This window comes from Pseudomonas sp. GW821-FHT09C08 (assembly GCF_059418125.1).
Genome location: NZ_JBWKPG010000004.1, coordinates 1 through 55,584 on the forward strand (window position 1 = coordinate 1; position 55,584 = coordinate 55,584).

The window sequence follows — 55,584 nt, forward strand, 5'->3', positions numbered from 1 at the left end:
ACGCATATCCAAACACCTCAGATTTGGACGCCATCATAGCGCCCGATTGAGGTGTCCAAAATCATTAGGCCAGTTCAGCTTGCTCGCGAAAGCGGTGGGTCAGTTGCTGGAGAGGGTGGCTGGTCTACCGCCTTTGCGAGCAAGCCCGCTCCCACATTTGGGGTGTATTTCAAGGTTGGAACCGAGTTGTACCGTCCGCTCAAATGCCGGTGCGGCACCCCGAATCCCAAGCCCAACAGTAATCAAAACTGTGGGAGCGGGCTTGCTCGCGAAGGCGGTGGGTCAGTCAACCATGATTTAGCTGATCCACCGCCTTCGCAGGCAAGCCAACTCCCACACTGATTGGTGTCTGGACTGAATGCTGTGCCTGGCTCAACTCCCACATCTGGATCTCCAGTGTGTCTGGATTTTGTGATCAGAACGCAAACCGTCCATCAAACACTGGCTTGTCATCCAGCGCCAAGACCCCGCTGGCGAAAATCAGGTCCAGGTGATGACTGCCTTTCTGCCCGCCGCCAAGGCCCAGGTGCAGCCCGCAATGGCGCTCTTCAAACCCGGCGTTGCGCGCGTACAGGTCCTTCACGCCTTCATTGGTGCCGATCCCCAACTCCTCCACCCGCCGGTTGGACGGGTTGGCGTTCAGGTATTTGTTGAAGTCATCCGCCAGCCCCGGCACGTCGCTGGCCACGCTGCAGATGGTCGAGTTCTCGATCCACAGCTCCAGCGGCGACTGCAGCACGCCGTACTTGCGCGCAAACGGGATGGTGCTCAGGAAGGTGCCGACAAAGCGCACCTGGCCACTGATGGCCTCGCTGTGGGTGGCGATCTCGCCGGGTGCCAGGTCGTGGTTGCCGATGCCGTTGATATTGGTCCACTTCTTGATGCTGCTCAGCGGCGCCTGCAGGCGTGAGCCGTGCTTGTCGGTGAAACTCAGCACGTTGGCCTGGGACATGCGCCGGATCAGCGTGGCGTTGAGGTCGGCGATGCGCTGCGGCTCGACGCTGAAGGTGTCGTAGAAATAGTCGCCGTAATCCTTGAACAGCAGGGATTTCTGCCAGTGTTCGGCCATCACGCCGTGCAGTGCGCGGATAAAGTCCGGGCCTTCGGCGCGTGGGTTGGGCAGCGTGGAGGCATCGTAGAGGAACAGGTACAGGTCGCAGGCCTCAATGGCCTGGGCCAGGGTGTCACTGGCGGCCAGGTCGAGGCGCTGCACCTGGAAATTGAAACGGGCGGCGCTGCTGTGGGTGATCGCCTGGGCGATGGCGTCGTAGCGCTCGGTATGGCCCAGCAGCACGGTAGGCTGGCTCAGCCCGCTGAGGGCCGGGTGGTGGGCGAGGTAGTAGAGAAAGTGTTCGACGGCGCGGGCCTTGTCCATGACGGGTGTCCTTCTGTGCCTTGGGTAAGGGAGCAGGTGCCGTGCACAGCACCTGCCGGTTGCCTGCCGGGTGTCAGAATGGCCACATCGCCGTGCCGAAGGGCACGACGGCGTCGGCTTGCATCATCTCTACGGCGGCCTCGTGGGTCGGCGCTTCAAACCAATCGTCGAGTTGCAGTTCGGTTTCCAGGTCGTTTTCCAGTGCTTGCATGGTGTATCTCCTAGAGGACGTTGTTTGAGGACGGCTTGCCAACGGGCTTCGCTGGGCAAGTGGGATGAACCTAGGAGAGAGTGTTTCAGAACGCAAAATATTTATTGACACCGTTGCATTTGGATTTTTTCTTCTGTTTTTCCGGCCTGGTTTTTTCTTGAGCAAATACAAGCAGCTGGCGATGCTGATGATGGAGAATTTTCCTACCGACAATTTTTCTTCACGGAACAGCTGTAACGCGAATTTTCCATGCTGTAACGATTAATTTACGACAATGTCGCGGCATTATTGGCCCCTTTCCCGCTGTAAGGATTACCTGACAGATCGTCGCACGCCGGCTGGAGGGGCGGCCCCAAGCTGTCGAGCGGTGTACAATGCGCCGCGTTTTACTGTGACCCCCCTTGCGTAACCACGCAAAAGGCCAAGACCTCGGGGTTTACCTACCCTGATCACTCCGCCTGGCCACGAGCCGGACGGGTTCGATTTCGTCACAGATAAAAACAAACAGGTGACGCATGACCGTTAGAAAGACGCTGTACTCCTGGTGCCTGCGCTGGGGTTTGAGCGGCGCTGCTTGAGTCGGTAATTCAAGGCAGCAACCTGCAATCAACATCATCAAACCTTGCGTGAGACCCTTTTCATGAGTGGACCCCATTCCTCTTCAGGCGAGCTGAAACGCGGCCTGAAAAATCGGCATATCCAGTTGATCGCCCTCGGTGGCGCCATCGGCACCGGCCTGTTCCTCGGCTCGGCCGGGGTGCTCAAGTCCGCCGGCCCGTCGATGATCCTCGGCTACGCCATTTGCGGCTTCATTGCCTTCATGATCATGCGCCAGCTCGGCGAAATGATCGTCGAAGAGCCGGTCGCCGGCTCCTTCAGCCACTTTGCCCACAAGTACTGGGGCGGTTTTGCCGGCTTCCTGTCGGGCTGGAACTGCTGGATCCTGTACATCCTGGTGGGCATGTCGGAGCTGACCGCAGTCGGCAAATACGTGCACTACTGGTGGCCGGAGATCCCGACCTGGGTCTCGGCAGCGGCGTTCTTCGTGCTGATCAACCTGATCAACCTGGCCAACGTCAAAGTCTTCGGTGAAGCCGAGTTCTGGTTCGCCATCATCAAGGTCGTGGCCATCGTCGGCATGATCGCCCTAGGCAGCTACCTGCTGGTCAGCGGCAGCGGCGGACCACAAGCCTCGGTGAGCAACCTGTGGGATCACGGTGGGTTCTTCCCCCATGGTGTCAGCGGGTTGGTGATGGCCATGGCAATCATCATGTTCTCCTTCGGCGGCCTGGAAATGCTCGGCTTCACTGCCGCCGAAGCCGACCAGCCACGCACCGTGATCCCCAAGGCAATCAATCAGGTGATCTACCGCATCCTGATCTTCTACATCGGTGCGCTGGTCGTGCTGTTGTCGCTGACGCCATGGGACAGCCTGCTGGCGACCCTTAACGCTTCCGGCGATGCCTACAGCGGCAGCCCGTTCGTCCAGGTGTTCTCCATGCTGGGCAGCAACACTGCCGCGCACATCCTCAACTTCGTGGTGCTGACCGCTGCGCTGTCGGTGTACAACAGCGGCACCTACTGCAACAGCCGCATGCTGCTGGGCATGGCCGAGCAGGGCGATGCGCCGAAGGCATTGGCCAAGATCGACAAACGCGGCGTGCCGGTGCGCTCGATCCTCGCGTCGGCGGCGATCACCCTGGTGGCGGTGCTGATGAACTACCTGATCCCGCAGCATGCGTTGGAACTGCTGATGTCGCTGGTGGTGGCCACGCTGGTGATCAACTGGGCGATGATCAGCTTCTCGCACTTCAAGTTCCGCCAGCACATGAACCGCACCGGCCAGGTGCCGTTGTTCAAGGCGCTGTGGTACCCCTACGGCAACTACATTTGCCTGGCGTTCGTGGCGTTTATCCTGGTGATCATGCTGATGATTCCAGGGATCCAGGTGTCGGTGTACGCGATCCCGGTGTGGGTGGCGTTCATGGCGGTGTGCTACTGGATCAAGAACAAGCGCAGTGCCGAAGCGGCGCTGGGTACGGCGAGTGCGGCGTTGAAGTAAGCCGCCCCGCCCAAACGGAAAACCCGGCTGCGTGCCGGGTTTTTTGTGGGCGCCGACGGGGTAGACTCGCGCGTCGTGTTTAAACGTTCCAGGAGCGCAGACCCCATGCAACTCACTGATATCGACGGCGGCGCCTTGCAGCGTGACGCGCTGGAAGACCTGATCGACCAGCACGGCGGGCCCCTGCGCCTGATTGGCGTCGACCTGAGTGGCGCTGACCTCTCGCGCATGGCGCTGGATCACTGGGTATTCGAACGCTGCATCCTGGTCCAGACGTCTTTCCTCGGTGCGCGCCTGGAAGGCACGCAGTGGAAAAGCTGCCGGGCCGGCCACGCGATTTTCGAGGCGGCGAACCTGTTGGAGGCGCAGTTCCACAGCTGTGACCTGAACAACACCCGTTGGCAGCGCAGCAAGCTGCCCCAGGCGAATTTTGAACACTGCAAATTGACCGGCGCCAACTTCACCCATTGCGCCTCCCTGGGGCTGAGCTTCAGTGAAACCCGCCTGAACAGCGCGTTTCTGTCCGGGTTATCGTTTGCGCGCACCGTGTTGAATAACCTGGACTTCTCCGACAGCGATTTGTCGGAGGCTGATTTTCGCAAGGCCGAACTGATCGACTGCAGCCTCGCCCATGCCCGCATCCACGGCGCCAATTTTGCCGGTGCCGACTTGCGCGGTGCGGATTTGAGCGGGTTTCGCCTCAATGATGCCAAACTGTTCAAAGGCGCCGTGATTTCCAAAGCCCAGGCGTCGATGCTGTTATCCGAGTTGGGCTTGTCCGTTGCCTAAGGTTTTTGAGTGATGCTGGTAATTTCCAACAACGTGCACCTGCCCGATGCCGAAATCGAGCTGACCGCCATCCGCGCCCAGGGCGCCGGTGGGCAGAACGTCAACAAGGTGTCGAGCGCGGTGCATTTGCGCTTTGATATTCCGGCCTCGTCGCTGCCGGAGTTCTACAAGGAGCGGCTGCTGGCGCTGCGCGACAGCCGTATCACCAGCGAAGGCGTGTTGATTCTCAAGGCCCAGCAATACCGGACCCAGGAGCAGAATCGCGCGGATGCGCTGGAGCGTTTGGTTGAGCTGATCCTCAGTGCCACCAAAGTCGAGAAGAAGCGCCGCCCGACCAAGCCGACCCTCGGCTCGAAAAAGCGTCGACTCGAATCCAAGACCAAGCGCGGCAGTATCAAGGCCGGGCGTGGCAAGGTCGACTTCTAGGCGTCGCGCGCTTCGCGGGCCTTCGGCGCCTGGCGGTACAGGTACACGCTGAGCAGCAGGCCACCGAGGGCGGCGAGGGCGGCGAACAGGAAGATCGATGCAAAGCCGAAACCTGCCGCCACCGCCCCGGCCAGCGGCCCGGTGATGCCCAGCGACAGGTCGATGAACAGCGAGTAAGCCCCCACCGCCGACCCGCGGCTGGACGCCGGCACCAGATTGACCGCCTCGACTCCCAGCGCCGGAAACACCAGGGAAAAACCGAAGCCGCTCAACGCCGCGCCGGCCAGGGCCAAGTTCGCATCCGGTGCCAGCCACAGCAACAGCAACCCGAGGATTTCCACCGACAGGCACGCAATCGCCACGCGAAAGCCGCCAATCCGGTTGATCAAGTTGCCGAACAGCAGGCGCGCACCGATAAAACTGGCGCCGAACAGGCTCAGGGCCCACACCGCGTTATCCCAATGCTGGGTGGTGTAATACAGGGTGATAAAGGTGGCGATGGTGCCAAAGCCGATCGAGCCCAGGGCCAGCGCGCAGCCGTGCGGCAGGACCCGGCCCAGCACATTCATGAACGGCAGGCGCACGCCGGCCACGATCGGCGCCGCTTCCTTGTTCCAGGCCAGCAGCAGGCCGATCACCGCCAGCAGGATGATACTGACGCCCATGCTCCACAGCCCCAGGTGGCTGACCAGCAGCACCCCCAGTGGTGCGCCAACCGCCAGTGCGCCGTAGCTGGCGATGCCGTTCCAGGAAATCACCTTGGCCGTGTTCGCCGCCCCCACGCGGCCGATGCCCCAGCCGATGGCGCCCGAGCCAACCAGGCTTTCCGCGCTGCCCAGCACCAGGCGGCCGATCAGCAGGCTGCCCAGGCTCACGGCTGGCAAGCTGGAGAACCACGCCGCGAGCAGCATGAACACGCCGCTCAGGCCGCAGCCCACCAGGCCGATCAGCACGGCGCGCTTGCTGCCCAGGTTGTCGATGATTTTGCCTGCGTAGGGACGGCTCAGCAGCGTGGCCAGGTATTGCACACTGATCACCAGGCCGGCGATGACCGCGCCGTAGCCCAGCTCACTGTGGACATAGCCGGGCAATACGGCCAGCGGGATGCCGATATTCAGGTAGCCGATAAAGGTGAACAACACGATGGAAACGACTTGCAGCGTGACCGCCATGGGGCGCTGGGTATCTGGCATGGGAGAGGTCCACTGTCGCAGCAGGTAAAGATAGGCGGCTAATGATACCGGGCTTGGGCCGGCGCAGGGCGCTAAAACGCAAAAACGTCAGGTCGGCACTGCGTCAGGCTTGGGAGGGGGCCAGCAATTGCGTGGTGACCAGGGCCGCCAACGCGTTTTCCTGGGTGCCAAAACGCTTGAGCAGCTTGGCTTGCTTGTCCGCGCTGAGGCGGTTCCACACTTCGACCATCTGCAAGGCAGCGTCGAGTACGGCGGCGTCCGGGGTGTCGGGGAGGGTATCGGTCATGGCAGGTATCTCGGGTGATTCAGGCAGTGTGGAAAGCGCTCAAAGGTGCGCTTTCCACACGGTCTGGTACGGCGTCAGTCCTGGCTTTCGCTGTCGACTGGTGGTGCTTCTTTGGCCTCAGGCTGCTGGTCGCTGGCCTGCTGCGGTGTTGGCTGCTCAGTAGGGTGCAGGCTTGGGAAGGGGAGATTAGGTATCTCGTGCATCGTCGTCGCTCCTCGCAAAGTCTGTTTTTTCAATCGCAGGTGATTCCGCGCTCTCAAAAAGCCTTGGCAGGATACAGCACTGAAAATGACAAAAAGAATTTAATCTCGACCAATGAACGAACTTTCATTGTTTTACGCAAGTGACACGGGGTCACACCTCAGAAGGGCACCTTGCCGAGAATCATGTCGCGGTACATCACAAAATCCCCCAGCAAGCTGTAGAACGGGTGCTGGAAGGTCGCCGGGCGGTTCTTTTCAAAGAAGAAGTGACCGACCCAGGCAAAGCTGTAGCCGGCAATCGGCACGGCCAGCAGCAAGCCCAACGAGCCTCTGCCGATGGCATACGCGAGGATGCCGATCACCAGGGTGGTGCCGATAAAGTGCAGGCGCCGGCAGGTGCTGTCGGCGTGCTCAGTCAGGTAATACGGGTAAAACTCGGCAAAGCTGTTGAATCGCTTGACGTTTTCCACGGTGACCGGCCCTTTGATTGTTGTGCCGCCCAACAGATGTTCGGCGGGGAGCTTATTTGAGTCTAGAGTGATCAGTGGTAACAGCCAGTGACAATAGATGCCACTTTAGTATCCTTGGCTTCCTGGCTGCCGTTTGAGCCTGCTTTATTAAGAAGACGCCATGAGCGAACGAACAACTTCTGCAAGCTGGGCGATGGGGATAGTCAAGGCGTTGGAAATGGACGGCCTGGATTGCCGCGCCTTGTTCAAGCAACTCGGCCTGGACTACGCCGCGCTCAGCGACCCCGATGCACGCTTCCCACAAGATTCCATGACCCGGCTGTGGCAGCGGGCGGTGGAGGTCTCGGGCAACCCGGCGATTGGCCTGAACATGGGCAAGGTGGTGCGTCCGGCATCGTTTCATGTGGCCGGGTATGCGTTGATGTCCAGCAACACCCTCGCTGAAGGGTTTATGCGCCTGGTGCGCTACCAGCGGATCATCGCCGAAAGCGCCGACCTCAGTTTCCGACTGCTCCCCGAAGGTTACGCGCTGATCCTCACCGTGCATGGCGATCACCTGCCGCCCACCCGGCAAAGCGCCGAAGCCTCGCTGGCGAGTGCCCTGGCGCTGTGTGGCTGGCTGACCGGGCGCACCCTGCAACCGCGCAAGGTGCTGCTGCAAGGCGATCAACCGGTGGACCTGGCGCCCTACAAACAAGCGTTCCATGCCCCGCTGGAATTCAATGCGCCGTATGACGCGCTGATCTTCGAACGCGCCGACATGGACGCGCCGCTGCCCACGGCCAACGAGGCCATGGCGCTGCTGCACGATCGGTTTGCCGGTGAATACCTGGCCCGTTTCTCGGAAAGCCGTGTGACGCACAAGGCGCGTCAGGTGCTGTGCCGCCTGTTGCCACAGGGCGAGCCCAAGCGTGAAGTGGTGGCCCAGACCCTGCACCTGTCCCAGCGCACGTTGCAGCGGCGCTTGCAGGAAGAGGGCACCAGTTTCCAGACCCTGCTCGATGACACCCGCCGCGAATTGGCCGAGCAGTACCTCGCACAGCCGAGCATGACCCTGCTGGAAATCGCCTACTTGCTGGGGTTTGCCGACCCGAGCAACTTCTTTCGCGCGTTTCGCCGCTGGTTCGATGCCACGCCCGGCGAATACCGGGCGCGGTTGCAGGATGCGTCGACGGTCAGTGACGCCAAAATGCCGGAATGCACAGAACAAAGACTGTAATGATCTCCAGTCGGCCCAGCAGCATGCCCAGCGACAGGATCCACTTGGCCGCATCCGGCAGGCTGGCGAAATTGCCCGCCGGGCCGATGGTCTCGCCCAGCCCCGGGCCGACGCCGGACACGGTGCTGGCGGCGCCGGTCAGCGCCGTCATCCAGTCCAGGCCCAGCAGCGACAAGGCCAGGGCGATGGCGCAGATGGTGATAGCGAAGAAAAACGAGAACGTCAGGATCGAACGCACGATCTCTTCGTCGAGGCGGTGGCCGTTGTACTTCTGCTTGATCACCGCCCGTGGGTGAATCAGCTGGTTCAAGTTGGCCTTGAGCAGGATGTAGGCGACCTGGAAGCGGAAGATCTTGATCCCGCCCGCCGTGGAGCCGGAGCAGCCGCCGACAAATCCCAGGTAGAAGAACAGCATCAGCGAGAAGTTGCCCCAAATGCTGTAGTCCCCCAGTGCAAAGCCGGTGGTGGTGACCACCGAGGTGACGTTCACCGCCACATGGCGCAGCGCGTCGAGCCAATGCAAATCGGTGGTCCACCAGTACCAGGTGCCGAGCACCAGCCAGGTCACCACCAGCAAACCGAGCAGGCCTTGCACCTGCTGGTCCTTGATCAACGCACGGCGGTTGCCGCGCAGGGTCGCCACGTACAGGGTGAACGGCAGGCTGCCGAGGATCATCACCACCACCGCGACCCAGTGCACCGCGGGCTGTTTCCAGTGGGCCAGGGATTCGTCGGAGGTGGAGAATCCACCGGTGGAAATCGCCGACATTGCATGGTTGATCGCGTCGAACAGGCCCATGCCGGCCCACCAGAACGCCAGGCTGCCAAGGATGGTGATGCCCACGTACGCCGCCACGATCAGCCGCGCCACCATGTGCGAGCGGGGCATGACTTTTTCCGAGCGGTCCGAGGATTCGGTCTGGAACAGGCGCATGCCGCCGATACGCAGCAGCGGCAGGATCGCCACCGCCATGCCGATAAAGCCGATGCCGCCGAGCCAGTGCAGCAGCGAGCGCCACATCAGGATGCCCGGTGACATGGTGTCCAGCCCGCTCAGCACGGTGGAACCGGTGGCGGTGATGCCGGACATGCTTTCAAAGAACGAGTCGGTGTAGCTGATGTGCTGGGTCAGCAGAAACGGCAGCGCGGCGAACACGCACACCACCACCCAACTGCTGACCGTCAGCAAGTACATGTCGCGCGGGCGCAGGTGCACATGTTCGGGGCGGCCGGGAATCACCAGGGCCAAACCGGCAATAAAGGTGATCAGGCTGGCCCAGAGGAACGAGGGCAGGTCACTGGTGCGTTCGAAGATCACCAGGGTGGCCATTGGCACGACCATGGCGATCGCGAGGGTGATCAGGAAGATGCCGATGATGAAACCGATGATGCGTAGGGTCGGCAACGCCATGAAGTTCGCTCGGGGGTTGAGGGTGGCGCCATTCTACCTGCGGTGCAGTGCATGTAAACCGGGGTACGTGCCGCAACGCGGTTCAACGGTGGGCGCTGGCTTGCCTGCGATTGCGGTGTATCAGTCGATCAAGGGATGACTGGCCCACCGCTATCGCAGGGAAGCCAGCTCCCACACGGGTATAAAAAAGGCGACCCGAAGGTCGCCTTTTTCAGCACCGCACTGATCAGAACTCGTGATCAGCGTTATCCGGGTTCAGGTCGCTGATGCCCAGCTTGCCTGCGGCTGCTTCAATCGAACCGGTCTGCTTGACCAGTGCGGCGATCGCGTCACGCACGATCTGGTTGCCGGCTTCGTTGCCAGCGGCGATCAGTTGGTCGTAGTGCTCGCCGTTGTTGGCGTGGTCAACCATGACCTGGATCTTCGCTTCGGTCGCCGCCAGGTCAGCCTTCAGGGCGGTGTCGGTAGCCGGATCAGCCTTGGCCACCAGGGACGACAGGCTGGCGCCGGTCAGCTTGGTGCCATCGACGCGGGTGTACTCGCCCAGGTAGACGTTGCGGATGCCCTTGGCGTCGTAGAACTGCGAGTTGTGGGTGTTATCGCTGAAGCAATCGTGCTCGTCTTCCGGCGAGTTGGCTTCCAGGGAAACCTTCATGCGTTCACCTGCCAGCTCGCCCAGGGACAGGCTGCCCATGCCGAACAACATTTTGCGCAGGCCGTCGGTGGCAGGTTCTGCCTCCAGGGTGGCGCGGTAGTTGTCTTCGACGTTGGGTTTCCAGTTGCCGACCATTTCTTCCAGGTCACTGACCAGCAGTTGGGTCACGGCACTCAGGTAGGCGCGGCGACGCTCGTTGTGGCCGCCGGTGGCGCCGTCACCTGTCAGGTAGTCCGAGGCAGGACGGTTGCCGGCGCCAGGGCCTGTGCCGTTCAGGTCCTGGCCCCAGAGCAGGAATTCGATGGCGTGGTAGCCGGTGGCGACGTTGGCTTCGGAACCGCCCAGCTCATTGAGGCTGGCGAGTTTTTCCGGAGTGATGTCCTTCACGTCGACCTTGTCTTCGCCGACCTGGATCTCGGTGTTGGCGATGATGTTGGCAGTCGCACCCGGGTTACCCAGGGCGTGTTCGTAGGACTTGTCGACATAGTCGATCAGGCCTTCGTCCAGCGGCCATGCGTTCACCTGGCCTTCCCAGTCATCAATGATGGTGTTGCCGAAGCGGAACACTTCGCTCTGCAGGTACGGCACGCGAGCGGCGATCCAGGCGTCGCGCGCGGCTTTCAGCGTGTCGGCGTTCGGCTTGGCGAGGAAGGCGTCGATGGCGGTTTGCAGGGTTTTCGCAGTGGACTCGGCATCGCTGTAGACCGCGAACACCATGTCTGCGTAATGCGCGACCACGGCCTTGGCGGCCGCTTCGTCGACCTGGCCGGCAGGGGTGGCAGCCGCTGGAGCGGTAGTGCTGGCAGCCGGGGTCGGCGCCTGGGGCGCTGCGGCCTTGTCTTTACCTTCGCCGCAACCGGCGAGAGAAATGGCAATGGCCAGCAGACTGGCGGTGGCCAGGGGCATACGAATCATGGCGAACATCCTGCTTCGGTTGTTGATAGGGCGCGCGGGGGAGCGCAAAAAAGCTGCGACATAATGCGAAAGATTTGCATTTTGTGTAAAGGGTTATACGAGGGAAATATTTAGTATCGATTCGAGCGCTCAGAGAATCACTTCGCTATTACGCTCGGACTGCTTCAAAAAAGCCGCCAACTCCCGGGCCTGCAAGGGTTTGCTGTAGTGATAGCCCTGACCTTCATGGCAGCCTTCGGAGATGATGTAGGCCTCCTGCTCGGCGGTTTCCACGCCTTCGGCGATCACTTGCATGCCCAGGCTTTTGCCCAGCTGGATGATGGCCCGCACGATGGTGGCGTCGTCGTCATCGTCCAGCAGGTCTTGGACGAAGCTCTTGTCGATCTTGATTTTGTCCAGCGGCAGGCTCTTGAGGTAGCTCAGGGATGAATAGCCGGTGCCGAAGTCATCAATCGCAATCAACGCCCCGGAACGGCGCAGGCTCAGCAAGTGCTGGGCGGCAGTGCTGATGTCTTCCATCAGGCCGGTCTCGGTGACTTCCAATTCCAGGCTGCGCGGCGGCAGGCGGTAGATCTGCATCAGGTTGTTGACCACCCGTGGCAGCTCGGCGTGGTGCAACTGCACGGTGGACAGGTTGACCGCCATGCGCAGGCCGATGAAGCCCAGGTCGTGCCATTCGCGCAACTGGCGGCAGGCCTGGTCCAGCACCCATTCACCAATCGGGATGATGGTGCCGTTCTGCTCCGCCAGCGGGATAAACAGGTCGGGCGGCACTAGGCCGTGTTCCGGGTGTTGCCAGCGGATCAGTGCTTCCACGCCGACCACGCGGTGGTCTCGGTAGCTGATCTGCGGCTGGTACACCAGGTGGAACTGGTCGCGACTGAGGGCGTCGCGCAGGTCTTTCTCCAGCTCGCGGCGGCGGCGCATTTCACTGTCGACGCTGGCTATATAGAACTGATAGCGGTTGCGCGAACGGCTCTTGGCCAGGGTCATGGTCTGTTCGGCTTTCTGCAGTAACTTCTCGGTGCTGTCGCCATCTTCCGGGAACAACGTGATACCGATGGTGGCGCGCAGGCGGATTTCCTCGTGATCGAGGGCGAACTCCGCCTCCAGGTCATCGAGGATACTTTGCGCCAGCTCCGCGGCTTCGTAGGGCTGGTCGATATCGGCCTGCACCAGGGCGAACTGGTCGCCACCCAGGCGGGCCAGGGCGCCGAGTCGGCCGCTGTGGGCGCGCAGGCGGTCAGCCAGGGCCAGCAGCAATTTGTCGCCGGCCTGATAGGTGAACTGTTCGTTGATGCTTTTGAAGTCATCGAGGCCCACGCATAACACCGCCACGCGGCGTTGGCGACGACCGGCGTCGATCAGGATTTTGTCCAGTTGCTCCTGCAGTTTCTGGCGATTCGGCAGGCCGGTGAGGAAGTCGTACTGGGCCATGCGCAGCAGGCTGCTTTCCGCTTCATGGCGCAGGTGGGTATTGCGTTCGATGGATTCGAGCAATTGGTTGGCGGTATTGATCCACAGCCCCAGTTCGTTGCGCTCATGGCCCTTGAGCTGGGGGATCTTGTGCTCGCTGGGCCGGTCGGGGTTGATCGAGGTCAGGTGTTCGATAATCCGCGACAACGGCTTGGTCAGCAGCCAGTGATAGACCAGGTACAGCACCAGGCCCATGGCCAGGGCGCGCAGTACCCCGGAAATGAAGATGATCACCGAATTGACGATAAACCCCTGGCCATACGTGGCGGTGTCGAGGGTGATACTGAGGTCGCCGTAATACTCGCTGTAGGGGCCTTTGCCGACCAGGGGCGTGGTGAAGGTGCGTTCCTGGCCCAGGATCAGGTCGGTCAGCCAGCGACTGGGGGCCTGCTGCAGGGCGCGGCTCTTTTCGGCCAGCATGGTTTCGTTGGGGTGGCCGATGGAGGCCATGCGCACCGCGTCGTCCTGGAACAGGCCCTCAATGACCTGCATGCCCATCTCGCGGTCCAGGCTGTAGACGGCCTGCGTCGAGGGGTCGCGAAACATGTCGAGGATGCGCTGGGCATCGCCGGCCACGGCCTGGCGCGTCTTGTAGGCATCGAAAACGATCTGCGCCACGCTCAGCGCCACGCCCACGATCAATGCCGACAGCAGCACAACCCGTAGCAACTTCACCGACAAGCTGTTCTTGAGTTCCAGCTTCAAAGGGTCATTCCTTGTTCCATGCGGGTGGCCTCAATATGCCATGAGTATTGGCAATCCCGTGAGGGCAGTCAAAGGGACATTGCGGCTGACGGTACTTTGCGGCGTTGAGGGAGCCAGGGGCGGGGGATGTTGGCGGGTGCGAGGGGAAATGGAAGGCGGTCAATCAGGCGAGTGACGGGGACGGGGAGGGGCTGCGTTTTTCGCCTCCCTGGAAGCCCAGGGAAGCGAGCGCTGCGGCCTTTACCCGGCTGGGACCGGGTTTGGGTTGTCTCTCTGGGCGTTTGACATGGATTGAGACAGCGACGCGATTACGCTCGTTGCCACTCCTATAGCTTGCATCCCGCCTCCTATCACCACCGGGGCGAGGGTTGTGGCCAGGGGGATAACTGCAGCTGCTGCACCTACTCCTGCGATTGCCATGATTACACTCTCCAACATCAATCAAGAGGGACATTCCTCCTGCCGCCTGGGTGGTCATTGCGTGTCGTTGAGTTCCATGGGGCTTTGCCTGCCCTTGCGCTTGAACCAACGGCCACAAAAAAGCCCGGCACAGGGCCGGGCTTTTTCTACTGCAAGGGTTGCTTAGGCAGTGAAGGTCTTGCCTTCGAACTGCTCAGCCACGAACTTCCAGTTGACCAGGTTCCAGAACGCTTCCACATACTTCGGACGCACGTTGCGGTAGTCGATGTAGTAGGCGTGTTCCCAGACGTCGCAGGTCAGCAGCGGGGTGTCGCCGTTGGTCAGCGGGTTGCCGGCGCCGATGGTGCTGGCCAGGGCCAGGGAACCGTCAGCCTTTTTCACCAGCCAGCCCCAACCGGAACCGAAGGTGCCGACGGACGTCTTGGTGAACTCTTCCTTGAACTTGTCGAACGAACCGAAGGCTGCGTTGATGGCTTCAGCCAGTGCGCCGGTCGGTTGGCCACCGGCGTTTGGCGCCAGGCAGTTCCAGTAGAAGGTGTGGTTCCAGACCTGAGCGGCGTTGTTGAAGATGCCGCCCGAAGAGGATTTGACGATCTCTTCCAGGGTCTTGCCTTCGAACTCGGTGCCAGGCACCAGGTTGTTCAGGTTCACGACATAGGTGTTGTGGTGCTTGTCGTGGTGGTATTCCAAGGTTTCCTTGGAGATGTGCGGCTGCAGGGCATCGTGTGCGTAGGGCAGCGGCGGCAATTCGAAAGCCATGATGATTCTCCTAATCAGGTCAGTTGCGGTGAGCGCAAGGCCGATCACGGGCGGCCAAACAAGCGCCGGGGAGTTTGTACTCTTTGCGGCGCAGGGTCCGGATCATAGCACCGGGGGTGCGGCAAAACCACGCAACAACTGTGTGGGATAGAGGTTCCAGAGCGTTTTGGAATATTCCTCAAGCGCTGATCAATTGGTAGGCCACGCTGAACATCATCACCGCCACCAACAGGTCCAGCAGGCGCCACGTCGCCGGGCGTGCCAGCCAGGGCGCCAACCAGGCCGCGCCGAGTGCCAGCGTGGCGAACCACAGGAATGAAGCACTGGCGGCGCCGGCCACATAGGCGCCCGGTTCGGTTTGTTGGGCGCCCAATGAGCCGATCAGCAGCACCGTGTCCAGGTACACGTGGGGGTTGAGCAATGTCACGGCCAGGGCGCTGAGCAATACCGCGCGTAACGAGCGCATCTTGACGTGATTGCCTTGCTCCAGGCTTTGCCTGGAAAACGCCCGACGCAGCGCCAATGTGCCGTACCACAACAGGAATGCCGCGCCGCCCCAGCGGGCGATGGCCAGCAGCAGCGGGTTTTGCGCGAGCACCGTGGCCAGGCCGAAGACACCGGCCGCAACCAGAATGGCATCGCACACGATGCAGAGCGCTGCCACGGGCAGGTGATGTTCGCGGCGCAGGCTTTGCGCGAGGACAAAGGCGTTCTGCGTTCCGATCGCCATGATCAGGCCGAGCGCCACCAACAGGCCATTCAGATAGCTTTGCCACATACGCTTTACTCCGCGTCCGTCGCCAACTGGCGCAGTACATTCATGGCGCGCTCGGCATCCGCGCGGCCGACAAACAGGTGATCGTGGTAGTAGCCGGCAATCACGTTGCAACTGATCCCGGCCTTGCCCAGGGCGCTGGCAAACGCGGCGGTCAGGCCCACGGCTTCGAGCGCCGAGTGCACATTCAAGGTGATCCATGCCGCCACATAGTCGAAGGCCAATCCAGCCGTTTCGGCCTGCTGGCGTTCCAGGATCAGCGTCAGGCCTTCCTGCTCGCGGAAGCTGCCGATCACCTCGCAACCCGCCGGGATGCGGTGATCGGGCAAGGTGCAGAACACGTAGTCACCCTCGTTCAGGTGCGGGCTCATGCTGCGCAACAGTGTTGCCAGGGCGGTTTCGCCGGCCATGGGAGGTTTCCTAATAAAAGAGGGAAGCGATGCTGGCTATTCTCATGGCGCAGGCTGTATAAGAAAAACCAATATTGCTGATCGCTCATTAGAGAAACTGATGTTCGACTATAAATTGCTCTCCGCCCTGGCGGCGGTGGTGGAACAGGCCGGCTTCGAGCGCGGCGCCCAAGTGCTGGGGCTCTCGCAGTCGGCGATTTCCCAGCGGATCAAATTGCTTGAGGCGCGCATCGGCCAGCCGGTGCTGGTACGGGCCACGCCTCCGACGCCCACGGATGTCGGGCGGCGGTTGCTCAACCATGTGCAGCAGGTGCGGCTGCTGGAGCGCGATCTGCAGAGCCAGGTGCCGGCGCTGGACGAGGAGGGCATGCCCGAACGTTTGCGCATCGCGCTGAATGCCGACAGCCTGGCCACCTGGTGGGCCGAGGCGGTCAGCGGGTTTTGTGCCGAGCAGCACTTGTTGTTGGACCTAGTGGTGGAAGACCAGACCGTCGGCCTCAAGCGCATGCGTGCCGGCGAAGTGGCCGCCTGCATCTGCGCCAGCGAGCGCCCGGTGGCCGGTGCGCGCAGCCTGTTGCTCGGTGCCATGCGCTATCGGGCGTTGGCCAGCCCAGCATTTATTGCGCGGCATTTTCCTACGGGCGTACGCGCCGACCAGTTGGCGCGCACGCCCGCGCTGGTGTTTGGCCCGGATGATTTTTTGCAGCATCGCTACCTGGCGTCCCTCGGTGTGGACGGCGGCTTCGAACACCATTTATGCCCGTCGTCCGAAGGCTTTATCCGCCTCACTGAAGCCGGGCTTGGCTGGGGCCTGGTGCCGGAATTGCAGGTACGCGACCAGTTGGAACGGGGCGTGCTGGTGGAGTTATTGCCAGATAAGCCCATTGATGTGCCGTTGTACTGGCATCATTGGCGCAGTGGCGGGCAACTGTTGGGCCTGCTGACTGACCATCTGGCACAGGCATGTGGGCAATGGTTGGTGCCCTATCAGCAGTAGCTGGCGTCAAGTTGCAAGCTGCAAGAGAAAAGCTTGCAGATCGTATTTAATTTGCAACTGATAGCTTGAAGCTTGCAGTTGCATCCGTAGGAGGCTCCATGAAAGTTCTGGTCACCGGCGCAAGCGGCTTCATCGGCGGGCGCTTTGCGCGTTTCGCCCTGGAGCAGGGCCTGGACGTGCGGGTCAACGGGCGACGCGCCGAGGGTGTGGAACACCTGGTCAGGCGCGGCGCCGAGTTTATCCAGGGTGATTTGAATGATGCCGACCTGGTGCGCGACCTGTGCCGCGATGTTGAAGCCGTGGTGCATTGCGCCGGCGCCGTCGGGCTGTGGGGCAAATATCAGGATTTTCACCAGGGCAACGTGCTGGTCACGGAAAACGTGGTCGAGGCGTGCCTCAAGCAACAGGTCGGACGCCTGGTGCACCTGTCCTCGCCGTCGATCTACTTCGATGGGCGCGACCATCTCGGGCTGACCGAAGAGCAGGTGCCCAAGCGCTTCAAGCATCCGTATGCCGCGACCAAATACCTGGCGGAGCAAAAAGTCTTCGGTGCCCAGGAGTTCGGCCTCGAAGTCATCGCGCTGCGCCCGCGTTTTGTAACCGGCGCCGGCGACATGAGCATTTTCCCGCGCCTGCTGAAAATGCAGCGCAAGAACCGCCTGGCCATCGTCGGCGACGGCCTCAACAAGGTCGATTTCACCAGCGTGCACAACCTCAACGAGGCGCTGCTCGGCAGTTTGCTCGCGCCCGGTTCGGCGTTGGGCAGGGCCTACAACATCAGCAACGGCACTCCGGTGCCGGTGTGGGATGTGGTGAATTACGTGATGCGCCAAATGCAGTTGCCCCAAGTGACGCGTTATCGCTCCTACGGCCTGTCCTACAGCGTCGCCGCGCTCAATGAAGCCTTCTGCGCGATGTGGCCGGGTCGACCGGAACCGGCGTTGTCGCGCCTGGGCATGCAGGTCATGAACAAAGATTTCACCCTCGACATCAGCCGCGCCAGGCATTATCTGGACTACGAGCCCAAGGTCAGCCTGTGGACTGCCCTCGACGAGTTCTGCAGTTGGTGGAAGGCCCAGGAACCGGGGTTGAAGTAAGCTCACAACCAGCAACACATCGGGAACCGAATTCGTGGTTCCGGGTCGATCAGTGCGGCGGGCCTGCGGTTTATACTCCCCACGCTCGGCTCCCCCGCTAGCCACCTCACCGATTCAGGGTTGATTCATGCGCAACGATGCCAACGACGACTTCGACAACGTTCCCAGCCTGCGGGCCGATCACGGGGATGACGATGATTTCGAACCGACTCCCGCCACTTCGGTGCGTTCGCGCAACACGCCCGTGGTCAAGGTCAAGAGCGCCAGCACCGGCCCGTTGTGGGCATTGATCGGCGCCCTGCTGATCGCCTTCGCCGGCCTGGCGTGGTGGAGCTTCCAGCAGATCTCATTGATGGGCCAGCAACTGGTCGCCACCCAGGAAAGCTTTGCGCGCATCAGCGAAGAAGCGGCAGGGCGGCTGCAGGATATTTCCGGCAAGGTCGTGGCCAGCGAGGCCAGCGTGAACAACGGCAGCGAAGCGCTCAAATTGCAGATCAAGCAGCTGGAAACCCAGTTGCTGGAGCAGGGCAAGCAGCAAGTGGGCGTGGCCGGCCAGGCCACCGAGCTGGACAAACGTCTGGCACAGATGACCGCGAGCACCACCGACCTGTCCAACGCCAACACCCGGCTGCAAGGCCAGGTGCAAGCGCTGACCGACGCCGTGGCGACGCTCAAGGCGGCGCAGGGCGATGCCGGCAAGCGTGATGCCGAAATCAAGGAGCTCGCTGCCGACGTCGCGGCGCTGAAAAAGCAGGGCAACCCGAGCGCCGCCATCGCGCGTATCGAGCAGGACCTGGTGGTGCTCAAGAGCGCCCAGGACAATCAGCCGGCCAACAGCGATGCGCCGACCAATAAAGAGTTCGACGTGTTCCGCATCCAGACCACGCGCAACATCACCACCCTGCAGAGCCAGGTGCAGAACCTGAACCAGCGCCTCAACGCGCCGGCGACTGCCACACCGCTCGGCCAGTAAAGACCACCAGGGCTGGTCGGTTGTGAAACGGTTAAAACTGTAGGAACGGGTTTGCCAGCGATGGCGGTGCATCAGGGACCCGCGACCCTGCAGGCTACCCGGTCCCAACCGTCCATACATGGGCTGATGGCTACCTCTGTGAATGTCACCACTTGGTGACATTTCCCTTCCCCTTCGTTACTTGCCCGTCCTTCACCCTTGTTTAGACTCCGGTCATCCCACAAAAAACAATAAGGGCCACCCATGACCACGCAACCACTGCCTGCCAGCAGTTGGCTGAATGCACCTGCCCATCACGCCTGGCTTGCCGCCGAAGGCCAGCGCCTGCTGACATTCGCCAAGGCCTCTCGCCTGCCCGAGGGTTTTGGCAACCTGGACGACAACGGCCAACTGCCGGCCAACGCCCACGCCGAAACCATGAACACCGCGCGCATGACCCACAGCTTCGCCATGGCCCATGCCCAGGGCCTGCCGGGCTATGCCGAACTCGTCGAGCACGGTGTCGCGGCCCTGAGCGGCCCGCTGCGCGACAGCGAGCACGGTGGCTGGTTCGCAGCGCCCGGTGCCCTCGATGGCAACTGTGGCAAGGCCGCCTACCTGCATGCGTTTGTCGCCCTGGCCGCCAGCTCGGCGGTCGTGGCCGGTGCTCCGGGTGCACAGACCTTGTTGAACGACGCGATCCACATCATCGAGCAGTTTTTCTGGAGCGAAGAAGAGGGCGTGATGCTCGAGTCCTTCGCCCAGGACTGGAGCGGTGTCGAAGCCTACCGCGGCGCCAACAGCAACATGCACGCCACCGAGGCCTTTCTCGCCCTGGCCGATGTCACCGGCGACACCCGCTGGCTTGACCGCGCCTTGCGCATCGTCGAGCGGGTTATCCACACCCACGCCGCCGGCAACCAGTTCATGGTCATCGAGCATTTCGACGCGCATTGGCAAGCGTTGCTCGGCTACAACGAAGACAACCCCGCCGATGGCTTCCGCCCCTACGGCATCACTCCCGGCCATGGTTTTGAATGGGCGCGGCTGGTGCTGCACCTGGAAGCTGCACGCCTGTTGGCCGGGCTGGCCACGCCGGACTGGCTGGTGAGCGATGCCAGGGGCCTGTTCGCCAGCGCCTGCGAATATGCCTGGGCCGTAGATGGCGCGCCGGGCATCGTCTACACCCTGGACTGGAACCAGCGCCCGGTGGTGCGCGAACGCCTGCACTGGACCCACGCCGAAGCCAGCGCGGCCGCCCAGGCCTTGCTCAAGCGCACGGGCGAACTGCATTACGAAATCTGGTACCGACGTTTCTGGGAATTTTGCGAAACCCACTTCATCGACCCTGTCCACGGCAGTTGGCACCACGAACTCAACCCGCATAACCAACCCAGCAGCACGATCTGGGGCGGCAAGCCGGACCTGTACCATGCCTGGCAAGCGGTATTGCTGCCTGCGCTGCCGTTGGCGCCAAGCATGGCCAGTGCCATCGGGGCTGGGCGCTATGTCACCAAGTGGTGACATTTGTCCATCCCTTTGTTACCTGCGTTTAAAACATCCATGTTTAAACTCCGTGCAGCGCAAGCTCTAGACTTGCATGCATAACAACAAGAAAAGGTACTCAGATGAACGCGATTAATCGCCTCGCCGTAGCTATTTCCGTTGCCTCGTTGTTTCCCCTCAGTGCTTTTGCCGCCGACTCGAAAGGGACGGTTGAAGTTGTGCATTGGTGGACCTCGGGCGGTGAGAAAGCGGCTGTAGATGTCCTGAAGGCCCAAGTCGAGAAAGACGGTTTCACCTGGAAAGACGGTGCCGTTGCTGGTGGCGGTGGCGCCACGGCCATGACCGTGCTGAAAAGCCGCGCGGTTGCCGGCAACCCGCCAGGCGTCGCCCAGATCAAAGGTCCGGACATCCAGGAATGGGCCTCCACCGGTCTGCTCGACACCGACGTGCTCAAAGACGTCGCCAAAGAAGAGAAGTGGGACTCGCTGCTCGACAAGAAAGTCTCGGATACCGTGAAGTACGAAGGTGACTATGTCGCCGTCCCGGTCAACATCCACCGCGTGAACTGGCTGTGGATCAACCCGGAAGTATTCAAAAAAGCCGGTATCACCAAAAACCCGACCACCCTCGAAGAATTCTATGCCGCCGGCGACAAGCTGAAGAAAGCCGGCTTCATTCCGCTCGCCCACGGTGGCCAACCGTGGCAGGACAGCACCGTGTTCGAAGCGGTAGTCCTGTCGGTGATGGGCGCCGATGGCTACAAGAAAGCCCTGGTTGACCTCGACAACGGCGCCCTGACCGGCCCGGAAATGGTCAAGGCCCTGACCGAGCTGAAGAAAGTCGCGACCTACATGGACGTCGACGGCAAAGGCCAGGACTGGAACCTGGAGGCGGGCAAGGTCATCAACGGCAAGGCCGGCATGCAGATCATGGGTGACTGGGCCAAGTCCGAATGGACCGCGGCCAAGAAAGTCGCCGGCAAGGACTATGAGTGCGTAGCCTTCCCAGGCACCGACAAGGCCTTCACCTACAACATCGACTCCCTGGCGGTGTTCAAGCAGAAAGACAAAGGCACTGCTGCCGGCCAGCAGGACATCGCCAAAGTCGTGCTGGGTGAAAACTTCCAGAAAGTCTTCAGCATCAACAAGGGCTCGATCCCTGTTCGTACCGACATGCTCAATGAAATGGACAAGCTCGGCTTCGACTCCTGCGCCCAGACCGCTGCCAAGGACTTCCTGGCAGACGCCAAGACCGGCGGCCTGCAGCCAAGCATGGCGCACAACATGGCCACTACCCTGGCCGTGCAAGGCGCGTTCTTTGATGTCGTGACCAACTACATCAACGACCCGAAAGCCGACCCGGCCGACACCGCCAAGAAGTTGGGTGCTGCGATCAAGTCAGCCAAGTAAGGCCTGGGAGCGGTTTTGTGGGAGTCGGGCTTGCCCGCGATGCAGGCAACTCGGTGTATCGGTTACACCGAAGTGATGCTATCGCCGGCAAGCCAGCTCCCACACAAACCGCGCTCGACAAGAGACTCACCCTGTAGTCCTTTTTCCCTGTATTGGATTTCCCCATGAGTTCTGTTGCTGTGTTCAGCAAAGCCTCGCCGTTCGATGCACTGCAGCGCTGGCTACCCAAACTGGTGCTGGCGCCCAGCATGTTCATCGTGCTGGTGGGCTTCTACGGCTACATCCTGTGGACGTTTGTACTCTCGTTCACCAATTCCACGTTCCTGCCGAGCTACAAATGGGCGGGCCTTGCGCAATACGCGCGGTTGTTCGACAACGACCGCTGGTGGGTAGCGAGCAAGAACCTGGCTGTTTTCGGCGGGATGTTTATCGGCATCACCCTGGTGATCGGCGTGACCCTGGCGATTTTCCTCGACCAGAAGATCCGTCGCGAAGGCTTTATCCGCACCATTTACCTGTACCCGATGGCGCTCTCGATGATCGTCACCGGTACCGCCTGGAAATGGCTGCTCAACCCGGGCATGGGCCTGGACAAACTCCTGCGTGACTGGGGCTGGGAAGGCTTCCGCCTGGACTGGCTGATCGACCCGGACCGCGTGGTCTATTGCCTGGTCATCGCGGCCGTGTGGCAAGCCTCCGGTTTCATCATGGCGATGTTCCTCGCCGGCCTGCGCGGCGTTGATCAATCGATCATCCGTGCCGCGCAGATCGACGGCGCGAGCCTGCCGCGCATCTACTGGAGCGTGGTGCTGCCCAGCCTGCGTCCGGTGTTCTTCAGTGCGGTGATGATCCTGGCGCACATTGCGATCAAGAGCTTCGACCTGGTGGCGGCCATGACGGCCGGCGGCCCGGGCTACTCGTCCGACCTGCCGGCGATGTTCATGTACTCGTTCACCTTCAGCCGCGGCCAGATGGGCATGGGCTCGGCCAGTGCAATCCTGATGCTCGGTGCGATCCTCGCGATCATCGTGCCTTACCTCTACTCCGAGCTGAGGACCAAGCGTAATGACTAGTCTCGCTTCCAAACCTGCCATCAGCCTGAGCCGCATCGCGATCTACGCGGTGCTGATCTTCGCCGTGCTGCTGTACCTGGTACCGCTGGTGGTGATGCTGCTGACCAGCTTCAAGACCCCGGAAGACATCAGCACCGGCAACCTGCTGAGCTGGCCGACCGTGGTCACCGGCATCGGCTGGGTCAAGGCCTGGGCCACGGTGGACGGTTACTTCTGGAACTCGATCAAGATCACCGTGCCTGCCGTGCTGATCTCCACCGCCATCGGTGCGTTGAACGGCTACGTGCTGTCCTTCTGGCGGTTCAAGGGTTCGCAGCTGTTCTTCGGCCTGCTGTTGTTCGGTTGCTTCCTGCCGTTCCAGACCGTGCTGCTGCCGGCGTCGTTCACCCTCGGCAAGATGGGCCTGGCCAGCACTACCACCGGCCTGGTGTTTGTCCACGTGGTCTACGGATTGGCGTTTACTACACTGTTCTTCCGTAACTACTACGTGAGCATTCCGGATGCGCTGATCAAGGCCGCACGCCTGGATGGTGCAGGATTCTTCACCATCTTCCGTCAGATCATTCTGCCGATGTCGACCCCGATCATCATGGTCTGCCTGATCTGGCAGTTCACCCAGATCTGGAACGACTTTCTGTTCGGTGTGGTGTTCTCCAGCGGCGACTCCCAGCCCATCACGGTGGCGCTGAACAACCTGGTCAACACCAGCACCGGGGCCAAGGAATATAACGTGGATATGGCGGCGGCGATGATCGCCGGGCTGCCGACCCTGCTGGTCTATGTGATCGCAGGCAAGTATTTCGTGCGCGGCCTCACGGCCGGCGCGGTCAAGGGGTAATCATGGCTACGCTTGAACTTCGCAATGTAAACAAGACCTATGGCGCCGGCCTGCCCGACACCTTGAAGAACATCGAACTGTCGATCAAGGAAGGCGAATTCCTGATCCTGGTCGGCCCTTCGGGTTGCGGCAAATCCACGCTGATGAACTGCATCGCCGGCCTTGAGACCATCACCGGCGGCGCGATCATGATCGGCGACCAGGACGTGAGTGGCATGAGCCCCAAGGATCGCGACATCGCCATGGTGTTCCAGTCCTACGCGCTGTACCCGACCATGAGCGTGCGCGAGAACATCGAGTTCGGCCTGAAAATCCGCAAGATGCCCCAGGCGGATATCGATGCTGAAGTGGCGCGCGTGGCCAAGCTGCTGCAGATCGAACACTTGCTCAACCGCAAGCCGGGCCAACTGTCCGGCGGCCAGCAACAGCGCGTGGCGATGGGCCGTGCCCTGGCGCGTCGGCCGAAGATCTACCTGTTCGACGAACCGCTGTCCAACCTCGACGCCAAGCTGCGCGTCGAGATGCGCACCGAAATGAAACTGATGCACCAGCGCCTCAAGACCACCACGGTCTACGTGACCCACGACCAGATCGAAGCAATGACCCTGGGCGACAAGGTCGCGGTGATGAAGGACGGCATCATCCAGCAGTTCGGCACGCCGAAAGAGATCTACAACAACCCGGCCAACCAGTTCGTGGCGAGCTTCATCGGTTCACCGCCGATGAACTTTGTGCCCCTGCGCCTGCAACGCAAGGACGGTCGCCTGGTAGCCCTGCTCGACAGCGGCCAGGCCCGTTGCGAGCTGGCACTCAACGTGACGGATGTCGGCCTGGAAGACCGCGACGTGATCCTGGGCTTGCGTCCGGAGCAGATCATGTTGGCGGCGGGCGAGGGCGACGCTGCCTCGAGCATTCGTGCCGAAGTCCAGGTGACCGAGCCGACCGGCCCGGACACCCTGGTGTTCGTGCAGCTCAATGACACCAAGGTCTGCTGCCGCCTGGCGCCCGACGTGGCGCCGCAGGTGGGCGAGACCCTGACCCTGCAATTCGATCCGGCCAAGGTATTGCTGTTCGATGCCAAGACGGGTGAGCGCCTGGGCACTGCTGCTGCGTTGCCAGCACAGGGGCATGCCGACAACGTGGCCCAGTTCAAGGGTCGGTGAAAAATATAAGTTGTTGTTTTTGTTAAAAAAAGTAAACCGCGTTAGATAAAAACAGTTTAATAACAATAAAGACGAGGATGTAGGGATGAAAAAGCAGCACAACAACACTCGGCTGATCTGCCAACTGTCAGCAGCAGCAGCCCTTGTATTGTCCGCCAATGCGATGGCGGCCGATGCATTCAGCGCCGATTCCAAGTGGATGACCGGTGATTGGGGCGGTGAGCGTACCAAGCTGATCGAGCAAGGTATCGACATCAAGGCGGATTACGTAGGGGAAGTCGGTGGCAACCTGCACGGTGGCTACAACAACGACAAAACTGCCCGTTACGCTGACCAGTTCGGTCTGGGCGTAGCACTGGATCTGCAAAAGCTGTGGGGCTGGGATAACACCCAGGCCAAGATCCAACTGACCAATCGTAATGGCTACAACATCTCCAATGACCGCATTGGCGATCCGCGTGCCGGCACCTTGAGTTCGTCTCAAGAAGTGTATGGCCGTGGCCACATGGTGCGTCTGACCCAGTTCTGGATCCAGCACCAGATGTTCGACAACAAGCTGGATGTGAAGCTCGGTTACTTCGGTGAAGGCGAAGACTTCAACACCTTCCCATGCGACTTCCAGAACCTGTCGTTCTGTGGCTCCCAGGTCGGTAACTATGTGAACACCTGGTACAACTGGCCCGTCAGCCAGGCTGCGATCCGCGTGAAGTACAACATCACGCCTGAGCTGTATGCGCAAATCGGTGCCTACAACCAGAACCCATCGCAGCTGGACCACGGCAACGGCTTCAAACTCAGCGGCAGCGGCACCAAGGGCACCGTGATTCCGGTGGAATTGGTCTGGTCGCCTAAGGTCAATAACCTGCCGGGCGAATACCGTGTGGGTTACTACAAAAGCGCCGCCGATGCGCCGGATGTCCGTGAAGACATCAACGGCAACGACGCTGCAACCACTGGCCAGCCGTACCGTACCCGCAGCAGCAAGAAAGGCTACTGGTTCGTTGCGCAACAGCAACTCACCACCCATAACGGCGACGCCTCCCGTGGCCTGAACATCGCGGCCAACGCGACCTTCCACGACAAGGAAACCAACCTGGTCGATAACTACCAGTCGATCATGCTGGTGTACAAGGGCCCATTCGACGCGCGTCCAAAAGATGACGTCGGCATTGGCGCTGCGCGTCTGCACGTCAACAATGACGTGAAGAAAAACGCCGAGCTGCTGAACGAAGACGGTGGTTTCACCGACTACAGCCAGGCCGGTTACTCGCCACTGCGGACCACCGAGTACAACTACGAAATCAACTACGGCTTCCACGTGACCAACTGGCTGACCGTGCGTCCCAACCTGCAATACGTTGCCCACCCGGGTGGCGTGGACAAAGTCGACAACGCGTTGGTAGCCGGCCTGAAAATCCAGTCTACGTTCTAACGCTGTTGCGATAAGCTCCTTCTCTCTGTGCGCATTTTGCGGGTAGCCATGGCTATCCGCTTTTTTTTGGGAGATGGCACCTGTAGGCGCCGGCAAGCCAGCGCCTCCAGGCAAGGGCGCATTTCAGACATGATTTTCAGGACCGTGGCACATGCATGAGCATCCGCTGCAACGTTTTTTCAAATCCCTGCGCGAACGTCCGGTGTTCGCCTGGGAGCGCTTTCAGATGCGCGACGTGTTGGTGATCGATCATCCGCTGTGCCAGGCGGTGTTCAGTCGCCAGGGCGCGCAGCTGTTGCATTTTCAGCCGCGCGGCCAGAAGCCCTGGCTATGGTGCGCGGCCAAGTGGCCGCAAGTCGGTGCCATCCGTGGCGGTGTGCCGGTGTGCTGGCCCTGGTATGGCCGGCATCCCAGTGAGAACGCGTGGCCGTCCCATGGCTGGGCGCGGTTGATCGACTGGAAACTGCTCGACAGCAGCACCGACGACGACGGCGTGCGCCTGCACTGGCAATTGCAGTTGTGCGACTGGCAGGTTGACCTGCACGCGCACCTGGGCGACACCCTGGAACTGCGCCTGAGCACTGAGCACCAGGACGAACTGCCGTGCCAGCTGAGCCATGCTTTGCATGCTTACTGGCGTATTGGTCACGTCGACGAGATAGCGCTGTCTGGGCTCGACGGTGCGCACGGTTACGACCAACTCAATCGCCAGGTGTGCCAGCAGGAGGGCGAGTTGCGGGTGGAGGGCGGATGCCAACGGGTGTTCCAGCACGAGGGCGAATTGCACCTCAAGGATCATGCCTGGCAGCGCGAACTGTGCATCGACACCGGCGACAGCGCCGACACCGTGGTGTGGCACCCCGGCAGTCGGCCGCTTTTGGGCGTGAGCTTCAACGAGGCGGCGGGGTTTGTGTGTGTGGAGTCGGCAATGGCCGGGGCCAGCCTGGCGCCGGGGGAGCGGGCGCATTTGAGCCTGCAGGCCAGGGCTGGGGCCTGAAGTGAGTGCGGATGTGTTTGTGGTGAGCTGACTAATTGTGGTGAACAGGTTTTTTAAGGTGAGCGTGCTTGTAGTGGTGAGCGGGCTTGTTGTGGTGAGCGGGCTTGCCCCGCGTTGGGGCGCGAAGCGGCCCTAAAACCTGAGAACCTGATCTACCTGAAGGATCGCGGTGGTCTTGCTGGGGCTGCTGCGCAGCCCAACGCGGGGCAAGCCCGCTCGCCACAAGGAGCCCACATGCCACACCAGTCCCACATGCCACAAGAAGCCCACATGCCACAAGAAGCTCACATGCCACAGCAGGCCCACATGGCACAAGAAGCTCACATGCCACAGCGGTCCCACATGGCACAAGAAGCCCACATGCCACAACAATCCCGCTGGCGCAGGCCTTAGTTGAACTCATCCCCCACCGGATACCGGCTGTCATTCAGGCTTTCTTTGATCTTGCGCAGGTGCGGTTGGAAATCCACCCCGCGACGCAAGGTCATGCCAGTAGCCAGCACATCCAGCACGGTCAACTGAATGATGCGCGACGTCATCGGCATGTAGATGTCGGTGTCTTCCGGCAGGGGAATGTTCAGGCTCACTGTACTGGCCTTGGCCAGGGGCGAGTTCTCGGCCGTCACGCCCAGCACCGAAGCGCCGTTTTCGCGGGCGATACGCGCCACTTCCACCAGCTCGCGGGTGCGCCCGGTGTAGGAAATGATCACGAACAGCTCGCCTGTGTGCGCCACCGAGGCGATCATGCGCTGCATCAGCACGTCGGCATGGGCGGTAACGGCCAGGTTGAAGCGGAAAAACTTGTGCAGCGCATCCATGGCCACCGGCGCCGAAGCGCCCAGGCCGAAGAAGTGGATCTGCCGCGCCTGGATCAACAAATCCACGGCTTTGCTGATCAGGGCCGGGTCCAGCGCCTGGCAGGCGCTGTCCAGGGACGCAATGGCACTGCCAAAGATCTTCTGGGTGTAGGCCTCAGGGTTATCATCGGCCTCCACGGCGCGGCTGACGTAGGCCGCGCCGCTGGCCAGGCTTTGTGCCAGTTGCAATTTAAGTTCAGGGTAACCACTGACGCCGAATGAACGGCAGAAGCGGTTGACCGTCGGTTCACTGACCGAGGCGGCCTGGGCGAGGGCGGCGATCGAGAAGCGGGTGGCCTGCTGTGGGTTGAGCAGGATGACTTCAGCGACTTTACGCTCGGCCTTGTTCAATTCTTCGAGGCGGTTCCGGATCTGTTCCAGAAGATTTCGCACGCGGTCCATTCAGTCTTTCCTTCGGGCGACGATGCAAATAAAGGGTGGCAACCAATCGACGAGTGGCCCTTTGCGGTGGCCTATCCTACTGAGGGTAGCTGAACACCACCACTCGGAATGCGTATTTCGGGAAAATGTTGTGGTTATTACTACATTTTTCCTTGAGTGATGCCTTGAAAAAAGGTATTTGTAGCTTAACTTGATAAAAGAACAAACATCATGCCTTCGATAACCGTAGAACCCTGCACCTTTGCCCTGTTTGGCGCCTTGGGTGATCTGGCGCTGCGCAAGTTATTTCCTGCCCTCTATCAACTCGATGGCGCCGCGCTCCTGCACGACGATACGCGCATCCTGGCCCTGGCCCGTGAAGCCGGTTCCGAGCAGCAGCACCTGGCCCACATCGAAAAAGAATTGCGTAAATATGTCGGCAAGGAACTGGACGAGAGCATCGCCCAGCGTTTCCTGGCGCGCCTGACCTATGTCCACGTCGACTTCATGAAGGCCGACGACTACGTGGCCCTGGCTGAAATCGCCGGCACCGAGCAGCGCCTGATTGCCTACTTCGCCACCCCGGCAGCGGTGTATGGCGCGATCTGCGAGAACCTGTCCAAGGTCGGCCTGGCGGAAAACACCCGCGTGGTGCTGGAAAAGCCGATCGGGTCGGACCTGGAGTCTTCGCGCAAGGTCAACGATGCCGTGGCGCAGTTTTTCCCGGAAAACCGCACCTATCGCATCGACCATTACCTGGGCAAGGAAACCGTCCAGAACCTGATCGCCCTGCGTTTCGCCAACAGCCTGTTCGAAACCCAGTGGAACCAGAACTACATCTCCCACGTGGAAATCACCGTGGCCGAGCAGGTCGGTATCGAAGGCCGTTGGGGTTACTTCGACAAGGCCGGCCAGCTGCGTGACATGATCCAGAACCACTTGCTGCAGCTGCTGTGCCTGATCGCCATGGACCCGCCGGCCGACCTGTCTGCCGACAGCATCCGTGACGAGAAGGTCAAGGTGCTCAAGGCCCTGGCGCCGATCAGCCCGGATGGCCTGACGACCCAGGTGGTACGTGGCCAGTACATCGCCGGCTACAGCGCGGGCAAAGCAGTGCCGGGTTACCTGGAAGAAGAGAATTCCAACACCCAGAGCGACACCGAGACCTTCGTCGCCCTGCGTGCCGATATCCGCAACTGGCGTTGGGCCGGCGTGCCGTTCTACCTGCGCACCGGCAAACGCATGCCGCAGAAGCTGTCGCAGATCGTCATCCACTTCAAGGAACCGTCCCACTACATCTTCGCCCCCGAGCAGCGCCTGCAGATCAGCAACAAACTGATCATCCGCCTGCAGCCGGACGAAGGTATTTCCTTGCGTGTGATGACCAAGGAGCAGGGCCTGGACAAGGGCATGCAACTGCGCAGCGGCCCGCTGCAACTGAATTTTTCCGACACCTATCGCAGCGCCCGCATTCCGGATGCCTACGAGCGGTTGTTGCTGGAAGTGATGCGCGGCAATCAGAACCTGTTTGTTCGCAAAGATGAAATCGAAGCCGCGTGGAAGTGGTGTGACCAGTTGATCGCCGGGTGGAAAAAATCCGGCGATGCGCCCAAGCCGTACGCGGCCGGGTCCTGGGGGCCGATGAGCTCGATTGCACTGATCACGCGGGACGGGAGGTCGTGGTATGGCGATATCTGAATTGAAACTGCCTCAGGGCGTGACACCCCATGAGTTCCGCACCCCGGTGCTACTGGCCGAAGGCTTGGCGCTGGACGTGGCCGAGCAACTGCGCGCGGCCATCAGTGCACGTGGCGCGGCGACCCTGGTGGTCTCCGGTGGCCGCAGCCCGGTGGCGTTTTTCCAGCACCTGGCCAAGCAGGGACTGGACTGGTCCAAGGTCACCATCACCCTCGCCGATGAGCGCTGGGTGCCGGTGGAGCACGCCGACAGCAATGCCGGCCTGTTGAAGCAGCACCTGCTGCAAGGCCCGGCGGCCAAGGCCAGGTTCCTCAGCCTGTACAGCGCCGCCGCCAACCTCGAAGACGCTGCCGAGCAGGCCGATCGCCTGCTGGCCGAATTGCCAGCGATTGATGTGCTGGTACTGGGCATGGGCGATGACGGCCACACCGCATCGCTGTTTCCCAACAGCCCGAACCTCAGCGAGGCCCTGCAGGCCAACGGTACCCGCCGTTGCTGGCCGATGCTCGCGCCGACCGTGCCACACCAGCGCCTGACCATGAGTCGCGCGTTGCTGGCCACGGCCCACTACACCGTACTGTCGATTTCCGGCAGTTCGAAATTGACCACCTTGAGCGCCGCGCTGGCCAGTGACGACGTTGCTGCCATGCCGATTCGCGCGTTTTTGCAACCTACATTAGAGATTTACTGGTGCCCATGAGCCAAGGATCAGCCGCTATGAAAAGCCCTCAACCGACCGTGTCCATGGCGGATAAAGTTGCCCTGATCGACAGTCTCTGCGCCAAGGCGCGGATCCTGCCGGTGATCACCATCGCCCGCGAACAGGACATCCTGCCGCTGGCCGATGCCCTGGCAGCCGGTGGTTTGACCGCATTGGAAGTGACCCTGCGTTCCGAGTTCGGCCTCAAGGCCATCCAGGTACTGCGCGAGCAACGTCCTGAGTTGTGCACCGGTGCTGGCACCGTGCTCGACCGCCATATGCTCGAAGCGGCCGAAGTGGCCGGCTCGCAATTCATCGTCACGCCCGGCATCACCCGTGACCTGCTGGAAGCCTCGGTGCACAGCCCGATCCCGCTGCTGCCGGGCATCAGCAATGCCTCCGGGATCATGGAAGGCTACGGCCTGGGCTATCGCCGCTTCAAGCTGTTCCCGGCCGAAGTGAGCGGCGGCGTGGCTGCCATCAAGGCCTTGGGCGGCCCGTTCGGCGAAGTGAAATTCTGCCCGACTGGCGGCGTCGGCCCGGCCAACATCAAAAACTACATGGCGTTGAAAAACGTGATGTGCGTGGGCGGTAGCTGGATGCTCGACCCGGAGTGGGTCAAGAACGGCGACTGGGCGCGTATCCAGGAAGTCACCGCGCAGGCGCTGGCGCTGCTGGATTGATCTGATTCATCGAATCGTTGTTGCTGTGCTTAACGGCATTTTTGCGGTGCACTTGGTCGGTGTACCGCTTTTTTTTGCCTGCAGATTGGCTCCTACAGTGTGTCCAGCTCGGTAATGGCGTTGACCAGCACATTGATGTCCGCCGCCGACGTCACCAGCCCCGGCGTGACCCGGATGCAGGTACCAAATGCCGCGCCTGTGCGCGTGGTGGTAAACAGGCCGTAGTCCCGGAGCAATCGATCCGCCATCACCTGTTGGTCCCGCCCGACAAACTTGAAGGCCGTGATCCCGCAATACAGCCGTGGATCATCCGGTGTCAGCACCTCGATTCCCGGCAATGGCCGCACCTGGCTCACCCATAAATCCCGCAGGTAATTGACCCGCGCGCCCTTGGCCGCCGAGCCGCCGAGGGCCTGATGTTCCTGCAGCACCAGCGGCAGGGTCATCAGCGCCGGAAAGTTCGGCGTGCTGTAGGGCGTACGCGCGCGAATGTCGGTGGCGGGGTAGTGGGATTCGCCCATGTCCGGGTCGATATCGGCCAGGCGCTCGGGGGCGATGTAGAGGAAGCCCAGCGTCAGTGGCGCACCGATCCATTTATGCAGGTTGAAGCCGGCGAACTGGATGCCCAGTTGGGCGAGGTTGAACTCGATCTGGCCCAGGGCATGGGCGCCATCGAGGATCACATCGACTGCATGCTCGCGCGCCGCCTTGGCAATGGCTTCGACCGGCATCACCAGGCCGGTGCGGTGGGTGACGTGGGTGAGCGCCATCAGTTTGAGGCGCGGATAATGCACAAACGCCTGGTGATACGTCTGCAGCAGGCTGTCGAAACTGGCCGGATGGGTGTGGGAAAGCTCGATCACCTCCACGCCCCGGTAGCCGGCCAACCAGCGCATCGCGCCTTTGACCGTGTCGTACTCCAGGTCACTGATCAGGACCTGGTCGCCCGGTTGCAGGCGGTTGTAGTTGCGGATCAACGACTGCAAGGCTTCGGTGGCGTTGCGGGTGAAGGCGATTGCCTCCGGTGCGGCGTCGATCAACCCGGCCAGTTGGCGTCGGATCTCGTCGTTCTCACCGCGCTCGAAGCGTTGGCGCACATGCAGCGAATTGCTGCGATTGATAAACGCCACGTGCTCCAGGTACTGCCCCCGCACCTCGCGGCTCATGCGCCCAAAGTAGCCGTTTTCCAGGTTGATCGGACCGGGCTCCAGCTCGTAGCGCTGGGCGATAGTGTGCCAATGGTGTTCGTTGTCGGCATTCCTTGGCATGGCGAGGCTCTTAGTGGCGAGGGGCGGGTTTGCCGTGTTTGGCGCGCAGCGGTTCGAGCAATTCGGACAGGCCGTTGTGGTCGATTTCCTGCATCAAGGCCAGCAGCCCGCCCAGTTCGCCGTGGGGAAAGCCTTCACGGGCGAACCAATTCAGGTAGGGGCCTGGCAGGTCGGCGATGATCCGGCCCTTGTATTTGCCGAAGGGCATTTCGCGGGTGATCAGCAGTTCGAGTTTTTCGGGATTCATGGGATCGGCGCGGCGTAAGTCGAGACCTTGGAAAATACAGGCATTCTGCATGAAGGCCAAATGACAGATCATGCAAATAACGTACATACAGATGGTTCAATAATTTTCAAGTTATTGAAAATAAAGGAAAAATTTATTTTTCATAACCTGGCACGGGCGCTGCAATCATTTATGCAACCTTCTTAAACCCGCACAAGGAAATGGAAAATGACTGACATCAATAAAGAATCGATCTCCGTACTCAACGACCTGATCGAGACCAGCAAAGACGGCCAGAAAGGTTTCGCAACTTGTGCCGAAGACATCAAGCACCCAGAACTCAAAGCCCTGTTCGTCAAGCGCTCCGCTGATTGCGCTGCTGCTGCAGCAGAACTGCAGACTGCAGTGAAAGCCCTGGGCGGCGATCCGGAAAAATCCGGCAGCGTTGCCGGCGCTCTGCACCGTGGCTGGGTCGACGTGAAGTCGCTGGTCACCGGCAAAGACGAAGAAGCCGTGCTGAACGAAGCCGAGCGGGGTGAAGACCACGCACTGAAGGCTTACAAGGAAGCGATCGAGAAGATCAACAAGCACAACCTGCTGGGGATTCGTGACCTGGTAGAGCGTCAGTTCCACGGCGCACAGCGCAACCACGACCAGGTGAAAGCCCTGCGTAACCAGGCTCGCGCTCAGTCGTAAGCCCTGCGCTGTACAGGCTGTAAAAAAATGTGGGAGGGGGCTTTTGCCCCCTCCCACATTTGCATTGTGTCGAAGTTGTAATGGCTATCAGCCAATGCTGATCGGCGGCAACTCGGTCAAGGTCACGACCTGCTGCTTGCGTGGCGCGAGGATCTCCGCCTCGCCGTCCACCACCAACTCATCGCGCTGGTTGAACACACGGGTGGCGATGCGCACGCGAAACTTTGGCAGCTTCTCGAGAATTTCCAGACGCACGGTCAGGGTGTCGCCGATTTTCACCGGCTTCTGAAAGCTCATCTGCTGGCCGATGTAGATCGTGCCGGGCCCAGGCAGCTCGCAGGCCACCGCCGCGCTGATCAGCGCGCCACTGAACATACCGTGGGCAATGCGCTCCTTGAACATGGTCGCCTTGGCGTACTCGGCATCCAGGTGCACCGGGTTGTGGTCGCCGGACATCGCGGCGAACAGCTGGATATCGCGCTCTTCGACGGTCTTGCTGTAGCTGGCGGTCTGGCCGACTTCGAGGGCTTCGTACGGGGTGTTGGTTACCTGGGTCATCTAAAGGTGCATCCTGTGGCTAATCGGTAATTTAACTTTCTGATTTTAAACGAAAAATTATTCGCAGCGGGTCGGCCGACGCGAGGTCAGGGCCTGGTCGAGCCACGTCAGCACATCCGCGGTGACTTGATCGCGGTTGGTTTCGTTGAACACTTCGTGTCGCGCCTGCGGGTAAATGATCAGGTGCAGGTTCTGGCTGCCGGCCTCTCGCAGGGCTTGGGCCAGGCTGTTGAGACGTTTGCCCTCACTCACCGGATCACATTCGCCGCCGATCACCAGGATCGGCAGGCCCGGATCGATCTGCGCGAGATTGGACGCTTTGCTGATTTGCTGCAAGCCGCCGAGCAGGTCGATCCACAGCTGGTTGGTGCAGCGGAAGCCGCAGAGCGGGTCGTTGATGTAGAGGTCGACTTCAGCCGGGTCGCGGCTGAGCCAGTCAAATGCAGTGCGATTGGGTTTGAACGCCTTGTTGAACGATCCAAACGAGAGGAAATCGATCAGCGCACTGCGACCGCGCAACCCCTGGCGCAGGCGTTCGATGCGGGCGATCACCCGGGCGGCGCGGTACAGCGCCACCGGTTGGAAATTTGAACCGCTGAGAATCACCCCATTCAGGCTGGCGCTGTGATGCAGCAAGTAGGCCTGGGCGATGTAGCTGCCCATGCTGTGGCCCAGCAGGAGGATCGGCAACCCCGGCTGCTGCTGGCCGATATGCTGGTTGAGGCTGGCCAGGTCGCCGACCACTTTGTTCCAGCCATCGCGCTCGGCGAACAGCCCCAGGGTACCTTCGTCGGCGGTGCGGCCGTGGCCACGCTGGTCCAGCGCATACAGGCCGTAGCCGGCGGCGCACAAGGCTGCGGCCAGGCGCGCATAACGACCGCTGTGCTCGGCCATGCCATGGGACAGCATCACCAGGGCCTTGGGCGGGCCTTCAGGCATCCATTGATTGACATACAGGCGGCTGCGGTCATTCGCGGTCAGCCAGAAGGTGCTGTGGTTCATGGCGATTCCTTTGCTCAGGGTCGTTGCAGTGTATAGCTCATCCTCGAGGTTGCGTCTGATCAGTGCAGGCCCTTGTAGGAAGATTCACGCAATTAATGACGCTCTTTCCCTTATTTGCCTGTTTAGCCATAGCTGCTAACGTCCCCAAAGCTCCGCTTTCTATCGCAACACGAAAGTGGCCGGACACACTCAGGTAAGAGGACAAGAATAATGCAACCTGATTTCTGGAATGACAAACGCGCGGCGGGCGTCCCCAATGACATCGATCTGACGGCCTACAAGTCGGTGATCGAAGTCTTCGAGCGTTCCTGCAAGGCCTTTGCCGACCGTCCGGCATTCAGCAACATGGGCATCACCCTGACCTACGCCGAGCTTGAGCGCCAGAGTGCGGCGTTCGCCGGGTACCTGCAACAGCACACCGATCTCAAGCCGGGCGAGCGCATCGCGGTACAGATGCCCAACGTGCTGCATTATCCGATTGCCGTGTTCGGGGCGTTGCGCGCCGGGCTGATCGTGGTCAACACCAACCCGCTGTATACCCCGCGCGAGATGCGCCACCAGTTCAAGGACGCCGGCGTGCGTGCGCTGGTCTACCTCAACCTGTTCGGTTCGCGCGTGCAGGAAGTGTGCAGCGACACCGAGATCGACTACCTGATCGAAGCCCGGATGGGCGACTTCATGCCCGCCGCCAAGGGCTGGCTGGTCAACACCGTGGTCGACAAGGTGAAGAAGATGGTCCCGGCCTACAGCCTGCCACGCGCGGTGTCGTTCAAGCGCGCGTTGCGCCTGGGTGCCGGCCTGGGGGTGACCCGGCATCCGGTGACCCTCGATGACATCGCCGTGCTGCAGTACACCGGTGGCACCACCGGGTTGGCCAAGGGCGCGATGCTCACCCATGGCAACCTGGTGGCGAACATGCAGCAGGTGCGCGCCTGCATGTCGCAGACCGGCGAGGACGGCCATCCGCTGATCAAGGAAGGGCAGGAGGTGATGATCGCGCCGCTGCCGCTGTACCACATCTATGCCTTCACCGCGAATTGCATGTGCATGATGGTGTCGGGCAACCACAACGTGCTGATCACCAACCCGCGCGACATCGGCGGCTTTATCAAGGAACTGAAGAACTGGCGCTTTACCGGGCTGCTCGGGCTGAACACGCTGTTCGTGGCGTTGATGGACCACCCGGACTTCAAGAGCCTGGACTTTTCCCACCTCAAGCTCACCAACTCCGGCGGCACCGCACTGATCAAGGCGACGGCCGAGCGCTGGCAGCAGCTCACCGGTTGCGCGATCGGCGAAGGTTACGGACTCACGGAAACCTCACCGGTGGCCAGCACCAACCCGTATGGCAATAAATCCCGCCTGGGCACCGTGGGCATCCCGGTGCCGGCCACGGCAATGAAAGTAATCGATGACCAGGGCGTCGAGTTGCCGCTGGGCGAGCGCGGCGAACTGTGCATCAAGGGCCCGCAGGTGATGAAGGGCTATTGGCAGCAACCGGCCGCCACCGCCGAGGCGCTGGACGCCGAGGGGTGGCTCAAGACCGGCGACATTGCGGTGATCGATGACGACGGCTTTGTGCGCATTGTCGATCGCAAGAAAGACCTGATCATCGTCTCGGGTTTCAACGTGTACCCCAACGAGATCGAGGACGTGGTCATGGCCCACCCGGCGGTGGCCAACTGTGCCGTGATCGGGGTGCCGGACGAACGCACGGGCGAGGCGGTAAAGCTGTTCGTGGTGGCGCGTGCCGAAGGGGTGAGCCTTGAGGAGTTGAAGGCGTACTGCAAGACCAACTTCACCGGCTACAAGGTGCCCAAGCACATTGTGCTGCGGGAGTCGTTGCCGATGACGCCGGTGGGCAAGATCCTGCGGCGGGAGCTGCGCGACATCGCCTGACGATGAATTGAAATGCAATCAAAAATGTGGGAGCGGGCTTGCTCGCGAAAGCGGTGTAACAGTCGAAGTATCAGGTGACTGGAACACCGCTTTCGCGAGCAAGCCCGCTCCCACATTTGCAGTGTATTGGTCTGAAAGCCTTATTCCAGAGCCTTTGGTGCGGTAGTTTTAGCTTCGTTTAAACCGTGACCAATTATTGTAGGACAGTCGTGATTATGACCGCGGGGCCCTCTTTTGGCTCTAGGCGGCCCTTGGCAAAGCTGCTACTCTCGGCGCGCTTTGTGACGTCTAGGCCTGCTTGAAAGCGCCAGATTCACCTAAAAAAACATACACCAATAATAATCGCATCAAATGCGATGATGAATTCGCGTCGCTGAGGAGTGGGCTTCCATGAACGAAGACTTTTGGAAGGATAAGTACCCCGCCGGGATTGCTGCAGAAATCAATCCAGACGAGTATCCGAATATTCAGGCGGTATTGAAGCAGTCCTGCCAGCGCTTCGCCAACAAACCGGCTTTCAGCAACCTGGGCAAGACAATCACCTACGGTGAACTGTACGAATTGTCCGGTGCCTTCGCCGCGTACCTGCAACAGCATACCGACTTGAAGCCGGGCGATCGAATCGCCGTGCAACTGCCCAACGTCCTGCAATACCCGGTCGCCGTGTTCGGCGCCATCCGTGCTGGCCTGATCGTGGTCAACACCAACCCGCTGTACACCGCGCGGGAAATGGAACACCAATTCAACGACTCCGGCGCCAAGGCGCTGGTCTGCCTGGCCAACATGGCCCACCTGGCGGAAAAGGTCGTGCCCAAGACCGCCGTCAGGCATGTCATCGTCACTGAAGTCGCCGACCTGCTGCCGCCACTCAAGCGCCTGCTGATCAACAGCGTCATCAAGTACGTGAAGAAAATGGTCCCGGCCTATCACTTGCCCAAGGCGATCAAGTTCAACGACGTGCTGGCCAAGGGGCACGGCCAACCGGTCAGCGACGCCAGCCCGGACAGTGGCGATGTGGCCGTGCTGCAATACACCGGCGGCACCACCGGCGTGGCCAAGGGCGCGATGCTCACCCACCGCAACCTGGTGGCAAACATGCTGCAGTGCAAGGCCCTGATGGGCTCCAACCTCAATGAAGGTTGCGAGATCCTGATCACGCCGCTGCCGCTGTACCACATCTACGCGTTCACCTTTCATTGCATGGCGATGATGCTGATCGGCAACCACAACATCCTGATCAGCAACCCGCGCGACCTGCCGGCGATGGTCAAGGAACTGTCGAAGTGGAAGTTCAGCGGCTTTGTCGGCCTCAACACCCTGTTCGTGGCGCTGTGCAACAACGAGGCGTTCCGCAAGCTGGATTTCTCCGCGTTGAAAGTCACCCTGTCGGGCGGCATGGCCCTGCAACTGGCCGCTGCCGAGCGCTGGAAGGCCGTGACCGGCTGTGGCATCTGTGAAGGCTACGGCATGACCGAGACCAGCCCGGTGGCCACGGTGAACCCGATCCAGCATATCCAGATCGGCACCATCGGCATTCCGGTGCCGTCCACCGTGTGCAAGGTCATTGCCGATGACGGCACCGAGCTGGCGCTGGGCGAGACCGGTGAGCTGTGCGTCAAGGGCCCGCAAGTGATGAAGGGCTACTGGCAGCGCGAAGACGCCACTGCCGAGATGCTCGACAGCGAAGGCTGGCTGAAGACCGGTGACATCGCGATCATCCAGCCTGACGGCTATATGCGCATTGTCGACCGCAAGAAGGACATGATCCTGGTTTCCGGTTTCAACGTGTATCCCAACGAGCTGGAAGACGTGCTGGCAGGCCTGCCGGGCGTGTTGCAGTGCGCGGCCATCGGTGTGCCGGATGAAAAGTCCGGGGAGCACATCAAGCTCTTTATCGTGGTCAAGCCGGGCGCGACCCTGACCAAGGAGCAGGTGATGGAGCATATGCGCGCCAACGTCACCGGCTACAAAGTGCCCAAGGCCGTGGAATTCCGTGACGCGTTGCCGACTACCAACGTGGGCAAGATCCTGCGCCGTGAACTGCGCGATGAAGAGCTGAAGAAGCTAGGCCTGAAAAAGTAACCCTAAAAAACCCCGCGAATGCGGGGTTTTTTAATGCTTGCTGATTAGCAGGGGTGAAATGCAATCCAAAGTGTGGGAGCGATCTTGCTCGCGAATGCGGTGTATCAGCGACTGATCATGCGACTGACACTCTGCATTCGCGAGCAAGCCCGCTCCCACATTTTAAACCGGATTCCTACAGTGCGAATTGCGCAAAGCTGACGCCGGCCCCGGCTGGACGTACATCCTTGAGGAACGAATCCTTGTCCGCGCTCAGCTCCAGGGTGATCTCCGGCTTGCGCTTGCCGGCATTGCGCACCACCAGCCCTTCGAGTTTTTCACGCAGGAACACCGTTGGCACCTTCAGGTGCAGCAACTGGTCGGTGTCGGCGTTATGCATCAACAGGTGAATCCACTCGTACTGGCCCACGGCAATCCGACCCACTGGCAGGTCGAACCACCAGATGTTGCGTTTGCGGTCCAGGTCAGTGAAATGGCAGTTGTTGACGCCGAGTACGGCACCGCCCAGTTCCTGGTTTCTGCGGGCGATGGCCTGTGCTTTATTGAGTTTCATAACCTTCCTACGGGATCTGTTATTCAGCGTTATAGCCTGAATGTGCCGGGCATTCTCGTGGGTTGGCCGCAAAACATAAAGCCAAACCTGCGGCTGGCGATGAAATGCTCGCGCAAAAATAATTGAAACTCTGCCGAACCGCCTCGGGTCAATCTTTACGTAATGACCAAAACCCTTTGATTGTTCTTTCGGAGAAATACCATGGGCAGCACAGCGGATAAGGCAAAAGGTTTGAAAGACGAAGCCGTCGGCAACATCAAGCAAGGCGTCGGCAAAGTCACCGGCAACGACAAGCTGCGCGCTGAAGGCGTGGTGCAGGAAAAGAAAGGCCAAGTCGAGAAAGCCGTCGGCGACACCAAGGACGCGGTCAAGAAAGCGACCAAGTAATACGGCGCTCGCGCAGTCTGACGGCCATCCACGGATGGCCGTTTTTATGTCACACCTCGTGATTAAAGTTTCGAAATTGTTTCGAGGTCGCCAAATAGGCTACCTTGATGTAGAAAACGGCCCCTGAGTCGCCCACGAACTCAACCTTTTGCGGCGAAAGGAGACGCTATGATTTTTCCGGTACTGCAAGGCCTCAAGCTTCATAAAGTGCTGGTGCGCACCGTCAAGGAATTCGTCGATGACGAGATGCCCACCTACGCCTCGGCACTGGCCTACCAGATGCTGTTTTCGCTGTTTCCCTTCCTGCTGTTCCTCATTGCCCTGATCGGTTTCCTGCACCTGCCGGACTTTTTCACCTGGCTGCGCATGCAGTCGGAGCTGGTGTTGCCGCCCCAGGCGCTGGAGCAGGTCAACCCGGTGATCGACCAGTTGCAGCAATCCAAGGGTGGCCTGCTCTCGGTGGGTATCGTGATCGCGCTGTGGACGGCTTCCGCCGGCGTGCGCCTGATGATGAGCGCGATGAATGCCGCCTACGACGTGGTCGAAGGTCGCCCGATCTGGAAGCGCTTCCCGCTGTCGATTTTCTACACCGTCGGCATTGCCGGCATGCTCCTGGCCGCCGCCGCGCTGATGGTGCTTGGCCCGCAGGTGATGGAGTGGCTGGCCGGGCAGATCGGCATGCAGGAATTCGTGGTCACCCTGTGGACCATCCTGCGCTGGCCGTTGATTGTGATCTTGCTGATGTTCGCCGTGGCCCTCATGTACTACGTGATGCCCGACGTCGAGCAGAAATTCCGCTTCATCACGCCTGGCTCGGTGCTGGCGGTGGTGGTGTGGATCGTCGCCTCACTGGGGTTTGGCTACTACGTCAAAACCTTCGCCGACTACAACGCCATGTATGGCAGCATCGGTGCGATCATTGTGCTGCTCCTGTACTTCTACATTTCCGCCGCCGTGCTGTTGCTGGGCGCGGAGATGAATGCGGTGATCGAGCACATGTCCGCCGAAGGCAAGGACCCAGGCGAAAAGGAGTTCGACGAAGCGGGCGCCACCGATGAAAAACAGCACGTCTCCGGCCTTGGCCGGGACCACTCCAAGCCCACTAACGACGAAGTCTGATCGATGATCCGTGAAATCCTGAAAATGGGCGACGAGCGCCTGCTGCGTATCGCGCCCCCGGTGCCGCCGGAAATGTTCGACAGCCCCGAGCTGTGGCAATTGATCGATGACATGTTCCAGACCATGGAGCATGTGGGGGGCGTCGGCCTGGCCGCGCCGCAGATTGGCGTCGACCTGCAACTGGTGATCTTCGGGTTCGAGGCCAGTGAGCGCTACCCCGACGCGCCGCCAGTGCCGCAGACCATTCTGATCAATCCGTTGATCACACCGCTGAGCCCGGTGCTGGAAGAGGGCTATGAGGGCTGCCTCTCCGTGCCCGGCCTGCGCGGCGCCGTGGACCGTTACCAGCAGATTCGCTACGAAGGTTTCGATCCCAAGGGCGAGCCGATCGTGCGTTTTGCCGATGGCTTCCATGCACGCGTGGTACAGCACGAGTGCGATCACTTGATCGGCCGGCTGTACCCGTCGCGGATTACGGATTTCAGCAAGTTCGGGTTTATCGAAGTGATGTTCCCGGACATGGATCCTGCGGCTGACGAGTAAACCCCTGGCACAACCCATCAAAACGGTGGGAGCGGGCTTGCTCCCGAAGGCGGTGTATCAGTCACTCATGTATCGACTGATAAAACGCATTCGCGAGCAAGCCCGCTCCCACAGGTTGATGGCATTTCACGTCAGGTTATTGCGCGGGTTTGACGAACCGCAAGGTCATCCGATCCGACTCGCCAATCGCCACGTACCTGGCCTTATCCTGTTCTCCCAGCTTCAACGTCGGCGGCAAGGTCCAGACTCCGCCGGGATAGTCCTTGGTGTCCTTCGCATTGGCATTCACCTCACTTTGTCCCGCCAGCTTGAAGCCTGCATCGGTCGCCAGCTTCACCACTTGCGCAGTGGTCAGGTAACCGCTGTCCTTGATCGCTTCCAGGTCCGCGCCATCCTTGGCCCGGTGATCTTCCACGCCCAGCACGCCGCCCGGTTTCAGCACCGTGTAGAACGCACGGAAGGTGGCGTTGGCAGTGTCGGCCGCCACCCAGTTATGCACATTGCGGAAGGTCAGCACGGCGTCGGCTGAACCGGGTTTGCCCAACACCGGCGCCTTGGGGTCGAACTCGACCACTTCAGCCTTGGCATAGCGCGCCGGGTCGGCAGCGAATTTCTTCTTCAGGTTCTCTTCCGAGGTCCGCGCATAGGCACTGCTGCTCGCCGCCTGCACGGCGGCAATGTAATGCCCGTGATCCTTGAGCAGCGGCGCCAGCAGTTCGCTGTACCAACCGCCACCCGGGGTGATTTCGATCACGGTTTGCCTGGCGCCCAGGCCAAAGAACTCCAGCGTCTGCTGCGGATGACGATAGCCGTCACGCGCACTGTTGGCAGGGTCGCGCCAACTGCCGGCGAGTACGCTGGCGTACTGCTTGGCGCTGATCGGTGCGTCGGCGGCCTGGCTGAAGGTGGGGACGAGGAGGGCGGTGAGGGACAGCGCTGCAAGCGTCGTTTTCATGATCATCCTGTAGAGGGCTAGGGTGCCCCCGAGGCTAGCATGGGCCCTCTGCCGGCCGATCACACATTATCTGCGGTGAACCGCACCAAAGGTTCTAAGCACCGATGTTCAAGCCCATGGCGATCATCGGCTTGTTGCGTTTGTACCGCACCAGTCGTTCGCTGAGGGACTGCGGCAGCCGCGTGTCCTGGTTGAAGCCGATGCGCTGATACAACCCTTCCAGGTCCGGATGGCACAGCAACCAGACCGTGCCGTCCACATCTGCCACGGCCTGCCCAATCAAGCGCGCCGCCAGCCCCTGGCCGCGATACGCCGGGTCGACAAATACCCCCGTCAGCCACTGCCCGCCGACCACCGGCGTGAGGCACAGGCCGGCGACAATCTCGCCATCGCGCGCCACCCACAAACGGCCGCCCTTGAGTGCCTTCATCGACGAATCGTGGCGGCGGTAAAACTTGTTCAGCAGCGGCCACAGCGGCTCTGCCAGCGGTTCGGGGTGCAGTTCGGGCATGGTGTTCGCGCAACATAATCCAGGGCCGGAGATTATAAGCGCCTTCTGTGGGGCAATAGGTGGTATACCCAGTGTTACATCCCCTGTAAGTGGAGCATGCATCATGGTCAAAGGTATGGATTCAAAGAAAGCCGCGAAGAAAAAACCGGCAAAGACTGCTGATGAAAAACGCGCTGACAAGAAAGCCAAGAAGTCCGAGACCGGCCTGTTCGGTCACTGAGTTACAAGCTTAGAACCAAACGATCTGCAAGATTTTTGCGCCTCATTGCACAGAGCAGGAAACACCTGCTCTGAGCTGCCGATGGCCAACTACCTTGATGAGACCCAACGCCGGGAAATCGAAGCCCTGGCGCACAGTTTTACCGCCCGCACCGAATGGCCGACCTGGCTGTTGTTGATCGGCGTCTACGCCGGCTGGTTCGCCGTGGTCCTCGCCAGCCACTGGCTGGGTGTGGGGCTGAGTATCGTGCTGCTGATTCCCATTGTGACGCTGTGGCTGTCCGTGCAACACGAGCTGCTGCATGGCCATCCCACCCGCTCGCGCCGGCTCAACAAACTCCTCGGTTATGCCCCGTTCGCCGTGTGGTACCCCTACACGCTGTACCGCGACAGCCATCTGCTGCACCACAATGATGACGACCTGACCCTGCCCGGCATCGACCCGGAAAGCCGCTACCTCAACCAGCAGCAATGGGACAGCAGCTCACTGTTCGAACGTGGCGTGCATTGGCTGACCAAAACCGTGCTCGGTCGTTTTCTGCTGGCCGCGCCCTTGGCGATCACCCGCCTGGCGCGCCATGAATGGCAGCGCCTGCCACAGGTCTGGCCAATGTGGCTGGCCCACGGTGCGGTGACGCTGCTGATGCTGAGTTTCGTCGCCCACTACAGCGCGCTGTCAGTCGTGCAGTACCTGCTGCTGGTCAGCGTGCCGGCCTTGTCGCTGGCGTCGATCCGTTCCTACTATGAGCACCGTCCGCATCCGCAACCGGAGCAGCGAACGGTGCTCAACGAGGCGTCGTGGCCGTGGACCTGGCTGTTTCTGAACAACAACCTGCACCTGGTGCACCACGACTTGCCGCAATTGCCCTGGTATTTGCTGCCCACCGTCTACCGTGCCCGTCGCGAGCAGTGGGTGGCGCGCAGCGGCGGGTTCCTGGTGCAGGGCTACGGCCAGTTGATCAGCCGCCACGGGCTCAAGGCCATCGACAGCCCGCGCCACCCCTTTGCCTGAGAGGCCCGCATGAGTGATCACTACGCCGAGCTGCTGATGTATGTCGCGCCGGACCCCATCCAACAGGCCAACCAACAGTGGTTGACGCGAATCCTGGAGCGCCTGGGCCTGGGCCGGCGCGACGCCGCGCATCTGGACCTGCTCGGCTTGTGGCTGGCCCCTGAACTGCTCGTTACCCAGACCTGCGGCTACCCGCTGATGACCCAGCTGCGTGGTCAGGTGCGCGTCATCGGCCGGCCACGTTATGAGTTGCCGCACAGCCGCAACGGCGCCCATTGCAGCCTGCTGCTGACCCGCGAGGACAACCCGCACACCGACCTGGCGCAGTTCTACAACAGCCGTGGCGTGATCAATGGCCACGACTCCAACAGCGGCATGAACCTGCTGCGCGAACGCTTGGCGCCGTTGCAGCAGGACGGTCGGTTTTTTTCCAGCGTCGGCATCAGTGGTGCCCATCGCGAGAGCCTGCGCTGGTTGCGCGAGGACCGTGCCGACCTGGCCGCCATCGACAGCGTTACTTACGACTACCTGGCCCGTTTCGCCCCGCAGGAAGTGGCGGGGCTGCGCGTGGTGAGCCACAGCGCGCCGAGCCCGACCTTGCCCTACATCGGCCCGCACAGCTTGAGTGAGGCGCAGGCTGCAACGATTCGTGCGGCCATGAACCTGGCGTTGCAGGACTTGCCGCACGTGGTTGAAACCCTCGGCTTGCATGCGGTGCTGCCGGCCAGCGAAGACGACTATCAGGTACTCCTCGACTACCAGCAGTACGCCTCCAGCCTTGGCTACCCGGTGCTTGAATAAGGTTATATAAAAATACCTTTTAAATATTATTAAAGAATAAGCAGCCTTGCTAGGATCGCCCCACCGGAACACCGGACATAACGCGCAACCTACTCAGATGGAGCCACTATGTCCGGCGCCGACACTTCTCACAGCGATTACGTGGGCGGATTATTCCGCAGTCATTACGACTGGCTGTGCGGCCGTTTGCACCGCCACCTCGATTCGCGCGCGCACGCCGAAGACATCGCCGCCGACACCTTCGTCCAGCTGCTGAGTTCGCCGTCGGTGGAGCCTATCCGCCAGCCCCGCGCCTTGCTCACCACCATCGCCCAGCGCCTGATGTACCAGCTGTGGCGCCGTCGTGACCTGGAGCGCGCCTACCTCGACGCCCTCGATACCGACGACACCTGCACCGCGCCGTCGCCCGAAGACCTGGCGCAAATGCTCGAAGCCCTGCAAGCCATCGACCAGTTGCTCGACGGCTTGCCGGCGAAGGTCAAGGCGACCTTTCTGCTGTCGCAACTCAATGGCCTGACCTACCCGCAAATCGCCGCCGAGCTGGGCATTTCCCAGCGCTCGGTCAGCGACTACATGACCCGCGCCTTCAATCGATGCCTGCGGCTGTGCCTGGAATGAATGACGAACTGATCGACAGCGCCACGCAGTGGTACGTGCTGCTGCGTTCCGGCCAGGCCACGGCGCAGGATTGGCAGCGTTATCACCAATGGCGCGCGGCCGATCCCCGCCATGATGCCTTGTGCCGGCAGTTGGAAACCCGCCTCGGGGTGTTCCAGGTGCCGCAGGCGCAAGGCGTCAGCGGCAAAGTCGTGCAGCAGGCGTTGGAGGCGCCGTCCAGTCGCCGCCAGGTATTGCAGATCGCCCTGGCCGGCGCCGGCGTGGCCGTCGGCGCGGTGCTGCTGGCCAAACCCATGGGGCTGCCGGAACTCACGGCGGATGTGCGCACCGGCACCGGCGAGCGGCGCACCGTAACCCTGGATGACGGCAGCGAATTGCTGCTCAACGCCCAGAGCGCGGCCGACATTCAGTTCGACCCGCAACGGCGCCTGGTGCGCCTGCGCGAAGGTGAACTGCTGGCCAAGGTCGCCAGTGATCGCCTGCGGCCGTTTCTGATCCAGACCGACCAGGCGCGCCTGCGCGCCTACGGTAACCGCTTTCTGGTGCGTGAGCGCGAAGGGCAGGGCCAGGTCGTCGCGCTCAACGGCGCCGTCGAAATCGATGGGCAGAACGGCGAGCGCCTGCAACTGGCCGCCGGCCATGAAGTGCATTACGACCGCACGGGCTTCGGCCCGATGCAGGCGAGTTCTTCCGGCGCCACTGCCTGGGTCGACGGCTTCCTGCAAGTGCGCGACCGTCCGCTGGCTGAGGTCATCGACGCGCTGCGCCCCTACCACCAGGGCGTGCTGCGCCTGGATCCGGCCGTGGCCGAGTTGCGCGTGAGTGGCCTGTACCGCCTGGACAATCCCCAGCAGATCCTCGACACCCTGGCGCGCACCTTGCCGATCCATATCACCCGCCGCACCGGCCTGTGGGTGACCGTTAGTGCGGCCTGATTTTTTGTGGGCGTTGGCTTGCTTGCAATGCCTGCCCGTTACATCGCGTCGATGCCATCGCAGGCACGCCAGCGCCTACAGGGTTTGCGCTTCGAAAGTGGGTTCTAAGGACATAACCAAACGATCTGCAAGTTTTCCCGCGGCCGTCCCACATCACTCCCGTAAGCGCTGCGGGGAGCAGCGTTCTCGAGTTTCCTTGGGGGGAGCCAAAGTGAATCAGTTCAACCGTGTGCCGCTGCGAACCTTTGCCCTGGTGCCGTTGGCCAGTCTGTTTTTTTCGTTTGCCGCCAGTGCCGAAGAGGCGCGCCAGGTCTACCACATCGCGCCCGGCCCGCTGGATGAGGTGTTGCTGGACATCAGTCGCCAGAGCGGCCAGGTGATTTCGTTTACGCCGCAACTGGGCAATTATTCCTCGGCCCGTGTCGACGGTTCGCTGTCTGCGCAACAGGCGGTCGACGCCGCGCTCAAGGGCACCGGCCTGCACGTACAGGTCAGCCCGGACGGCGCCTTTGTGATCAAGGAAGGCGCGGCCAAAAGTGCCCAGGCCACCAGCAGCGTCAAGGCCCAGACCAGCGCCGCCCAGGCACCGACCCTGGACCGCGTGGTGGCCATCGGCACCCGCCGCAGTGACGCCACCGCCCTGACCAGCGCGGCCCCGGTGGACGTGATCAACGCCGCAGAACTCAAGCAAACCGGCGCCACCAGCCTTAACCAGGCGCTGTTCCAGCTGCTGCCCTCGTTCAACTTTCCGCAGAACAACAGCGCCACGCGCGGGCAGGATCCCAAGGGGGCCTCGCTGCGTGGCCTGTCACCCGACCAGACCCTGGTGCTGATCAACGGCAAGCGCCGGCACACCTCGGCGGTGGTGAATATCTCCGGTGGCGTGCCGTTCATTGGCGCGCAGCCGGTGGACCTGGACATGATCCCCATCAGCGCCATCCACCATGTCGAAGTGCTGCGTGATGGCGCCTCGGCGCAGTACGGCTCGGATGCGGTGGCCGGGGTGGTCAACATCGTGCTCAAGGAGCGTGACAGCGGCGGTGGCATCAACACGCAACTGGGCAAGTACGCCCAGGGCGATGGCTTCAGCAAGACCACCGACGGCTGGTACGGCATCGGTTTGCCGGGGGATGGTTTCCTCACGCTGAGCTTCAACACCCTGAACAACAAGCCCGACGATATCGGCGACAAGTACGTCGCCGACGGCCAGTTGCAAGACCCGCGTTGGGGCGGGGCCGGGCGCGACAAATACAACCTGGCGGCGAATGCCGAGATTGGCCTGAACGATCAATGGCGGCTCTACAGCTTCGCCACCTTCGGCCAGGACACCTCGGTCAACAACACGCCGCCGCTGTTGGCCAGCAGCCCGAACAACGTCGCGTCGATCTACCCCGGCGGCACGATTCCCAAGTACCGCTACCGCTATGAAGACGGCGCCGTCACCGTGGGCACGCGCTATGAAGACGAATCCATCGGCCGCTTCGACCTGAGCGCGACGTATGGCCGTGACGAGCACGACGAGTTGGCGTTCAACACCGTCAACCCGAGCTATGGCGCCAACAGCCCGACCAAATTCAACGTCGCGACGCTGGTCAACGATCAGACCAACCTCACCCTCGACTATGCCAAGGACCTCGACGTGAACTGGTCCAGCCATCCGCTGACCGTCTCCGCTGGCGTGGCCTACCGGCACGAGCAATATCGCCTCGAGGCCGGGGACTACGACTCCTACTCCTACGGCGGTATCGACAACGTGCAGGTGGGCGCGGTGCAAGCGTCGGGCTTGACCCCGGACGATGCCGGCACCTTCAAGCGCGATGTCGGCGGCGTGTATTTCGGCCTGGAAAACCAGGTCACCGACAAGCTGCAAGTCGGCGTCGCCGGGCGCACCGAGCACTACTCGGACTTCGGTTCCGCCACCACCGGCAAGCTCTCGGCGCGCTATGACTTCACCCCGCAAGTGGGGCTGCGCGGCACGATCAACAATGCCTATCACGCGCCAAGCCTGGGCCAGATCGGCACGTCTTGGACCACCACCACCAACCTCGATGCCAACGGCAACCCGGTGCTGACCCGCATGCTGCCGGCCGACAACCCGGCAGCGCGGGCCCTCGGCGCACAGCCGCTCAAGCCGGAGAAGTCCACCAACTACTCGCTGGGATTGGTACTGCGTCCTACCGAGCATGCCTCGCTGACCATCGACGCCTACCAGATTTCGATTCGCGACCGCCTGTTGTTCAGCGGCGGTATCTCGGGGCCGTTGGCTGAGCAGATCCTCACCAATGCCGGCTACGGCCAGTACTCCTGGGCGCAGTTCATGACCAACGCCGCCGACACCCGCACCCGGGGCGTCGACATCGTCGGCAAGTACAACCTGGACCTGGCGCAGTTCGGTGACCTGAACCTGTCGGCCGGCTACACCAAGGCGCGCACCACCATCGAGAAAGTCCACGAGAACCCCAACGGTTTCGAGGTGCTGACCCGCGAAGCCCGGGGCTTTATCGAGCACGGCTACCCCGAAGACAAGCTGGTGTTCGGCGCGGTGCACACACTCAACCAATGGACCATCGCCCTCAACCAGACCCGTTACGGCAAGTACCGCAAATACGCGGCCGCCGAAGCCAACGCCCAGTACGACCAGGTGTTCAGTGCGCAATGGACCACTGACCTGGACGTGAACTACGCGTTCACCAAGCAGCTGCGGGTGTCGGTCGGTGTGAACAACCTGTTCGACAGCAAGCCCGATGACTTCAACAGCCGCCTGCGCCAGACGCCGGGGCAGCAATACAGCTACCTGTCGCCGACCGCGCCGGAAGGGGCGTTCTACTACACGCGGCTCAGTTATGACTTTTAAACCCTGATCTTGAAGGGTGTGGAGATCAACTGTGGGAGCTGGCTTGCCTGCGATTGCATCACCTCGGTCTTCCTGAAAAACCGAGGTGTCTGCATCGCAGGCAAGCCAGCTCCCACACTGACACTGCCCACTCTGGATCTGTTTTGAATCTCCAAGAGGCTACTCATGAGAACACTAAAAAACCTGCTCGGTGGCTCGCTATTGGCACTCACCGTCCTGGCACAATCAGCCACGGCCGCCGAACCTGCCAAACCCATCCACTTCGGTGACATCACCTGGGAAAGCGGCAGCCTGATCACCGAGGTCCTGCGCCTGATTGTCGAGAAAGGCTACGGCCTGCCCACCGACACCTTGCCCGGCAGCACCGTGAGCCTGGAAGCGGCCCTGGCCAAGGACGATATCCAGGTGATCGGCGAAGAGTGGGCCGGGCGCAGTCCGGCGTGGGTCAAGGCCGAAAGCGAAGGCAAAGTGTTCGGCCTGGGCGACACGGTCAAGGGCGCGACCGAAGGGTGGTGGGTGCCGGAATACGTGATCAAGGGCGACGCGGCACGCGGTATCAAACCGTTGGCGCCGGACCTCAAGTCGGTGGCCGACCTGGCGCGCTACAAGGATGTGTTCCGCGATCCCGAAGACCCGACGCGTGGGCGTTTCCTCAACAGCCCAACCGGCTGGACCTCGGAGATCGTCAACAGCCAGAAACTCAAGGCCTACAAGCTCACTGACAGCTTCGTCAACTTCCGCACCGGCTCCGGCGCGGCGCTGGACGCCGAGGTGGCGTCGTCGATCCGGCGTGGCAAGCCGGTGTTGTTCTACTACTGGTCGCCGACCCCGCTGCTGGGGCGTTTCAAGCTGATCAAGCTGGAAGAACCGCCGTTCAACGCCGAAGCCTGGAAGACGTTGTCCGACGCGAAAAACCCCAACCCGATCGGCACCCGTTCGATGCCGGCGCGCCTGGCGATTGGCGTGTCCGCGCCGTTCAAGGCGCAGTACCCGCAACTGGTGAGCGTGTTTGAGAAGGTCGACCTGCCGATTGATCTGCTCAACGGCATCCTCGGGGACATGAGTGAGAAACGCACCCCGCCCCGCCAGGTGGCGGAAGCCTTCCTCAAGGACCATCCGCAGGTCTGGCAGCAATGGGTTCCGGCGGATGTCGCCGCCAAGGTCAAGGAGGCGCTGTGATGCTGAAGATGTTTGCTGGCGTCGTCCTCTCGTTGATCGCCGGCCAGGTGTTGGCCGCCGAACCCGCCACCTTGCGCATCGGCTACCAGAAAAGCTCGGTGAGCATGGTCCTCGCCCGTGAGCACAAACTCTTCGAAGCGGCGTTGCCGGGTACCCAGGTGCAGTGGATTGAATTCCTCGGCGGCCCGCCGCTGATCGAAGCCCTCAACGGCGGCAGCCTGGACATCGGCAATATCGGCGACATTCCGCCGATCTTCGCCCAGGCCGCCGGCATCGAATTGCAGTACTTTGCCGTCGAGCCCAACGAGGGCAAATCCGAAGCCGTGCTGGTGCCCAAGAACAGCAACGTGCAAAGCGTGGCCGAACTCAAGGGCAAGCGCGTGGCGTTGCTCAAGGGCTCCAGCGCGCACAACCTGTTCCTAAAAAGCCTGCTGCGCGCGGGCTTGCAATGGAAGGACGTTGACGTGGTGTACCTGTCGCCCTCGGATGGGCGCGCCGCCTTTGAACAGGGCAAGGTCGACGCCTGGGTGGTGTGGGATCCGTACTATTCGGCGGCGGTGGTCGACGGCTCCGCCCGCGTGCTCGGCGATGGCCAGGGCCTCAATCCTGCGGGCACGTTCTTCGTCGCCAGCAGCGCGTTTGTGCAACAGCACCCGCAAGCCATCGGCCCGATTATCCAGACCCTGGCCAAGGCGCAGCGCCTGTCTCTCGACCAGCCCGAGGAAAGCATCGCGCTGATGGCCAAGACCCTGGGCCTGCCTCCGGCGGTGGTCAAGAGCTACTTCGAACACCGTTCATCGACAGCTATCCGCCCGTTGCAAGCCAGCGACATCGCCACTCAGCAACGCACCGCCGACCTGTTCTTCGCCAACGGCCTGATCCCGAAAAAGGTCGATGTGCAGCAAGTCGTCTTCAAGGCCCCTTGACCTCGCAGGGGCCCGGCAAGCCGGGCTCCTACGCAGGCGGGCAGGCGCTATTCCATTATCAGTGAGCAGACTATGCAACCGATCTACATCGACTTTCTCAACGGCCTCGACATCGACGAGCTGGGCCTTACTAACGATGAAATCCTCGCCGCCATCGAAGCCAGCCTGGATATCCAGGGCCGGGGCGAGGCGGTGATCGAGCCGCGTACCCACCTGATTCCCGGCGGCGGTATCAACGGCCACTTCAACGTACTGCGCGGTGTACTCGGCGGTGATATCGGCTACGCCGGCGTCAAGGTGGTGGGCGATTTTGTCGACAACTACCGCAAGGGCCTGCCCTCGGAATTGGCGATTCTCAACCTGCTGGACCCGGCCACGGGCATCCCCAGGGCGATCCTCGACGCTTCGGCGATTACCGACATGCGCACCGGCGCGGTCACCGCCATTGGCGCCAAATACCTGGCCCGGCCCGACAGCAAAGTGCTGGCGCATATCGGCGCGCGCGGCACCGCATACTGGAACGTGCGGCTGCTCAATCACCTGTTCGACTTCGAGGAAATCCGCGTGCATTCGCGCCGCAGCGAAAGCCGCGAAGCCTTCGCCGAGCGCCTGCGCCGCGACCTCGGCAAACCGGTGATTGTCACCGACGACTGGGAGTCCACCGTGCGCGGCGCCGACATCGTGGTCGAAGCCTCGCGCCTGGAGCAACCCGAGCCGTTGCTGCGTACCGACTGGATCAAGCCCGGCGCCTTTGTCGTGCCCTACGGCACCATGAGCGCGGTGGAGCTGTCGCTCACCGACATCATGAGCAAGCTGGTGGTGGATGATTGGGGCCAGTGCAAGGGCGGCATGTTTGGCGCGTTGCGTGCGCATGTGGACGCCGGAAAACTCAGCGCCGAGACCTTGTACGCCGAGTTGGGGCAGATCGTCGCCGGCTTGAAAAGCGGCCGTGACAACCCCGAGGAAACCATCCTGTTCTGGCACCGCGGCTTGAGCCTCAGCGACATCGCCCTGGGCCATGCGTTGCTGGAAAAAGCCAAGCGCCTGGGGATTGGCCAGCGGCTGCGCTGGGCATGATTCACTTCGATCCCCAAGGGTTGGCGCTCGCCGATTTGCTGGCGATTGCCCGGCAGGATGCCCCGGCGGATTTCACCGTCCAGGCGCGACAACGTATCGACGCAGGCCATCGGTTGCTGCTCGAGTTGGCGGCCGCAGGCACACCGATCTATGGCGTGACCACCGGCCTCGGTGCGGCCGTGGATACGCAGGTGGCGCCGCTGCAGGCGAACATTCCCCTGGGGCGTGCGGTGGGCGTCGGACGCCTGGCCAATCGACAGGAAGTGCGCGCGATCACGGCGGCGCGCCTGGCCGGATTGGCCCAGGGCCGCGCGGGGATTTCACCGGCGGCAGCGGACGCCTTGCTGGCGTTGCTCAACTCGGGTGTCGAGCCCGAGGTGCCGCTGCTCGGATCGCTGGGCGAGAGCGACCTGGCGCCCCTGGCACACCTGAGCCTGGCGCTGGACGTGCCGTTGACCGGCAAGGATGGCCTGGCGCTGGTGTCGGCGAATGCGGCGAGTGTCGGGCTGGGCGCCTTGCTGGTCTTCGAGGCGCGGCAGGCGTTGGAGGCCTTGATGGCGGCGCTGGCGTTGGCGTGCGAAGGCTACCGCGCCAACCTCAGCCCGTTCCAGCCGTGGGCGTCACGCCTGCGCCCGGCGCCAGGGCAGACTGACCAGTCGGCCGCGTTGTTGCAGTTGCTGGCCGGCGGCGAGCTGGCAGACCAGCCCCGCCGCCTGCAGGATCCGCTGAGCTTTCGCTGTGCCACGGTGGTCCAGGGCGCGGCGCAGCAGGCGTTGCAGCAACTGCATGCACTGGTCGAACTGGAACTGCGCAGTGGCGCGGATAACCCGGCGTTGATCAGCGAAGACGCGTTGGTCTTGGCCACCGCCAATTTCGACAGCACTCATCTGGCACTGGCCGCCGAAGGCTTGGGCCTGGCGCTGAGTCGCGTCGCCGCGTGCAGCGCCGAACGGATTGCCAAGCTGCTTTCGCCGACGTCCAGCGATCTACCGCGTTTTCTGATCACCCAGCCTGGGCACGTGGGGATGGCGGCGTTGCAGCGCACCAGCTCGGCACTGGTCGCCGAGATCGGGCATTTGGCCAATCCGTTGCCCGCTGTGAGCGTGCCGGTGGCGGACCGCGTGGAAGACTACGCCGGGCAGGCGCTGGCAGTGGTCGACAAGACCCGCCGCCTGACCGAGCGCGTGTTGTGGCTGGCAAGTATCGAGCTGATCGTGGCGGCACAGGCGGTGGACCTGCGCGGCCCCTTGCGGCTGGGGCAGGGCGTGCGGCAGATTCATGCCGCGGTGCGCAGCCGCGTGGCGCACCTGGATCAGGATCGCTCGGGCTCGGTGGATGTACTGGCGCTCGCCACCTTCCTCGAATCCAGCCCCTTCCCCCTGTAGGCGCCGGCAAGCCGGCTCCTACAGGGGTTGTGTGTGTTTATGGATTCTCGGCGGCCAGGGCGGCAATCACCGCTGGCCGCTCACCCACGCGCTGTTGAAACGCCGCCAACGCCGGCCATTCGCCCAGGTCGATAGCGTGAAATGCCGCCCAACGTAGCACCACGAACAGGTACGCATCCGCCACCGAGTACTCGCCCAGCAGGTAATCCTTGTGCTCCAAGGTCTTTACCAGCACCGCGAAACGCTTGAACAGGGTGGCCTGGAACAGGCCACGCACCTCGCCCTGGATCGCGCTGTTGAAAAACACCGCCAGCCCGCCATGAATTTCGGTGGCGATAAAATTCAGCCATTCCTGCAGACGCACACGCTCCCAGCTGCCGTTGGCGGGGGCGAGGTGGGCGGCGGGCTTGAGGTCGGCCAGGTACTGCAGGATCGCGCTGGCTTCGGTCAGTACCTGGCCGTTATCCAACTGCAGCGCGGCGACGTAGCCCTTGGGGTTGATCTGCAGGAAATCCTCGCCGTCGGCGGTGGTTTTGGCCTGGTTGTCGACCTGCACCAGCTCGAACGGCAGCGCCAATTCGCGCAACACGATATGCGGGGCGAGTGAACAGGCGTTGGGGAAGAAATACAGTTTCATCTGCGGCAGCTCCGTTGAATTTGCGCCAGTCTCACGGGCATGGCACCGTGCGTAAAATTAAACCTTCAGACCCCTGCCATAAGGACAGCTACTGCCATGATGAACCTGATGCACTGGCGCCTGCTGGTGGCCGTGGCTGATCGCGGCAGCATCACCGCCGCCGCCGAAGCGGTGGGCATGACGCAATCGGCCGCCAGCCAGGCCATGGCCAGCATGGAGGCGACCCTGGGTGCGCAGCTGTTTACCCGTGAACCGCGCAAGACCTTGCCCACTGCCTTGGGCCTGAGTGTGATCGAGCAGGCGCGGGTGATGCTCGGCGCCTTGCAGACGATTCGCAGCACCGTGGATGAAGCACGCCCGATGCTGCGTGGGACGATTCGCATCGCCAGTTTCCCGATGGTGCTCGCGACCTTTCTGACACCGCTGCTGCAACGCTTCGCGCAGTTGTACCCGGGCATCGAGGTCACCACCCTGGATGTCACCGACAACGAAGTGCTGACCCTGCTCGACGCCAACCTGATCGACCTGGGCGTGGTGCTCAACCCCAAGCCCGAGCGCAATGCCACGGTGCTGGGGCGCGATTTGTGGATGGCGGTGCT

General features: G+C 61.7%; 53 protein-coding genes (1 of these 53 only partly in view). 33 read left to right on the forward strand and 20 right to left on the reverse strand.

Translation table 11 applies throughout. The annotated features are described in order from the left end of the window. Positions 1–415: 415 nt before the first annotated feature. Both AC07OJ_RS14600 and AC07OJ_RS14605 read right to left on the reverse strand, forming a co-directional pair. Positions 416–1,375: a CgnE/CgnB domain-containing protein gene (locus tag AC07OJ_RS14600; RefSeq protein WP_495094717.1), complete on the reverse strand. Its 960-nt coding sequence runs from the start codon at positions 1,373–1,375 to the stop codon at positions 416–418. Between the two features lie 73 nt (positions 1,376–1,448). After that, positions 1,449–1,586, reverse strand: a complete 138-nt coding sequence (locus AC07OJ_RS14605) for a hypothetical protein (RefSeq protein WP_003175756.1) — start codon at positions 1,584–1,586, stop codon at positions 1,449–1,451. A 640-nt stretch (positions 1,587–2,226) separates the two neighbouring features. Between AC07OJ_RS14605 and AC07OJ_RS14610 the strand changes: the two genes are divergently transcribed. The 3 genes from AC07OJ_RS14610 to arfB all read left to right on the forward strand — a co-directional run bounded on the left by AC07OJ_RS14610 (position 2,227) and on the right by arfB (position 4,863). Beyond that, positions 2,227–3,648 (forward strand): amino acid permease, encoded by a 1,422-nt coding sequence (locus tag AC07OJ_RS14610; RefSeq protein ID WP_065908943.1) that lies wholly within the window; start codon positions 2,227–2,229, stop codon positions 3,646–3,648. Between the two features lie 105 nt (positions 3,649–3,753). After that, a complete protein-coding gene (locus tag AC07OJ_RS14615; RefSeq protein WP_495094718.1) occupies positions 3,754–4,437 on the forward strand; it encodes a pentapeptide repeat-containing protein in 684 nt (227 codons plus the stop codon). A gap of 12 nt (positions 4,438–4,449) precedes the next feature. Then, positions 4,450–4,863, forward strand: a complete 414-nt coding sequence (gene arfB / locus AC07OJ_RS14620; RefSeq protein WP_065908949.1) for an alternative ribosome rescue aminoacyl-tRNA hydrolase ArfB — start codon at positions 4,450–4,452, stop codon at positions 4,861–4,863. Here arfB and AC07OJ_RS14625 read toward each other — a convergent pair. From AC07OJ_RS14625 to AC07OJ_RS14635, 3 genes are all read right to left on the reverse strand, one after another. Further along, a complete protein-coding gene (locus tag AC07OJ_RS14625) occupies positions 4,860–6,056 on the reverse strand; it encodes an MFS transporter (RefSeq protein ID WP_065908952.1) in 1,197 nt (398 codons plus the stop codon). The two genes, arfB and AC07OJ_RS14625, sit on opposite strands and share 4 nt — an antisense overlap. A 103-nt stretch (positions 6,057–6,159) precedes the next feature. Further along, positions 6,160–6,342, reverse strand: a complete 183-nt coding sequence (locus tag AC07OJ_RS14630; protein WP_065908954.1) for a hypothetical protein — start codon at positions 6,340–6,342, stop codon at positions 6,160–6,162. A gap of 361 nt (positions 6,343–6,703) precedes the next feature. After that, entirely contained in the window at positions 6,704–7,015 is a 312-nt protein-coding gene (locus AC07OJ_RS14635) for an Mpo1-like protein (RefSeq protein ID WP_065909861.1), read from the reverse strand. A gap of 160 nt (positions 7,016–7,175) precedes the next feature. Between AC07OJ_RS14635 and AC07OJ_RS14640 the strand changes: the two genes are divergently transcribed. Beyond that, positions 7,176–8,234, forward strand: a complete 1,059-nt coding sequence (locus AC07OJ_RS14640) for an AraC family transcriptional regulator (RefSeq protein WP_106802768.1) — start codon at positions 7,176–7,178, stop codon at positions 8,232–8,234. Here AC07OJ_RS14640 and AC07OJ_RS14645 read toward each other — a convergent pair. The 6 genes from AC07OJ_RS14645 to AC07OJ_RS14670 form a co-directional block, all read right to left on the reverse strand. Continuing rightward, entirely contained in the window at positions 8,191–9,645 is a 1,455-nt protein-coding gene (locus tag AC07OJ_RS14645; RefSeq protein ID WP_065908958.1) for a TrkH family potassium uptake protein, read from the reverse strand. The two genes, AC07OJ_RS14640 and AC07OJ_RS14645, sit on opposite strands and share 44 nt — an antisense overlap. A 226-nt stretch (positions 9,646–9,871) precedes the next feature. Continuing rightward, entirely contained in the window at positions 9,872–11,215 is a 1,344-nt protein-coding gene (locus AC07OJ_RS14650) for an imelysin family protein (RefSeq protein ID WP_201145779.1), read from the reverse strand. A 129-nt stretch (positions 11,216–11,344) separates the two neighbouring features. Then, positions 11,345–13,396 (reverse strand): putative bifunctional diguanylate cyclase/phosphodiesterase, encoded by a 2,052-nt coding sequence (locus tag AC07OJ_RS14655; protein WP_106802770.1) that lies wholly within the window; start codon positions 13,394–13,396, stop codon positions 11,345–11,347. 582 nt (positions 13,397–13,978) lie between these two features. Further along, entirely contained in the window at positions 13,979–14,575 is a 597-nt protein-coding gene (locus tag AC07OJ_RS14660) for a superoxide dismutase (protein ID WP_003175739.1), read from the reverse strand. A 178-nt stretch (positions 14,576–14,753) separates the two neighbouring features. Continuing rightward, positions 14,754–15,353 carry a LysE/ArgO family amino acid transporter gene (locus AC07OJ_RS14665; RefSeq protein WP_065908966.1) on the reverse strand — a complete coding sequence of 200 codons (600 nt, stop codon included), beginning with the start codon at positions 15,351–15,353 and terminating at the stop codon, positions 14,754–14,756. Between the two features lie 5 nt (positions 15,354–15,358). Further along, the gene (locus tag AC07OJ_RS14670; protein WP_065908968.1) at positions 15,359–15,760 is read right to left on the reverse strand and encodes an ACT domain-containing protein; all 402 of its coding nucleotides are present in this window, start codon (positions 15,758–15,760) and stop codon (positions 15,359–15,361) included. A 100-nt stretch (positions 15,761–15,860) separates the two neighbouring features. On the opposite strand from AC07OJ_RS14670, the gene AC07OJ_RS14675 reads away from it, so the two are divergent. The 10 genes from AC07OJ_RS14675 to AC07OJ_RS14720 all read left to right on the forward strand — a co-directional run bounded on the left by AC07OJ_RS14675 (position 15,861) and on the right by AC07OJ_RS14720 (position 27,224). Further along, entirely contained in the window at positions 15,861–16,757 is an 897-nt protein-coding gene (locus tag AC07OJ_RS14675) for a LysR family transcriptional regulator ArgP (RefSeq protein WP_106802772.1), read from the forward strand. A 98-nt stretch (positions 16,758–16,855) separates the two neighbouring features. Further along, entirely contained in the window at positions 16,856–17,854 is a 999-nt protein-coding gene (locus AC07OJ_RS14680; RefSeq protein WP_065908975.1) for an NAD-dependent epimerase/dehydratase family protein, read from the forward strand. A 127-nt stretch (positions 17,855–17,981) separates the two neighbouring features. Beyond that, positions 17,982–18,827, forward strand: a complete 846-nt coding sequence (locus tag AC07OJ_RS14685; RefSeq protein WP_065908979.1) for an ATPase — start codon at positions 17,982–17,984, stop codon at positions 18,825–18,827. Positions 18,828–19,070: 243 nt separating this feature from the next. Continuing rightward, positions 19,071–20,330 carry a D-mannose isomerase gene (locus AC07OJ_RS14690; protein WP_495094719.1) on the forward strand — a complete coding sequence of 420 codons (1,260 nt, stop codon included), beginning with the start codon at positions 19,071–19,073 and terminating at the stop codon, positions 20,328–20,330. 104 nt (positions 20,331–20,434) lie between these two features. Beyond that, positions 20,435–21,721, forward strand: a complete 1,287-nt coding sequence (locus AC07OJ_RS14695) for an ABC transporter substrate-binding protein (RefSeq protein ID WP_065908985.1) — start codon at positions 20,435–20,437, stop codon at positions 21,719–21,721. Positions 21,722–21,885: 164 nt separating this feature from the next. After that, the gene (locus AC07OJ_RS14700) at positions 21,886–22,794 is read left to right on the forward strand and encodes a carbohydrate ABC transporter permease (RefSeq protein WP_017253695.1); all 909 of its coding nucleotides are present in this window, start codon (positions 21,886–21,888) and stop codon (positions 22,792–22,794) included. Continuing rightward, positions 22,787–23,632 carry a carbohydrate ABC transporter permease gene (locus AC07OJ_RS14705; RefSeq protein WP_065908987.1) on the forward strand — a complete coding sequence of 282 codons (846 nt, stop codon included), beginning with the start codon at positions 22,787–22,789 and terminating at the stop codon, positions 23,630–23,632. Before AC07OJ_RS14700 ends, AC07OJ_RS14705 begins: the two co-directional genes overlap by 8 nt. Positions 23,633–23,634: 2 nt before the next feature. Then, complete coding sequence (locus AC07OJ_RS14710) at positions 23,635–24,795, forward strand: ABC transporter ATP-binding protein (RefSeq protein ID WP_106802778.1); 1,161 nt, start codon at positions 23,635–23,637, stop codon at positions 24,793–24,795. Positions 24,796–24,880: 85 nt separating this feature from the next. Continuing rightward, the gene (locus tag AC07OJ_RS14715) at positions 24,881–26,227 is read left to right on the forward strand and encodes a carbohydrate porin (RefSeq protein WP_106802779.1); all 1,347 of its coding nucleotides are present in this window, start codon (positions 24,881–24,883) and stop codon (positions 26,225–26,227) included. Positions 26,228–26,378: 151 nt separating this feature from the next. Beyond that, entirely contained in the window at positions 26,379–27,224 is an 846-nt protein-coding gene (locus tag AC07OJ_RS14720; RefSeq protein WP_065909008.1) for a D-hexose-6-phosphate mutarotase, read from the forward strand. Positions 27,225–27,613: 389 nt separating this feature from the next. Here the strand turns inward: AC07OJ_RS14720 and AC07OJ_RS14725 are convergent, their stop codons facing one another. Beyond that, a complete protein-coding gene (locus AC07OJ_RS14725; RefSeq protein ID WP_169856377.1) occupies positions 27,614–28,474 on the reverse strand; it encodes a MurR/RpiR family transcriptional regulator in 861 nt (286 codons plus the stop codon). Positions 28,475–28,693: 219 nt separating this feature from the next. Between AC07OJ_RS14725 and zwf the strand changes: the two genes are divergently transcribed. The 3 genes from zwf to AC07OJ_RS14740 are packed head-to-tail and all read left to right on the forward strand — an operon-like array spanning position 28,694 to position 31,543. Continuing rightward, positions 28,694–30,160 (forward strand): glucose-6-phosphate dehydrogenase, encoded by a 1,467-nt coding sequence (zwf, locus tag AC07OJ_RS14730; protein ID WP_065909010.1) that lies wholly within the window; start codon positions 28,694–28,696, stop codon positions 30,158–30,160. Beyond that, complete coding sequence (gene pgl / locus AC07OJ_RS14735) at positions 30,147–30,860, forward strand: 6-phosphogluconolactonase (RefSeq protein ID WP_120449663.1); 714 nt, start codon at positions 30,147–30,149, stop codon at positions 30,858–30,860. Before zwf ends, pgl begins: the two co-directional genes overlap by 14 nt. Positions 30,861–30,877: 17 nt before the next feature. After that, positions 30,878–31,543 (forward strand): bifunctional 4-hydroxy-2-oxoglutarate aldolase/2-dehydro-3-deoxy-phosphogluconate aldolase, encoded by a 666-nt coding sequence (locus AC07OJ_RS14740; protein WP_026013852.1) that lies wholly within the window; start codon positions 30,878–30,880, stop codon positions 31,541–31,543. 92 nt (positions 31,544–31,635) lie between these two features. Here the strand turns inward: AC07OJ_RS14740 and AC07OJ_RS14745 are convergent, their stop codons facing one another. Together AC07OJ_RS14745 and AC07OJ_RS14750 are read right to left on the reverse strand one after the other, a co-directional pair. After that, positions 31,636–32,811: an aminotransferase class V-fold PLP-dependent enzyme gene (locus AC07OJ_RS14745; protein ID WP_495094720.1), complete on the reverse strand. Its 1,176-nt coding sequence runs from the start codon at positions 32,809–32,811 to the stop codon at positions 31,636–31,638. A gap of 10 nt (positions 32,812–32,821) precedes the next feature. Next, complete coding sequence (locus AC07OJ_RS14750) at positions 32,822–33,058, reverse strand: DUF3820 family protein (protein ID WP_003213031.1); 237 nt, start codon at positions 33,056–33,058, stop codon at positions 32,822–32,824. A gap of 207 nt (positions 33,059–33,265) precedes the next feature. Between AC07OJ_RS14750 and AC07OJ_RS14755 the strand changes: the two genes are divergently transcribed. After that, entirely contained in the window at positions 33,266–33,733 is a 468-nt protein-coding gene (locus AC07OJ_RS14755; protein WP_065909014.1) for a ferritin-like domain-containing protein, read from the forward strand. Positions 33,734–33,820: 87 nt separating this feature from the next. Here AC07OJ_RS14755 and AC07OJ_RS14760 read toward each other — a convergent pair whose 3' ends face one another. Both AC07OJ_RS14760 and AC07OJ_RS14765 read right to left on the reverse strand, forming a co-directional pair. Further along, positions 33,821–34,291, reverse strand: a complete 471-nt coding sequence (locus AC07OJ_RS14760) for a MaoC family dehydratase (RefSeq protein WP_003175719.1) — start codon at positions 34,289–34,291, stop codon at positions 33,821–33,823. 57 nt (positions 34,292–34,348) lie between these two features. Beyond that, positions 34,349–35,293 carry an alpha/beta hydrolase gene (locus tag AC07OJ_RS14765; RefSeq protein ID WP_495094721.1) on the reverse strand — a complete coding sequence of 315 codons (945 nt, stop codon included), beginning with the start codon at positions 35,291–35,293 and terminating at the stop codon, positions 34,349–34,351. 210 nt (positions 35,294–35,503) lie between these two features. Between AC07OJ_RS14765 and fadD2 the strand changes: the two genes are divergently transcribed. Further along, complete coding sequence (fadD2, locus tag AC07OJ_RS14770) at positions 35,504–37,192, forward strand: long-chain-fatty-acid--CoA ligase FadD2 (protein ID WP_065909020.1); 1,689 nt, start codon at positions 35,504–35,506, stop codon at positions 37,190–37,192. Between the two features lie 390 nt (positions 37,193–37,582). Beyond that, positions 37,583–39,274: a long-chain-fatty-acid--CoA ligase FadD1 gene (gene fadD1, locus AC07OJ_RS14775; protein ID WP_065909023.1), complete on the forward strand. Its 1,692-nt coding sequence runs from the start codon at positions 37,583–37,585 to the stop codon at positions 39,272–39,274. Between the two features lie 175 nt (positions 39,275–39,449). Here the strand turns inward: fadD1 and AC07OJ_RS14780 are convergent, their stop codons facing one another. Further along, positions 39,450–39,827: a hypothetical protein gene (locus AC07OJ_RS14780; RefSeq protein ID WP_003193739.1), complete on the reverse strand. Its 378-nt coding sequence runs from the start codon at positions 39,825–39,827 to the stop codon at positions 39,450–39,452. A gap of 201 nt (positions 39,828–40,028) precedes the next feature. Here AC07OJ_RS14780 and AC07OJ_RS14785 point away from each other — a divergent pair, with 201 nt between their 5' ends. The 3 genes from AC07OJ_RS14785 (at position 40,029) to def (ending at position 41,876) form a co-directional block, all read left to right on the forward strand. Beyond that, positions 40,029–40,214 (forward strand): CsbD family protein, encoded by a 186-nt coding sequence (locus tag AC07OJ_RS14785; RefSeq protein ID WP_016973106.1) that lies wholly within the window; start codon positions 40,029–40,031, stop codon positions 40,212–40,214. Positions 40,215–40,382: 168 nt separating this feature from the next. After that, a complete protein-coding gene (locus tag AC07OJ_RS14790) occupies positions 40,383–41,333 on the forward strand; it encodes a YihY/virulence factor BrkB family protein (protein WP_065909026.1) in 951 nt (316 codons plus the stop codon). A 3-nt stretch (positions 41,334–41,336) separates the two neighbouring features. Next, entirely contained in the window at positions 41,337–41,876 is a 540-nt protein-coding gene (gene def, locus AC07OJ_RS14795; protein WP_065909029.1) for a peptide deformylase, read from the forward strand. 136 nt (positions 41,877–42,012) lie between these two features. Here the strand turns inward: def and AC07OJ_RS14800 are convergent, their stop codons facing one another. Further along, positions 42,013–42,831 (reverse strand): class I SAM-dependent methyltransferase, encoded by an 819-nt coding sequence (locus tag AC07OJ_RS14800; RefSeq protein ID WP_120449655.1) that lies wholly within the window; start codon positions 42,829–42,831, stop codon positions 42,013–42,015. A gap of 94 nt (positions 42,832–42,925) precedes the next feature. After that, a complete protein-coding gene (locus AC07OJ_RS14805) occupies positions 42,926–43,342 on the reverse strand; it encodes a GNAT family N-acetyltransferase (protein WP_495094722.1) in 417 nt (138 codons plus the stop codon). A gap of 301 nt (positions 43,343–43,643) precedes the next feature. On the opposite strand from AC07OJ_RS14805, the gene AC07OJ_RS14810 reads away from it, so the two are divergent. The 9 genes from AC07OJ_RS14810 (at position 43,644) to AC07OJ_RS14850 (ending at position 54,348) form a co-directional block, all read left to right on the forward strand. Further along, positions 43,644–44,573 (forward strand): fatty acid desaturase, encoded by a 930-nt coding sequence (locus AC07OJ_RS14810; protein WP_495094723.1) that lies wholly within the window; start codon positions 43,644–43,646, stop codon positions 44,571–44,573. Positions 44,574–44,582: 9 nt separating this feature from the next. Continuing rightward, positions 44,583–45,374, forward strand: a complete 792-nt coding sequence (locus AC07OJ_RS14815; RefSeq protein WP_495094724.1) for a phosphate/phosphite/phosphonate ABC transporter substrate-binding protein — start codon at positions 44,583–44,585, stop codon at positions 45,372–45,374. 108 nt (positions 45,375–45,482) lie between these two features. Continuing rightward, positions 45,483–45,992 carry a sigma-70 family RNA polymerase sigma factor gene (locus AC07OJ_RS14820; protein ID WP_065909044.1) on the forward strand — a complete coding sequence of 170 codons (510 nt, stop codon included), beginning with the start codon at positions 45,483–45,485 and terminating at the stop codon, positions 45,990–45,992. Continuing rightward, complete coding sequence (locus tag AC07OJ_RS14825; RefSeq protein WP_495094725.1) at positions 45,989–46,927, forward strand: FecR domain-containing protein; 939 nt, start codon at positions 45,989–45,991, stop codon at positions 46,925–46,927. The genes AC07OJ_RS14820 and AC07OJ_RS14825 overlap by 4 nt, the downstream gene beginning before the upstream one ends. Positions 46,928–47,138: 211 nt before the next feature. Beyond that, positions 47,139–49,781, forward strand: coding sequence for a TonB-dependent receptor domain-containing protein (locus AC07OJ_RS14830; RefSeq protein ID WP_495094726.1), 2,643 nt, complete (start codon positions 47,139–47,141; stop codon positions 49,779–49,781). 165 nt (positions 49,782–49,946) lie between these two features. Then, a complete protein-coding gene (locus tag AC07OJ_RS14835; protein ID WP_282397190.1) occupies positions 49,947–50,960 on the forward strand; it encodes an ABC transporter substrate-binding protein in 1,014 nt (337 codons plus the stop codon). Beyond that, a complete protein-coding gene (locus AC07OJ_RS14840; protein WP_282397191.1) occupies positions 50,960–51,886 on the forward strand; it encodes an aliphatic sulfonate ABC transporter substrate-binding protein in 927 nt (308 codons plus the stop codon). The genes AC07OJ_RS14835 and AC07OJ_RS14840 overlap by 1 nt, the downstream gene beginning before the upstream one ends. A 72-nt stretch (positions 51,887–51,958) precedes the next feature. After that, on the forward strand, positions 51,959–52,963 hold the full coding sequence (locus AC07OJ_RS14845) for an ornithine cyclodeaminase family protein (RefSeq protein WP_495094727.1): 1,005 nt from the start codon (positions 51,959–51,961) through the stop codon (positions 52,961–52,963). Continuing rightward, positions 52,960–54,348: an aromatic amino acid lyase gene (locus AC07OJ_RS14850; protein WP_495094728.1), complete on the forward strand. Its 1,389-nt coding sequence runs from the start codon at positions 52,960–52,962 to the stop codon at positions 54,346–54,348. The genes AC07OJ_RS14845 and AC07OJ_RS14850 overlap by 4 nt, the downstream gene beginning before the upstream one ends. A gap of 37 nt (positions 54,349–54,385) precedes the next feature. Here AC07OJ_RS14850 and gstA read toward each other — a convergent pair whose 3' ends face one another. Next, positions 54,386–54,985 (reverse strand): glutathione transferase GstA, encoded by a 600-nt coding sequence (gene gstA / locus AC07OJ_RS14855; RefSeq protein WP_495094729.1) that lies wholly within the window; start codon positions 54,983–54,985, stop codon positions 54,386–54,388. A gap of 96 nt (positions 54,986–55,081) precedes the next feature. Here gstA and AC07OJ_RS14860 point away from each other — a divergent pair, with 96 nt between their 5' ends. Beyond that, positions 55,082–55,584: the 5' portion of a LysR family transcriptional regulator gene (locus tag AC07OJ_RS14860; RefSeq protein WP_106802798.1), read on the forward strand. The gene runs 367 nt beyond the window's last position; 503 of the gene's 870 nt are visible here — the first part of the coding sequence; it begins with the start codon at positions 55,082–55,084; its stop codon lies beyond the right edge, outside the window.

What these genes read in the sequence shown, in the direction of transcription:
- AC07OJ_RS14760 (WP_003175719.1), bottom strand. Translation starts at nt 34,291, where the DNA reads ATGACCCAGGTAACCAACACCCCGTACGAAGCCCTCGAAGTCGGCCAG.
- AC07OJ_RS14750 (WP_003213031.1), bottom strand. Translation starts at nt 33,058, where the DNA reads ATGAATCCCGAAAAACTCGAACTGCTGATCACCCGCGAAATGCCCTTC.
- AC07OJ_RS14695 (WP_065908985.1), top strand. Translation starts at nt 20,435, where the DNA reads ATGAACGCGATTAATCGCCTCGCCGTAGCTATTTCCGTTGCCTCGTTG.
- AC07OJ_RS14790 (WP_065909026.1), top strand. Translation starts at nt 40,383, where the DNA reads ATGATTTTTCCGGTACTGCAAGGCCTCAAGCTTCATAAAGTGCTGGTG.
- def (WP_065909029.1), top strand. Translation starts at nt 41,337, where the DNA reads ATGATCCGTGAAATCCTGAAAATGGGCGACGAGCGCCTGCTGCGTATC.
- AC07OJ_RS14675 (WP_106802772.1), top strand. Translation starts at nt 15,861, where the DNA reads ATGTTCGACTATAAATTGCTCTCCGCCCTGGCGGCGGTGGTGGAACAG.
- fadD1 (WP_065909023.1), top strand. Translation starts at nt 37,583, where the DNA reads ATGAACGAAGACTTTTGGAAGGATAAGTACCCCGCCGGGATTGCTGCA.
- AC07OJ_RS14705 (WP_065908987.1), top strand. Translation starts at nt 22,787, where the DNA reads ATGACTAGTCTCGCTTCCAAACCTGCCATCAGCCTGAGCCGCATCGCG.
- AC07OJ_RS14670 (WP_065908968.1), bottom strand. Translation starts at nt 15,760, where the DNA reads ATGGCCGGCGAAACCGCCCTGGCAACACTGTTGCGCAGCATGAGCCCG.
- AC07OJ_RS14810 (WP_495094723.1), top strand. Translation starts at nt 43,644, where the DNA reads ATGGCCAACTACCTTGATGAGACCCAACGCCGGGAAATCGAAGCCCTG.
- AC07OJ_RS14745 (WP_495094720.1), bottom strand. Translation starts at nt 32,811, where the DNA reads ATGCCAAGGAATGCCGACAACGAACACCATTGGCACACTATCGCCCAG.
- AC07OJ_RS14665 (WP_065908966.1), bottom strand. Translation starts at nt 15,353, where the DNA reads ATGTGGCAAAGCTATCTGAATGGCCTGTTGGTGGCGCTCGGCCTGATC.
- AC07OJ_RS14630 (WP_065908954.1), bottom strand. Translation starts at nt 6,342, where the DNA reads ATGACCGATACCCTCCCCGACACCCCGGACGCCGCCGTACTCGACGCT.
- AC07OJ_RS14605 (WP_003175756.1), bottom strand. Translation starts at nt 1,586, where the DNA reads ATGCAAGCACTGGAAAACGACCTGGAAACCGAACTGCAACTCGACGAT.
- AC07OJ_RS14715 (WP_106802779.1), top strand. Translation starts at nt 24,881, where the DNA reads ATGAAAAAGCAGCACAACAACACTCGGCTGATCTGCCAACTGTCAGCA.
- AC07OJ_RS14660 (WP_003175739.1), bottom strand. Translation starts at nt 14,575, where the DNA reads ATGGCTTTCGAATTGCCGCCGCTGCCCTACGCACACGATGCCCTGCAG.
- AC07OJ_RS14615 (WP_495094718.1), top strand. Translation starts at nt 3,754, where the DNA reads ATGCAACTCACTGATATCGACGGCGGCGCCTTGCAGCGTGACGCGCTG.
- pgl (WP_120449663.1), top strand. Translation starts at nt 30,147, where the DNA reads ATGGCGATATCTGAATTGAAACTGCCTCAGGGCGTGACACCCCATGAG.
- AC07OJ_RS14765 (WP_495094721.1), bottom strand. Translation starts at nt 35,293, where the DNA reads ATGAACCACAGCACCTTCTGGCTGACCGCGAATGACCGCAGCCGCCTG.
- AC07OJ_RS14800 (WP_120449655.1), bottom strand. Translation starts at nt 42,831, where the DNA reads ATGAAAACGACGCTTGCAGCGCTGTCCCTCACCGCCCTCCTCGTCCCC.
- AC07OJ_RS14720 (WP_065909008.1), top strand. Translation starts at nt 26,379, where the DNA reads ATGCATGAGCATCCGCTGCAACGTTTTTTCAAATCCCTGCGCGAACGT.
- AC07OJ_RS14815 (WP_495094724.1), top strand. Translation starts at nt 44,583, where the DNA reads ATGAGTGATCACTACGCCGAGCTGCTGATGTATGTCGCGCCGGACCCC.
- AC07OJ_RS14820 (WP_065909044.1), top strand. Translation starts at nt 45,483, where the DNA reads ATGTCCGGCGCCGACACTTCTCACAGCGATTACGTGGGCGGATTATTC.
- AC07OJ_RS14740 (WP_026013852.1), top strand. Translation starts at nt 30,878, where the DNA reads ATGAAAAGCCCTCAACCGACCGTGTCCATGGCGGATAAAGTTGCCCTG.
- AC07OJ_RS14685 (WP_065908979.1), top strand. Translation starts at nt 17,982, where the DNA reads ATGCGCAACGATGCCAACGACGACTTCGACAACGTTCCCAGCCTGCGG.
- AC07OJ_RS14700 (WP_017253695.1), top strand. Translation starts at nt 21,886, where the DNA reads ATGAGTTCTGTTGCTGTGTTCAGCAAAGCCTCGCCGTTCGATGCACTG.
- AC07OJ_RS14835 (WP_282397190.1), top strand. Translation starts at nt 49,947, where the DNA reads ATGAGAACACTAAAAAACCTGCTCGGTGGCTCGCTATTGGCACTCACC.
- gstA (WP_495094729.1), bottom strand. Translation starts at nt 54,985, where the DNA reads ATGAAACTGTATTTCTTCCCCAACGCCTGTTCACTCGCCCCGCATATC.
- fadD2 (WP_065909020.1), top strand. Translation starts at nt 35,504, where the DNA reads ATGCAACCTGATTTCTGGAATGACAAACGCGCGGCGGGCGTCCCCAAT.
- arfB (WP_065908949.1), top strand. Translation starts at nt 4,450, where the DNA reads ATGCTGGTAATTTCCAACAACGTGCACCTGCCCGATGCCGAAATCGAG.
- AC07OJ_RS14785 (WP_016973106.1), top strand. Translation starts at nt 40,029, where the DNA reads ATGGGCAGCACAGCGGATAAGGCAAAAGGTTTGAAAGACGAAGCCGTC.
- AC07OJ_RS14840 (WP_282397191.1), top strand. Translation starts at nt 50,960, where the DNA reads ATGCTGAAGATGTTTGCTGGCGTCGTCCTCTCGTTGATCGCCGGCCAG.
- AC07OJ_RS14710 (WP_106802778.1), top strand. Translation starts at nt 23,635, where the DNA reads ATGGCTACGCTTGAACTTCGCAATGTAAACAAGACCTATGGCGCCGGC.
- AC07OJ_RS14845 (WP_495094727.1), top strand. Translation starts at nt 51,959, where the DNA reads ATGCAACCGATCTACATCGACTTTCTCAACGGCCTCGACATCGACGAG.
- AC07OJ_RS14805 (WP_495094722.1), bottom strand. Translation starts at nt 43,342, where the DNA reads ATGCCCGAACTGCACCCCGAACCGCTGGCAGAGCCGCTGTGGCCGCTG.
- AC07OJ_RS14610 (WP_065908943.1), top strand. Translation starts at nt 2,227, where the DNA reads ATGAGTGGACCCCATTCCTCTTCAGGCGAGCTGAAACGCGGCCTGAAA.
- AC07OJ_RS14625 (WP_065908952.1), bottom strand. Translation starts at nt 6,056, where the DNA reads ATGCCAGATACCCAGCGCCCCATGGCGGTCACGCTGCAAGTCGTTTCC.
- AC07OJ_RS14650 (WP_201145779.1), bottom strand. Translation starts at nt 11,215, where the DNA reads ATGATTCGTATGCCCCTGGCCACCGCCAGTCTGCTGGCCATTGCCATT.
- AC07OJ_RS14600 (WP_495094717.1), bottom strand. Translation starts at nt 1,375, where the DNA reads ATGGACAAGGCCCGCGCCGTCGAACACTTTCTCTACTACCTCGCCCAC.
- AC07OJ_RS14825 (WP_495094725.1), top strand. Translation starts at nt 45,989, where the DNA reads ATGAATGACGAACTGATCGACAGCGCCACGCAGTGGTACGTGCTGCTG.
- zwf (WP_065909010.1), top strand. Translation starts at nt 28,694, where the DNA reads ATGCCTTCGATAACCGTAGAACCCTGCACCTTTGCCCTGTTTGGCGCC.
- AC07OJ_RS14645 (WP_065908958.1), bottom strand. Translation starts at nt 9,645, where the DNA reads ATGGCGTTGCCGACCCTACGCATCATCGGTTTCATCATCGGCATCTTC.
- AC07OJ_RS14690 (WP_495094719.1), top strand. Translation starts at nt 19,071, where the DNA reads ATGACCACGCAACCACTGCCTGCCAGCAGTTGGCTGAATGCACCTGCC.
- AC07OJ_RS14640 (WP_106802768.1), top strand. Translation starts at nt 7,176, where the DNA reads ATGAGCGAACGAACAACTTCTGCAAGCTGGGCGATGGGGATAGTCAAG.
- AC07OJ_RS14780 (WP_003193739.1), bottom strand. Translation starts at nt 39,827, where the DNA reads ATGAAACTCAATAAAGCACAGGCCATCGCCCGCAGAAACCAGGAACTG.
- AC07OJ_RS14850 (WP_495094728.1), top strand. Translation starts at nt 52,960, where the DNA reads ATGATTCACTTCGATCCCCAAGGGTTGGCGCTCGCCGATTTGCTGGCG.
- AC07OJ_RS14755 (WP_065909014.1), top strand. Translation starts at nt 33,266, where the DNA reads ATGACTGACATCAATAAAGAATCGATCTCCGTACTCAACGACCTGATC.
- AC07OJ_RS14680 (WP_065908975.1), top strand. Translation starts at nt 16,856, where the DNA reads ATGAAAGTTCTGGTCACCGGCGCAAGCGGCTTCATCGGCGGGCGCTTT.